The 56,308-nt window shown below is 63.3% G+C and carries 55 protein-coding genes and 2 riboswitches (2 of these 57 cut by a window edge); of the genes, 37 read left to right on the top strand and 18 right to left on the bottom strand.

Annotated elements, in window-relative coordinates:
- Nucleotides 1-1,220 carry the start of a LysM peptidoglycan-binding domain-containing protein gene (locus JM946_RS21675; protein ID WP_203169465.1) on the bottom strand. It extends 2,308 nt beyond the left edge of the window, so only the first 1,220 of its 3,528 coding nucleotides appear in the window; it begins with the start codon at nt 1,218-1,220; its stop codon lies beyond the left edge, outside the window.
- Between the two features lie 268 nt (nt 1,221-1,488).
- On the opposite strand from JM946_RS21675, the gene JM946_RS21670 reads away from it, so the two are divergent.
- Nucleotides 1,489-1,878, top strand: a complete 390-nt coding sequence (locus tag JM946_RS21670; RefSeq protein WP_203169859.1) for a VOC family protein — start codon at nt 1,489-1,491, stop codon at nt 1,876-1,878.
- Between the two features lie 6 nt (nt 1,879-1,884).
- Here the strand turns inward: JM946_RS21670 and JM946_RS21665 are convergent, their stop codons facing one another.
- Together JM946_RS21665 and JM946_RS21660 are read right to left on the bottom strand one after the other, a co-directional pair.
- The gene (locus JM946_RS21665) at nt 1,885-2,544 is read right to left on the bottom strand and encodes a tetratricopeptide repeat protein (RefSeq protein WP_203169464.1); all 660 of its coding nucleotides are present in this window, start codon (nt 2,542-2,544) and stop codon (nt 1,885-1,887) included.
- Nucleotides 2,545-2,554: 10 nt separating this feature from the next.
- Nucleotides 2,555-4,249, bottom strand: coding sequence for a hypothetical protein (locus tag JM946_RS21660; RefSeq protein ID WP_203169463.1), 1,695 nt, complete (start codon nt 4,247-4,249; stop codon nt 2,555-2,557).
- A 175-nt stretch (nt 4,250-4,424) separates the two neighbouring features.
- On the opposite strand from JM946_RS21660, the gene JM946_RS21655 reads away from it, so the two are divergent.
- Complete coding sequence (locus JM946_RS21655; protein ID WP_203169462.1) at nt 4,425-4,889, top strand: GFA family protein; 465 nt, start codon at nt 4,425-4,427, stop codon at nt 4,887-4,889.
- 6 nt (nt 4,890-4,895) lie between these two features.
- Here the strand turns inward: JM946_RS21655 and JM946_RS21650 are convergent, their stop codons facing one another.
- Nucleotides 4,896-5,501 carry a DUF2946 family protein gene (locus JM946_RS21650; protein ID WP_203169461.1) on the bottom strand — a complete coding sequence of 202 codons (606 nt, stop codon included), beginning with the start codon at nt 5,499-5,501 and terminating at the stop codon, nt 4,896-4,898.
- A gap of 318 nt (nt 5,502-5,819) precedes the next feature.
- On the opposite strand from JM946_RS21650, the gene JM946_RS21645 reads away from it, so the two are divergent.
- The 8 genes from JM946_RS21645 to JM946_RS21610 all read left to right on the top strand — a co-directional run bounded on the left by JM946_RS21645 (nt 5,820) and on the right by JM946_RS21610 (nt 14,838).
- On the top strand, nt 5,820-6,308 hold the full coding sequence (locus JM946_RS21645) for a hypothetical protein (protein ID WP_203169460.1): 489 nt from the start codon (nt 5,820-5,822) through the stop codon (nt 6,306-6,308).
- 78 nt (nt 6,309-6,386) lie between these two features.
- Nucleotides 6,387-7,661 (top strand): Hsp70 family protein, encoded by a 1,275-nt coding sequence (locus JM946_RS21640; protein ID WP_203169459.1) that lies wholly within the window; start codon nt 6,387-6,389, stop codon nt 7,659-7,661.
- A gap of 141 nt (nt 7,662-7,802) precedes the next feature.
- Nucleotides 7,803-8,816, top strand: coding sequence for a DUF6454 family protein (locus tag JM946_RS21635; RefSeq protein ID WP_203169458.1), 1,014 nt, complete (start codon nt 7,803-7,805; stop codon nt 8,814-8,816).
- A 98-nt stretch (nt 8,817-8,914) separates the two neighbouring features.
- Nucleotides 8,915-9,706 (top strand): Cof-type HAD-IIB family hydrolase, encoded by a 792-nt coding sequence (locus JM946_RS21630; RefSeq protein ID WP_203169457.1) that lies wholly within the window; start codon nt 8,915-8,917, stop codon nt 9,704-9,706.
- A gap of 25 nt (nt 9,707-9,731) precedes the next feature.
- The gene (locus tag JM946_RS21625; RefSeq protein WP_203169456.1) at nt 9,732-11,423 is read left to right on the top strand and encodes a thiamine pyrophosphate-binding protein; all 1,692 of its coding nucleotides are present in this window, start codon (nt 9,732-9,734) and stop codon (nt 11,421-11,423) included.
- Entirely contained in the window at nt 11,420-12,001 is a 582-nt protein-coding gene (locus JM946_RS21620; protein ID WP_203169455.1) for an NnrU family protein, read from the top strand. Before JM946_RS21625 ends, JM946_RS21620 begins: the two co-directional genes overlap by 4 nt.
- A gap of 3 nt (nt 12,002-12,004) precedes the next feature.
- Entirely contained in the window at nt 12,005-12,772 is a 768-nt protein-coding gene (locus tag JM946_RS30620) for an alpha/beta hydrolase (protein ID WP_203169454.1), read from the top strand.
- A 230-nt stretch (nt 12,773-13,002) separates the two neighbouring features.
- On the top strand, nt 13,003-14,838 hold the full coding sequence (locus JM946_RS21610) for an ABC transporter ATP-binding protein (RefSeq protein ID WP_203169453.1): 1,836 nt from the start codon (nt 13,003-13,005) through the stop codon (nt 14,836-14,838).
- Nucleotides 14,839-14,866: 28 nt separating this feature from the next.
- On the opposite strand, the gene JM946_RS21605 is transcribed toward JM946_RS21610, so the two are convergent.
- Nucleotides 14,867-15,334 (bottom strand): DUF1203 domain-containing protein, encoded by a 468-nt coding sequence (locus JM946_RS21605; RefSeq protein ID WP_203169452.1) that lies wholly within the window; start codon nt 15,332-15,334, stop codon nt 14,867-14,869.
- A gap of 120 nt (nt 15,335-15,454) precedes the next feature.
- Here JM946_RS21605 and JM946_RS21600 point away from each other — a divergent pair, with 120 nt between their 5' ends.
- A complete protein-coding gene (locus JM946_RS21600; protein WP_203169451.1) occupies nt 15,455-16,408 on the top strand; it encodes an MBL fold metallo-hydrolase in 954 nt (317 codons plus the stop codon).
- A gap of 30 nt (nt 16,409-16,438) precedes the next feature.
- On the top strand, nt 16,439-17,299 hold the full coding sequence (locus tag JM946_RS21595) for a DMT family transporter (RefSeq protein WP_203169450.1): 861 nt from the start codon (nt 16,439-16,441) through the stop codon (nt 17,297-17,299).
- Nucleotides 17,300-17,324: 25 nt separating this feature from the next.
- On the opposite strand, the gene JM946_RS21590 is transcribed toward JM946_RS21595, so the two are convergent.
- On the bottom strand, nt 17,325-18,488 hold the full coding sequence (locus JM946_RS21590) for an MFS transporter (RefSeq protein ID WP_203169449.1): 1,164 nt from the start codon (nt 18,486-18,488) through the stop codon (nt 17,325-17,327).
- A 144-nt stretch (nt 18,489-18,632) separates the two neighbouring features.
- On the opposite strand from JM946_RS21590, the gene JM946_RS21585 reads away from it, so the two are divergent.
- Nucleotides 18,633-19,529, top strand: coding sequence for a LysR family transcriptional regulator (locus tag JM946_RS21585; protein WP_203169448.1), 897 nt, complete (start codon nt 18,633-18,635; stop codon nt 19,527-19,529).
- Nucleotides 19,530-19,624: 95 nt separating this feature from the next.
- A complete protein-coding gene (locus JM946_RS21580; RefSeq protein WP_269141082.1) occupies nt 19,625-21,007 on the top strand; it encodes a M20/M25/M40 family metallo-hydrolase in 1,383 nt (460 codons plus the stop codon).
- 78 nt (nt 21,008-21,085) lie between these two features.
- Here JM946_RS21580 and JM946_RS21575 read toward each other — a convergent pair whose 3' ends face one another.
- From JM946_RS21575 to JM946_RS21550, 6 genes are all read right to left on the bottom strand, one after another.
- Nucleotides 21,086-22,528: a DHA2 family efflux MFS transporter permease subunit gene (locus tag JM946_RS21575; RefSeq protein WP_203169446.1), complete on the bottom strand. Its 1,443-nt coding sequence runs from the start codon at nt 22,526-22,528 to the stop codon at nt 21,086-21,088.
- Between the two features lie 44 nt (nt 22,529-22,572).
- Complete coding sequence (locus tag JM946_RS21570) at nt 22,573-22,905, bottom strand: thioredoxin family protein (RefSeq protein ID WP_203169445.1); 333 nt, start codon at nt 22,903-22,905, stop codon at nt 22,573-22,575.
- Nucleotides 22,906-22,953: 48 nt separating this feature from the next.
- Nucleotides 22,954-23,430, bottom strand: a complete 477-nt coding sequence (gene gspG, locus JM946_RS21565; RefSeq protein ID WP_203169444.1) for a type II secretion system major pseudopilin GspG — start codon at nt 23,428-23,430, stop codon at nt 22,954-22,956.
- A 184-nt stretch (nt 23,431-23,614) separates the two neighbouring features.
- Nucleotides 23,615-24,463, bottom strand: a complete 849-nt coding sequence (locus JM946_RS21560) for a lipid-binding SYLF domain-containing protein (protein ID WP_203169443.1) — start codon at nt 24,461-24,463, stop codon at nt 23,615-23,617.
- Nucleotides 24,464-24,551: 88 nt separating this feature from the next.
- On the bottom strand, nt 24,552-27,320 hold the full coding sequence (locus tag JM946_RS21555; RefSeq protein ID WP_203169442.1) for a serine/threonine-protein kinase: 2,769 nt from the start codon (nt 27,318-27,320) through the stop codon (nt 24,552-24,554).
- The gene (locus JM946_RS21550) at nt 27,317-27,892 is read right to left on the bottom strand and encodes an ECF-type sigma factor (RefSeq protein ID WP_203169441.1); all 576 of its coding nucleotides are present in this window, start codon (nt 27,890-27,892) and stop codon (nt 27,317-27,319) included. The genes JM946_RS21555 and JM946_RS21550 overlap by 4 nt, the downstream gene beginning before the upstream one ends.
- Nucleotides 27,893-28,369: 477 nt before the next feature.
- On the opposite strand from JM946_RS21550, the gene JM946_RS21545 reads away from it, so the two are divergent.
- From JM946_RS21545 to JM946_RS21485, 13 genes are all read left to right on the top strand, one after another.
- Nucleotides 28,370-29,011 carry a hypothetical protein gene (locus JM946_RS21545; RefSeq protein ID WP_203169440.1) on the top strand — a complete coding sequence of 214 codons (642 nt, stop codon included), beginning with the start codon at nt 28,370-28,372 and terminating at the stop codon, nt 29,009-29,011.
- 53 nt (nt 29,012-29,064) lie between these two features.
- Entirely contained in the window at nt 29,065-29,286 is a 222-nt protein-coding gene (locus tag JM946_RS21540; protein WP_203169439.1) for a hypothetical protein, read from the top strand.
- A 245-nt stretch (nt 29,287-29,531) separates the two neighbouring features.
- Nucleotides 29,532-29,616: riboswitch (cyclic di-GMP riboswitch) on the top strand.
- A gap of 71 nt (nt 29,617-29,687) precedes the next feature.
- Nucleotides 29,688-30,233, top strand: coding sequence for a TlpA family protein disulfide reductase (locus JM946_RS21535; RefSeq protein WP_203169438.1), 546 nt, complete (start codon nt 29,688-29,690; stop codon nt 30,231-30,233).
- Nucleotides 30,234-30,340: 107 nt separating this feature from the next.
- Nucleotides 30,341-30,985 (top strand): AraC family transcriptional regulator, encoded by a 645-nt coding sequence (locus JM946_RS21530; RefSeq protein ID WP_203169437.1) that lies wholly within the window; start codon nt 30,341-30,343, stop codon nt 30,983-30,985.
- A 3-nt stretch (nt 30,986-30,988) separates the two neighbouring features.
- Nucleotides 30,989-32,920, top strand: a complete 1,932-nt coding sequence (locus JM946_RS21525) for a tetratricopeptide repeat protein (RefSeq protein ID WP_203169436.1) — start codon at nt 30,989-30,991, stop codon at nt 32,918-32,920.
- Complete coding sequence (locus JM946_RS21520) at nt 32,917-35,718, top strand: tetratricopeptide repeat protein (protein WP_203169435.1); 2,802 nt, start codon at nt 32,917-32,919, stop codon at nt 35,716-35,718. The genes JM946_RS21525 and JM946_RS21520 overlap by 4 nt, the downstream gene beginning before the upstream one ends.
- An 85-nt stretch (nt 35,719-35,803) precedes the next feature.
- Nucleotides 35,804-36,406, top strand: a complete 603-nt coding sequence (locus JM946_RS21515; RefSeq protein WP_203169434.1) for a tetratricopeptide repeat protein — start codon at nt 35,804-35,806, stop codon at nt 36,404-36,406.
- 4 nt (nt 36,407-36,410) lie between these two features.
- Nucleotides 36,411-36,899 carry a hypothetical protein gene (locus tag JM946_RS21510; RefSeq protein ID WP_203169433.1) on the top strand — a complete coding sequence of 163 codons (489 nt, stop codon included), beginning with the start codon at nt 36,411-36,413 and terminating at the stop codon, nt 36,897-36,899.
- 133 nt (nt 36,900-37,032) lie between these two features.
- Complete coding sequence (locus JM946_RS21505) at nt 37,033-37,740, top strand: MotA/TolQ/ExbB proton channel family protein (protein ID WP_203169432.1); 708 nt, start codon at nt 37,033-37,035, stop codon at nt 37,738-37,740.
- A 44-nt stretch (nt 37,741-37,784) separates the two neighbouring features.
- Nucleotides 37,785-38,300: an ExbD/TolR family protein gene (locus JM946_RS21500; protein ID WP_203169431.1), complete on the top strand. Its 516-nt coding sequence runs from the start codon at nt 37,785-37,787 to the stop codon at nt 38,298-38,300.
- 4 nt (nt 38,301-38,304) lie between these two features.
- Nucleotides 38,305-38,877 (top strand): ExbD/TolR family protein, encoded by a 573-nt coding sequence (locus JM946_RS21495; protein ID WP_203169430.1) that lies wholly within the window; start codon nt 38,305-38,307, stop codon nt 38,875-38,877.
- A 14-nt stretch (nt 38,878-38,891) separates the two neighbouring features.
- Entirely contained in the window at nt 38,892-39,815 is a 924-nt protein-coding gene (locus tag JM946_RS21490; protein ID WP_203169429.1) for an AgmX/PglI C-terminal domain-containing protein, read from the top strand.
- 32 nt (nt 39,816-39,847) lie between these two features.
- On the top strand, nt 39,848-40,162 hold the full coding sequence (locus JM946_RS21485) for a hypothetical protein (RefSeq protein WP_203169428.1): 315 nt from the start codon (nt 39,848-39,850) through the stop codon (nt 40,160-40,162).
- Here the strand turns inward: JM946_RS21485 and JM946_RS21480 are convergent.
- Nucleotides 40,134-40,646, bottom strand: coding sequence for a GNAT family N-acetyltransferase (locus JM946_RS21480; protein WP_203169427.1), 513 nt, complete (start codon nt 40,644-40,646; stop codon nt 40,134-40,136). The genes JM946_RS21485 and JM946_RS21480 overlap by 29 nt on opposite strands.
- Nucleotides 40,647-40,883: 237 nt before the next feature.
- Here JM946_RS21480 and JM946_RS21475 point away from each other — a divergent pair, with 237 nt between their 5' ends.
- Together JM946_RS21475 and JM946_RS21470 are read left to right on the top strand one after the other, a co-directional pair.
- On the top strand, nt 40,884-41,369 hold the full coding sequence (locus tag JM946_RS21475) for a ClpX C4-type zinc finger protein (RefSeq protein ID WP_203169426.1): 486 nt from the start codon (nt 40,884-40,886) through the stop codon (nt 41,367-41,369).
- A gap of 111 nt (nt 41,370-41,480) precedes the next feature.
- Entirely contained in the window at nt 41,481-41,810 is a 330-nt protein-coding gene (locus JM946_RS21470) for a hypothetical protein (protein WP_203169425.1), read from the top strand.
- On the opposite strand, the gene JM946_RS21465 is transcribed toward JM946_RS21470, so the two are convergent.
- Nucleotides 41,795-43,612 (bottom strand): monovalent cation:proton antiporter-2 (CPA2) family protein, encoded by a 1,818-nt coding sequence (locus tag JM946_RS21465; RefSeq protein WP_203169424.1) that lies wholly within the window; start codon nt 43,610-43,612, stop codon nt 41,795-41,797. The genes JM946_RS21470 and JM946_RS21465 overlap by 16 nt on opposite strands.
- Before the next feature lie 214 nt (nt 43,613-43,826).
- On the opposite strand from JM946_RS21465, the gene JM946_RS21460 reads away from it, so the two are divergent.
- Both JM946_RS21460 and JM946_RS21455 read left to right on the top strand, forming a co-directional pair.
- Nucleotides 43,827-44,399, top strand: a complete 573-nt coding sequence (locus tag JM946_RS21460) for a nitrogen regulation protein NR(II) (RefSeq protein ID WP_203169423.1) — start codon at nt 43,827-43,829, stop codon at nt 44,397-44,399.
- A gap of 92 nt (nt 44,400-44,491) precedes the next feature.
- Nucleotides 44,492-47,206: a phosphoenolpyruvate carboxylase gene (locus JM946_RS21455; RefSeq protein WP_203169422.1), complete on the top strand. Its 2,715-nt coding sequence runs from the start codon at nt 44,492-44,494 to the stop codon at nt 47,204-47,206.
- Nucleotides 47,207-47,247: 41 nt separating this feature from the next.
- On the opposite strand, the gene JM946_RS21450 is transcribed toward JM946_RS21455, so the two are convergent.
- On the bottom strand, nt 47,248-47,460 hold the full coding sequence (locus JM946_RS21450; RefSeq protein WP_203169421.1) for a hypothetical protein: 213 nt from the start codon (nt 47,458-47,460) through the stop codon (nt 47,248-47,250).
- Between the two features lie 44 nt (nt 47,461-47,504).
- Between JM946_RS21450 and JM946_RS21445 the strand changes: the two genes are divergently transcribed.
- On the top strand, nt 47,505-47,735 hold the full coding sequence (locus tag JM946_RS21445) for a hypothetical protein (protein ID WP_203169420.1): 231 nt from the start codon (nt 47,505-47,507) through the stop codon (nt 47,733-47,735).
- A gap of 106 nt (nt 47,736-47,841) precedes the next feature.
- Nucleotides 47,842-48,399 carry a MarR family winged helix-turn-helix transcriptional regulator gene (locus tag JM946_RS30615; RefSeq protein ID WP_203169419.1) on the top strand — a complete coding sequence of 186 codons (558 nt, stop codon included), beginning with the start codon at nt 47,842-47,844 and terminating at the stop codon, nt 48,397-48,399.
- An 82-nt stretch (nt 48,400-48,481) separates the two neighbouring features.
- Here JM946_RS30615 and JM946_RS21435 read toward each other — a convergent pair whose 3' ends face one another.
- The 3 genes from JM946_RS21435 to JM946_RS21425 all read right to left on the bottom strand — a co-directional run bounded on the left by JM946_RS21435 (nt 48,482) and on the right by JM946_RS21425 (nt 52,030).
- Nucleotides 48,482-49,375 carry a bifunctional 5,10-methylenetetrahydrofolate dehydrogenase/5,10-methenyltetrahydrofolate cyclohydrolase gene (locus JM946_RS21435; RefSeq protein ID WP_203169418.1) on the bottom strand — a complete coding sequence of 298 codons (894 nt, stop codon included), beginning with the start codon at nt 49,373-49,375 and terminating at the stop codon, nt 48,482-48,484.
- A 29-nt stretch (nt 49,376-49,404) separates the two neighbouring features.
- Entirely contained in the window at nt 49,405-50,937 is a 1,533-nt protein-coding gene (locus JM946_RS21430) for a malonate--CoA ligase (RefSeq protein ID WP_203169417.1), read from the bottom strand.
- 73 nt (nt 50,938-51,010) lie between these two features.
- Nucleotides 51,011-52,030 (bottom strand): diguanylate cyclase domain-containing protein, encoded by a 1,020-nt coding sequence (locus JM946_RS21425; RefSeq protein ID WP_322110968.1) that lies wholly within the window; start codon nt 52,028-52,030, stop codon nt 51,011-51,013.
- Between the two features lie 301 nt (nt 52,031-52,331).
- Between JM946_RS21425 and JM946_RS21420 the strand changes: the two genes are divergently transcribed.
- The 4 genes from JM946_RS21420 to purU form a co-directional block, all read left to right on the top strand.
- Nucleotides 52,332-53,246, top strand: a complete 915-nt coding sequence (locus tag JM946_RS21420; RefSeq protein WP_203169858.1) for a carbohydrate kinase family protein — start codon at nt 52,332-52,334, stop codon at nt 53,244-53,246.
- A 32-nt stretch (nt 53,247-53,278) separates the two neighbouring features.
- Nucleotides 53,279-54,466 carry a methionine adenosyltransferase gene (gene metK / locus JM946_RS21415; RefSeq protein ID WP_203169415.1) on the top strand — a complete coding sequence of 396 codons (1,188 nt, stop codon included), beginning with the start codon at nt 53,279-53,281 and terminating at the stop codon, nt 54,464-54,466.
- An 80-nt stretch (nt 54,467-54,546) separates the two neighbouring features.
- Nucleotides 54,547-54,639: riboswitch (S-adenosyl-L-homocysteine riboswitch) on the top strand.
- A gap of 14 nt (nt 54,640-54,653) precedes the next feature.
- A complete protein-coding gene (gene ahcY, locus JM946_RS21410; protein ID WP_203169414.1) occupies nt 54,654-56,072 on the top strand; it encodes an adenosylhomocysteinase in 1,419 nt (472 codons plus the stop codon).
- 207 nt (nt 56,073-56,279) lie between these two features.
- Nucleotides 56,280-56,308 carry the start of a formyltetrahydrofolate deformylase gene (purU, locus tag JM946_RS21405; protein WP_203169857.1) on the top strand. Its footprint extends 820 nt past the window's final position, so 29 of the gene's 849 nt are visible here — the first part of the coding sequence; the start codon lies at nt 56,280-56,282; its stop codon lies beyond the right edge, outside the window.

Below are 56,308 nucleotides of genomic sequence, written 5' to 3'. Positions count from 1 at the left end.
GCCGCGGCGTTGTAGCGCCGTACATAGATGTAGCTGTTGCCGGCATTGTTCTCGATCCAGGCGGCCATGGCGTTGCCATGCTCGTCCACTGAAATCTCGCCGCTTTCCCCGCCGGCGCCGGGATTGTTCAGCGCGAGCTCGCCGCTCCATTGGCCGCTGGCCGCGTCGAAGCGGCGCGTGAAGAAACCACTGCCGCGCCAGGCCAGGAAGCCGTTGCCGGCGGCGTCGAACTGCAGGCGGGGGTGACGATCGCCGCTGTCGTTCATCGCCATCACCGAGCCGAAGGCCTGGGTCGTCGAGTCCCAGCGACGCGAGTAAATGCGGCGAGCTCCGGATACAGGGTCGCGTTGACGCCAGGCCACGGTGACATTGCCGCTGCTGTCGATAGCGACCTTGGGTTGTTCGCCGGCTTCGCTGCTTTCTTCCACCAGCACCGGCGTCGTCCAGCTGCCACCGACCAGGCGCGACAGGTAGATGTTCAAGGCCGCGCCGTCGTTCTGGAGCCAGACCACCGCGCCGTGGCCGCCTTCGAGGGCGACGAAGGAGTTGTCTTCACCGTTGTTGACGGCGCCCGCGGCGGTCTCCAGCAACTCCGCATCGCTCCAGGTATTGGTGAGCGTGTTGAAGCGGCTGGCATACAACGATACAGCGGCGCCGTCGCTTTGCGTCCAGATGGCGAAGGCGTTGCCACTGTCACGATCGACCGCGACGCGCACCCGGTCTGCAAACTCGGCGCTGTCGTCCAGCAGGGCGGGTTCGCCCCACGTGCCGGAAGCACCGTCGTAACGGCGCGCGATCACGTCGCTGCCCTGGGCCCACACGGCGAAGCCGTTGCCGGCACGGTCGAACGCCACCTGCGGAGTGCGAGTCGCTTCATCGCTCGTCTCGAGCAACGCGGTCGGTTGCCAGCCGCCAGCGCCGAGCGCTGGTGCAATCAATTCGTAAACCGTGGTGCGCGTGGTGCTCAGCACGGCCGGGTTGGCGTTGGCAGTGGCCAGCTCGCCCACGAGGTTCGGCGCATCCGGCGGGACCGGCGTGTTGGGCGTGGGATTGTTGGTGCCCGGATTGTTCGGGAAGTTCGGGTTGGCGCCGCTCGGCGGGCCGGAGTTGCCGACTGGCAGCGGATTCTCGGTGACCGCCGGGCCCCCGCACGCACTCAGCAGCGCCAGCACTGAAAGGCTCAGTAATGAATGGGTGAAGTTGCCGATCTGCCGTGCCATGTTCAATCCTGTGGAGTGCTGTTATGAATTCCGACAGCAGTTGCTACGCATGTGTCCGATTCCTTTACACATCGCGAGCGTTTTTTTCGCTCTTCGCTTCTGCCGCTGCTCAATGAGCATCACGTCTGCGTGGATCCATCCGACCATACACATTCGTCGGTGAAAACAGACTGGCTTCACAAAGTCATCGATTGGGCTGTCAATGTTTCTGACACTGAAGGGCGAGTGACGGAAAACTTTCCAGTTTCCGATTAAAATGCCGTTCATGATGCGCATCGAACATCTCGCCCTCTGGACCGACAATCTGGACCGTGTCAGGAATTTTTACGTCACGTATTTCGACGCTGTGCCGGGCAGCGGCTATCGCAATCCGGCGAAGGGCTTCGAATCCGTGTTCCTCAGTTTCAGCGAAGGCGCGCGGCTCGAGTTCATGAAGACCAGCAAGCTCGAGCCGGTGGTGCTCGAGCCGGGCGCGCAGCGCATGGGGCTGACGCACTTCGCCCTGTCGGTGGGCTCCGAAGCGCGCGTCGATGAGCTCACTCAGCGGTTGAAGGACGATGGCTATCCGGTGCTGGATGGTCCGCGGCGCACCGGCGATGGTTACTACGAGAGTGTGGTGCTGGATCCCGATGGCAATCGCATCGAGATCACGGTCTGATCCGAATCACCAGCTGGACGATGGAACGTCGCCGCGCGTGATCTCGGAGCGACGCGCGACCCACTCGGCGAAATCGTTGGTCTCGGCTTCGCTGCGATGAGCTTCCACCCACGCGCGCATCGCTTGTAGCAACTTGGCCGCCTGGCCTTTGTTGAGCGCATACAACCGGAGATAGTTGAAGCGGGCTTCTTCGAGCCGCTTCATTCCGAGATAGGCCTGCCCTTGATACTCGATCGCATGCGGATAGTCGGGAAAGATCCGCAACGCTTGCTCATATGCGGCGAGCGCCTCGGCGTGATTCCCCAGCTTGCGATGGGCATAACCCAGATATGTGTACGCCTCGTGCATGGAGCCATCGAGACGAATGGCTTCCTGGAAATGCCCGAGCGATTCCTTGTAGAAGCCACGCGCGGCGCGCTGGGCTTCTTCTTTCTCGGCATCAGACGACGAAGCCTCGGCCAGCGCCTGCGAATGATCGGCGCGTTGAATGGCTGCGTAGCCCAGCGTGTAGGCATCGATGGCGCTTTGCTCGGAGAGCGGCGCCGGCAGAGCAGGACGCGGCTTCGCCGGACGATAAGCCCCGGGTCCATCGGCGTTGACCGGCGCTGCCGCGGTGGTGAGCCACAGCAGCGCCGCGAGTGGTGGGATGATTCTCAGGCCACTCATGATGGCAACGTTAGAAGCGTGACGCCGTCAAAGTCACGTCCGCATCGGCCCAGACCTGCTTGAAGTCGGCTTCGACCAGCTTGGCTTGCTCGAGCTTGTTCTGCGCCAGCAGCGCCTTGTTCAAGCCGAACAGCGCCCAGCCGTTCTTGGGATTGCGGCGCAGATCTTCCCAATAGACCGCTTCGGCTTCCGCAGGTCGACCTGCCTCCAGCAACACCGCGCCGAGCACATGGCGCACTGGCTGATGCCAATCGTCGGGCTCGGTGTAGACCAGGTTGTCGTGATAACGCACGGCGCGATCGAGATGCGCGATGGCTGTGTCGTAGTTGCCTTTCGCAGCGGCCAGTTCGCCACTGAGAACTTCCACCGCGACTCGCAACACCGAGTCCGCCAGGTTCAGCGACATCGACGACGGCGTTTCGATCAGCTTCGGATCCTGAGCGAGCTGGCGCACGGCCGCGATTTCCTTTTCCGCCGCCCCGAAATCTTTCTTCCGGATGAAGGCCATGCCGCGCGCGTAGTGACGAACACCGCGGGTGAACATCGTGTCCACGCGCGGCGCCGGCGCCGCCAGGATTTCGTCCCACTTGCCGAAGCGCACCAGTGCGTAGTCCGGCGTGAGCGTGAAGCTCTGCAGGATCGGCAACTCCTTAAGCGCGGCCGGCGGAATCGCCTGCGCGGTCTTGTAGGCCGCATCGATGGCGATCTTGCTCTGGCCCGCCATGCTGGCGGCGAACCACAGGAAGTGCACGTTGTGCGGGTAATAGCCGAGCGGATATAGACCCTGAGCGCGGCACTGAGTGATGTAGTCCTCGTCGGCCAGGATCGCCATCTGGTTGGCTTTCATGGCGTCGGCATAACGGCCCACGCGCTGGTAGATATGCCCCGGCATATGCACCAGGTGACCCGCCGCCGGCGCGAGCGGCAGTAGACGGTCAGCCGCGGCTTCGGCTTTCTCCGGCGTGTTGCTCGCCTCCCACAGATGGATCCAGTAATGCAGCGCGCCGGGGTGGTCCGGATTTTTCGCGAGCACGCCGTCGAGCGCTTTGATGATGTCGTGAGTTTGCTCATATGGACGACCGTCGCGCGTCCAGTAATTCCACGGGCGCAGGTCCATCACCGCCTCGGCGTACAAAGTCGCGGCGTCCTGATCGTCCGGATAGGTCTCGTGCAGGATGCGCATCGCGCCGGCATAGGCCTGATCGGAGGCGGCGCGATCTTCGGGCTTGCCCGTGAAGCGCAGCGCCAGCGCGTCGATGTAGTCGCGCTCACGTTGCGAGACTTTGTGCTTCAACGACTGCGCCTTGCGAATGTGGGCCAGCGCCTTGGGCTCTTCTTCTGGCGCCATCGGGGCATTGATGTTCGGGCCGAGCACCAGCGCCTGTCCCCAGTAGGCCATCGCGGCGTCGGGGTCGAGCCGCGCGGCTTCGGCGAAGGCGCGGCCGGCTTCGGCGTGATTGAAGCCGTAGGTGAGGTTCAGCCCTTGATTGATGAAGCGCTGCGCCTGCTCGGAGGAGGTCGTGACCTTGAAGGTGTGTTTCCCGACATTCTGCAATCGCGGCGCGATGGCGCCGGAGGGTGAGCGGGAGTCGAAGGTTTCGTGCTCCTGGTAGTGTTTGTGGACCGGCGTTTGAGCGTATGCGGCGGCGCTCGCCAGTGCGGTCGCGACTGACAGGGCCAGGGCCAGGTGGGTTCTCGAGCTCATAACAGTTCCCCAACGTTGTTTGCTTCAAGACCCGCAACAGTGCCGGTCCGTCGTGATTGGCGGGTGATACGCGGCGTGAAAATCCCGTGAATCCTCGCAATTCGAAGCTTGCCGCCTGCGATGCTTTTCTCGGTCGACTAGCTTACAGTGCGGCGACTCTGACGGATCTGCGAACATGAACGACTGGAAACTTCCCTGGGATGGCGCATGCCGCTGTGGACTAGTGCGCCTCCGAATCAGCGCGCCGCCGCTGCTGAGCATGGCGTGTCATTGCAAAGGCTGTCAGCGGATGAGCGCCAGCGCGTATTCGCTCAGCATTGCGATTCCTACGCCGGGTTTTGCCGTTACGCAAGGCGAGCCGGTCATCGGCGGACTGCACGGTCCGACGCGGCATTATTTCTGTGGGCACTGCAAGAGCTGGATGTTCACCCGTCCCGAAGGCATGGATCAGTTCGTCAATGTGCGGCCGACCATGCTGGAAGATGCATCGTGGGTGACGCCATTCATCGAAACATACACGCAGGCGCGACTGCCATTGGTCGCGACGGGCGCGAAGCATAGTTACGACGCTTTCCCGCCAGTCGAGGACTATGGGACGTTGATCGAGGAATACGCGAAGGTCGGCGCAAGACCGCGCTAGCCTCACCTAATCCATCGCACGCGTCGCGACCTTCTCGCCTTCGCGTGGTGTTGGTGTGCGTTCGTACCCCAGCATTGCGGGCGCGTCTGCGAAATCCAGCCGATGTAGCGGCAGCTGAGAGGCTCCGAGCGCGATCGTGATTTTGGTTGTCGTTCCCGACGGCAACTCCAACGCTGCAGCGAGTGCGTCGTCGTCGACCGGCTGACCGTCGATGCACATGCGATCCAGCACCCACGCAAGATCCGTCCCAGAGATCTCACCGGGGCCATGCTCGGTGACCAGCACGAGTGCGCCTTCCTCATCTAAATAAGCAGCGCGCGTCTGCTCGACCACCAGTGCGGTGTGAGTCATCAAGCGCTCGCCGTCGTCGGCGACCCTCAATATGTACGGCGTGGACTCCAATTGCATGTAGCCGCGCTGCGGCCCATTTTGAAAATACCAGCGGCCGTGCTGGTCCGCCGCGTAGTTGCGGTTGATGACTTCGATGATGCGCGGGTGACTGATGGTTTCGCCTTGCACGAGCCAGCGCCCGCGGCGGTCCAGCCCGAGCCAGCCGAACAGCGCCGGCACGTTGGGCCAACGTTTCAATGCATTCAAAACCCAGTCGTCCATCGCTTGCTTCCAACTGCAACGTCGCGCGTCGGCGCTGGTCAGTGTGCCGATCGAGGCCGGCGACCACAACTTGTCATGTTTACGCGTGTCCTTTTCTGGCGTGTGCCTGTCCGGATCTGGCGTTGACCCTTGGTCGCCGTCACGATGGAATGCCGCCCCGACAGGAACGAAGGCGACAACGGAATGAGCTCAGCCATCTCGCGGCGTACATTGCTACAAGCAACTGGCCTGCTCCCAATGGTTGCGTACGCCGCCAACGCCACACCAGAACGCAAGCTCTCCAGCAATCCGGCTCGACAACCCGAAGAGGTCGCAGGAATGACGTCCACCGCCCAGTCTTTGCCCAACGGCGCCAGCGACTTCGACTTTCTGCACGGCAGCTGGCGCGTGTCGCATCAGCGGCTCGCGCAACGCCTGAAGGGCAGCAACGATTGGGTTCGTTTCGGCGGCACCATGTCGGCCAAGCCCATTCTCGGCGGCTTGGGCAACTTCGATGAGAACGTGATCGAGCTGCCGCAGGGAACATACGAAGCGTGCACGGTGCGCATGTTCAATCCGACACAGGCGCGGTGGAGCATCTACTGGATCGATGCGCGCGATCCCAAGCTCGATCAGCCGGTGCACGGAGTATTCAGCAACGGTGTCGGCACGTTCTACGGCGAAGATGTGTTCGCGGGCCGGCCAATTCGCATTCGTTTCTTGTGGTCACACATTCAGGCGCGCAGCGCGCGCTGGGAGCAGGCGTTCTCCGCCGATGGCGGCGCGACTTGGGAACCGAACTGGATCATGGAATTTGCGCGCGTGTAGCACAGTGGCTTCGGGAGGTAGGCGGCCGCAAACCGCCGACCTGCTATAATGGGCGGCCCTTTACCCGGGCCACCTCCCATGCATCCCATTTCCATTGGTGTCGATTTCGGCACCAGCAATACCGTCATTGCCATGGTGGGCGCGGACGGCAGCTCCGCGGTCATGAAGGTCACATCGCGCCTCGGTGAGAACGCGGCGTTGCCGTCGATTCTTTGTTTCCGACCTGCCGAGCCGAATCCGCGCGAGCGACCGATCAGCAGCGCCGGTGCGGATGCCGTCGCCGACTACATTGCTCGCACTGGCCCGGCGCGGCTGGTGCAGTCGATGAAATCGTTCCTCGGCAGTCGCGCCTTTGTCGACACCAAGGTGTTCAACCATACCTACACGTTGGAGTCGCTGATCGGCACGTTGCTCCAACATCTTTACGACGCCACGGGCGCGCGTGAAGCGCTGCAGAATGCGCCCCTGGGCATCGGCAGGCCCATCGAGTTCGCGGGCGCTTCGCCCGACGACCAACTGGCGCAAACACGTTTGAAGGCCGCGTTTGCCGGCGCTGGCCGCGAAGCGGATCGCATCGGCCTCGAGCCGGAGGCCGCTGCGTACGCATTCGCGAGCAGAGCCGAAGGCCGGCATCTGGTGCTGGTCGCCGACCTGGGTGGCGGCACCAGCGACTTCTCCATCGTCGAAGTGGATGCCGACGGCGAGCAGCCCAAGCTCACGCCGCTTGCGCAGACCGGCATTGGCATCGCGGGAGATCGTTTCGATTATCAAATCGTTCATAACGCGGTGTGCCCGGCGTTGGGCATGGGCTCGCAGTTCCAGCCGGAGTCCAAGCGCTTGCCCATTCCGTTGTGGATTTACGCCAACTTCTCCAGCTGGCACCAGCTGTCGATGATGAACAACCGGCAGACGTTGCGACACATCACCGAGATCCTGCGGACCGCGGTGGATCAGCAGGCGTTCGAGGGGCTGGTGCATGTGATTCGCAATGAAGAAGGCTTCACGTTGTTTCAAGCCGTGTCGCGAGTGAAACAAACGTTGACGGCGCAGGCGTCGGCGCAACTCAGCTTCAAGGCGGGCCCAGTCGAAATCGATCGGACCGTGACGCGCGCCGATTTCGAAACGTGGATCGCGGACGATCTGTCGCGCATCGAAGCCGTGGCCGACGAGGCGGTGCGCACCGCTGGCGTCAAACCTGCCGATCTCACGCGAGTGTTCATGACTGGCGGCACGGCGCTCGTGCCGGCAGTGCGCCAGCTGTTTGCTCGCAAATTCGGCGCGGACAAGCTGGTCGGCGGCGATGAGTTTTCTTCGGTCGCGCAGGGATTGGCGCTGATGGGCGTGCCTCGGTGAAGTCAATCTGGGTGAAAGATTCTCCATCAAGGCGATCTTCAGCCGCCTGAAGCAATATCCGGCTTCGTGCAGGACGCAAGAAAACGGTAAAACTGCCTCTGTATAAACGAGCCTCCTGGTGTTGCGTGGGAAGGAGGCGCTGTGAAAGTTGTTCCGATCGTTGCGCTCGGTCTGGTGCTGAGCGGTTACATCACCACGGCCGTGGCCGGAAATTCCGAGCACGAGCGTGGCTGGTCCAAGGGGCGCGACAACAAGACCACCGCGCTGTTCCGGGTCATGGGCAAGAACACGATCTGGACGCCGGTGCAGTCGGTGACCATGAATTTCCAGACCTTCCACACCCAGGGCTTGGTCAAGATCGGCGATACGTTCTTCGTTTCGGCGGTCGAAGTCATCGAGAGCACGGTGCGCAATGGCGCCGCGACCGACTCGCTGTATGACTTCACGATCGATCGCTCGACGGGCGCCGGCCGTGGCTGGCTGTTCAAGTTCGACGCGCAGGGCCAGCTGCTGGGCAAAGTCGAGCTCACCGATGGCAGCAAATACCATCCTGGCGGCATCGACTTCGACGGCAAGTCGCTGTGGGTGCCGGTGGCGGAGTATCGGCCCAACAGCAGCAGCAATGTTTATCGCGTCGATCCCAAGACCTTGCGCGCCGAGCTGGTGTTTACCGAGGACGATCACATCGGCGGCATCGTCCACAACGTGCATGACAATACGCTGCGCGGCGTGAGCTGGGGTTCGCGGCGCTTATACACTTGGGAGCTGTCCCGGCGCGGGCGCGAGAGCAAGGTTCGTTCATCGGATTGGGTTCCCAATCCGCAGTTCTATATCGACTATCAGGATTGTCATTACCAGGGCGTGGAATACATGTTGTGTGGCGGCGTCGCGAGTTACTCCAGCCCGCGTGGCAACGTCGCTTTCGGCGGCCTCGATCTGGTCGACCTGCGCCGTAATCGACTGGAGCATCAGGTGCCGGTGAATCTGTTCATCGACGAAGGTGGGGGCGCCACCGGCACGCTGTCGCTGACACACAATGCGTTCTGGCTGGAGCCGTCGAAGGACGGTTCGATGCGCGGCTACTTCATGGCCGAAGGCGACAACCAGGCCGAGTTGCTGATCTACGACGCGACGCCCTGGATCAATCGGGACTGATACACCGAGGTGAGCTAAATCTGACGAAGGTTGTCGCCCGAGAGTCGGCGGGTCACGCTAGTATGGCGTGACCCGCCCTGGCATTTGGAACGAGACCGTTGATTGCGTTGATTGGCATCGATGTCGATGGAACGTTGGTAGGCCACTCCGGTGAAGTGCCGGACATCGTGTGGAAAACCGCCGAGCAAGCGCGTGCCGCGGGCATCCATCTGGCATTGTGTTCAGGGCGGCCCGCGTTCGGTGTCGCTGCGGAATATGCGCGTCGGCTGGACGACGATGGTTGGCACATCTTTCAAAACGGCGCGAGCATCGTGAACCTTGCGACGCGCGAGTCGCGTTCCACTCCGCTGCCCGAAGGTTGTGTGCGTGGCTTGATCAGCCAGGCCCGCGAAACCGAGCAGGTGCTGGAGCTGTACGGCGACGATGATTACGCCGTCGAAAGCGAAGCGCCTTGGGCGAGTCAGCACGCCGATTTGCTGGGCTTGCCGTTCAAGCCGCGGCCTTTTGAAACATTGTTGCCGCCGCTGGTGCGTGGACAGTGGTTGCTTTCGCCCGAAGATGCCGAGCGCATCGAAGCGCCGCCCGATCTGGAGATGGCGCAGTCCACCTCACCGCTCATGCCCAACGTCCGTTTCGTCGGTTTGACGCGCAAGGGTGTCAGCAAGGGCAGTGCGATGCGTGAGATCGCTGCGGCATACCGCATCGATATGCGAGACGTCATGTACATCGGCGACTCGGGCAACGATATCTCCGCGCTGCGCGTCGTCGGGCATCCCATCGCCATGGGTAACGCCGATCCGGAGGTGATCCAAGCCGCCGGTCGCACCGTCGGGCATGTCGATGAGGCCGGGGTGGCGGAAGCTTTGAGGATTGCGCTCGCAAGCAGGTAAAAGTCAGGCGCGCTAAAATGGCGCCATGAAACCGAGCCCGACTCCCGCCGCTCGCACCGGCGGACAACTCATCGTCGACCAGTTGCTCACGCACGGCGCCGAGCTTGCTTTTTGCGTTCCCGGTGAAAGTTACCTGCCGGTGCTGGACGCATTGTATGCAGTCCGCGATCGGATCCGCCTGATCACCTGCCGTCATGAGAATGGCGCAGCTAACATGGCCGAGGCGTACGGCAAGCTCACCGGCAAGCCCGGCATCTGCCTGGTGACGCGCGGGCCAGGCGCGACCAACGCGTCGATCGGAGTGCATACAGCGTTCCAGGATTCCACGCCGATGATCCTGCTGATCGGACAGGTCGGCACCGATTTCATGGAGCGGGAGGCGTTTCAAGAGATCGATTACCGCCGCATGTTCGGCCCCATGTCGAAGTGGGTGGCGCAGATCGATCGCACCGATCGCATTCCCGAATTCATCGCGCGTGCCTATCAAGTCGCGACCAGTGGGCGCATGGGGCCGGTGGTGCTCGCGCTGCCCGAGGATGTGCTGTCCGGCACCGCCCAGGTTGCCGACGCTCGACCGTGGCAACGAGTCGAGTCCGCGCCTTCACCAGAAGCGATCGCCAGGCTCTCGCAAATGCTGGGCGAAGCGCAGCGACCTTTTCTGTTGGCTGGCGGCAGCGGCTGGAATGAAGCAGCGTGTGCTCAACTGCAACGCTTCGCGGAGACGCAGCAGATTCCGGTGGGATGTGAGTTTCGCTCGCAGGATCTGTTCGACAACGCGCATCCCAACTATGCGGGCGACGTGGGCATCGGCATCAATCCCAAGCTCGCCGAGCGCATCAAGGCGTCGGATTTGCTGATCGTACTTGGCGCGCGGCTTGGTGAGATCACGACCAGTGGCTACGGTTTGATCGCCGGTCCCGTGCCGGCGCAGCGCCTGGTGCATATCTATCCCGAGGCTGAAGAGCTCGGGCGGTTTTATCACGCCGATCTCATGATCAACGCGACCATGCCGGCAATGTCGAGCGCGCTCGCTGTTCTGCCCAAGCTGACTCGCGTCGACGTGCAAACGCAGGCCTCGGCCGCGAACCAGGACTATCGAGCCTGGCAGGAACGCAAACAGATTCCAGGCAAGGTGCAGATGTGGGATGTCATCCAGCATCTGGATCGCGTGCTGCCGCCGGATGTGATCGTCACCAACGGCGCGGGCAACTACACGACCTGGGCGCATCGCTTCCATCGCTATCGCGGCTTTCGAACGCAGCTTGCGCCTACCTCGGGAGCGATGGGGTATGGCGTGCCGGCGGGTATCGCGGCCAAGGCGTTGTATCCCGATCGCACCGTCATCTCGTTGGCGGGCGACGGTTGTTTCCTGATGACGGGCCAGGAACTGGCCACCGCCGTGCAGTACCAGCTGAACGTCATCATCATCGTGGTCAACAACAACATGTACGGCACCATCCGCATGCATCAGGAGCGTGAATATCCGGCGCGCGTGCATGGCACCTCGCTGGTCAATCCCGATTTCGCTGCGTACGCAACCGCGTTCGGTGCGCATGGCGAGCTGGTGGAGACGACCGAGCAGTTTGCGCCGGCGCTCGACAGGGCGCTGGCTGCTGGCAAGCCCGCCTTGATTGAGATCCGCATCGATCCCGAAGCCATCACGCCGAATGCAACCTTGCAGTCAATTCGTGAGGCGGCTCGGCAGGGGGCGCGATGATCTATCTCGTTCTGGGATTGGTGCTCTTCCTGGGCGTGCACTCGGTCGAGATCTTCTCGCCAGGTTTCCGGAGCCGCGCCGTCGAGAAGATGGGCGAGGGCGCGTACAAGGGCATCTACACCTTATTGTCCATCGTTGGATTCATATTGCTCGTGTGGGGCTATGGTGTTGCACGCCAGGATCCCATCCTGGTGTATGCGCCGCCGGTGTGGACGCGACATCTCGCGGCGCTGTTACTGCTGCCGGTGTTTCCGCTGCTGTTCGCGGCCTACTTGCCCGGGCGCATCAAGGCGGCCGTGAAGCATCCGATGCTCGCGGCGGTCAAGCTGTGGGCCTTCGCGCATTTGCTGGCGAACGGCATGCTCGCGGACTTGCTGCTCTTCGGCGGCTTTCTCATCTGGGCCGTGGCCGATCTGATCTCCGTGAAGCGTCGTCCGGTGGTCCGGCCCGTCCCGGGTCCGCCGCCCATGAGATACAACGATCTCATCGCCGTCGTCGGCGGCCTGGCCGTGTATGTGATTTTCGTGCTCTGGCTGCACGTGCGTCTGATTGGAGTGGCGCCGATCCCGCCGATGTAAGTCGTGAAACCCGTGCTCGACTGGGTGATCTTCGCAGTCGTCGTGTACGTCGGCCTGTGCGCGGCTTTGTTCTTTTTTCAGCGCTCGTTACTGTACTACCCGCAGCCGAGATTGCCGGGCGAAACATCGCAGACACTGGCCCTGTCGGTGGAAGGCGCCGAGCTGGTGGTGAGCGTTCGTCCGCACGACGGGCTGAAGGCGATCGTCTACTTCGGCGGCAATGGCGAAGACGTTACGCACAACATGCCGTCGTTCTCCGCTGCGTTTCCCGATCACGCGCTTTTCCTGATGAACTACCGGGGTTACGGCGGCAGCTCGGGCAGCCCCAGCGAGCTGGTTCTGCATCAGGACGCGCTGGCGTTGTTCGACTACGTCCACGCAAGGCATGCCGATGTCACGGTGATGGGGCGCAGCCTGGGGTCGGGGGTTGCGATTCGCCTGGCCAGTCAGCGTCCCGCATCGCGGCTGGTGCTGATTACTCCGTATTCGAGCATTGCGGACCTGGGGGCGCGGCAGTTTCCGATGTTTCCAGTGAAGTGGCTGCTGCAGGATCGCTATGAGTCCTGGCGGTATGCGCCACTCATCACGGTGCCTAGCACGCTGGTCGTGGCGGAGCATGATGAGATCATTCCTCGCGCGAGCAGTGAGGATTTGTATGGTCGGTTTCAGCCGGGCGTCGCGAGCCTGCAGTTGATACCGGGCGTCGGGCACAACGATCTCGCGACCAGTCCGCTGTACTTGCAATCGTTGCAAAACGCGCTGAAACGCTGAGCTGGGCTTGCCCGGAACGGGCAACAATGATTCAATGCTCGTCCCGTCATTGACCTGGCTATAAGAGGAGGGCGCCGATGAATCCATCCAGCAAGCACCTCCCGACCATGCGTACCCGGTAGCTCCGGAGCTCGGTCAGCCCGTCCCGCGGCCCCAACTTGAAGTTGGCCCGCCGCATCCTCAGGTCAGTCGTTTTCTCAAGGACAGCGCGGCAACGCGCTCGCTCAAACATGGTCAAATCTCGCGCCCAGGGCTCGCAAGTCCTGCGTAATGTGCTGTTTTTCACGTTCCGGCACTGGGCTGCCCACAAGGGCCTGGCGATCGGCGTGGCCGTCGCGATGATGCTGGCGACGCTGACGGAAGTCATCGTTCCGGTGTATGCCGGCCGCCTGGTCGATGCGCTCGCGCAGGGGCGGGACGCGGTCGATGTCGCGATCCATTCTTTTCTGGCGATGGTGCTGCTCGGCCTGGCAATGGTGGTGCTGCGCCATCTCGCCTGGTGGGGCGTCGTGCCATTCACCCTGAGCATCATGCGCAAAGTGGCGCAAGGTGCGTTTCATCGCGTGCAGCGTTTCTCGACCGACTGGCACAACAACAGTTTTGCCGGTTCCACCGTGCGCAAGATCACTCGCGGCATGTGGGCATTGGACATGATCAACGACGTGCTGTTGCTCGCGTTGCTGCCTTCGGTGGTGGTGCTGGTGGGAACGGTGCTGCTGCTCGGGCAGCGGTGGCCGGTCATGGGCCTGGTGATGGCGCTCGGCTCGATCGCGTACGTTGCAATGACGGTCTTGCTGGCAACGCGCATCATTGCGCCAGCTTCTCGTTTGTCCAACGCTCAGGATACGCGTGTGGGCGGCGTGCTCGCGGACGCGCTCGGCGCGAACGCGGTCGTGAAATCATTCGGTGCAGAGGCGCGTGAGGACGCGCGGCTGGGGCGCGTCGTGAACAAATGGTCACGACGCACCGAGCGCACCTGGATGTTTCATACCTACAGCGGCACTGGACAGCTGGCATTGCTCTGGCTGGTTCGGTCGGCGGTGACGGGAACGGCACTCTGGCTGTGGTGGCAGGGACGTGCGACGCCCGGTGAGATCACGTATGTGCTCACGACTTACTTCGTCGTGCACGGCTATCTGCGTGACATCGGTCAGCACGTGCACCACCTGCAGCGCTCGGTGAACGACATGGAAGAGATGGTTCAGCTGCACTCCGAACCTCTGGGTGTGGCGGACTCGCCGGGCGCGCGGCCTTTGCGCATCGAGGCCGGCGAGGTGCGTTTCGATCACGTGACGTTCTGTTACGCCGGTCAGCACACGCCGCTGTATCGCGACTTGAATGTTCGTATCGCGCCGGGCGAGCGCATCGGTCTGGTTGGCCATTCGGGCTCGGGTAAAACCACCTTCGTGAAGCTGATCCAACGGCTGTACGACGTGACCGAAGGCCGCATCCTGATCGACGGGCAGGATGTCGCGCACGCCACGCAGGAGTCGTTGCGTTCGCAGATCGCGATCGTGCAGCAGGAGCCCATTCTGTTTCATCGCAGCCTGGCCGAGAACATTTCATATGCGCGGCCGGATGCGACGCTGGCGGAAATAGAGCGGGCGGCCCGGTTGGCGAATGCTCACGATTTCATCGTGCGATTGCCGCGTGGTTACCAGACGCTGGTCGGTGAGCGCGGCGTGAAGCTGTCCGGTGGCGAACGTCAGCGTGTGGCGTTGGCGCGAGCGTTTCTGGCGGATGCGCCCATTCTGATTCTGGATGAGGCCACTTCCAGCCTCGACTCCGAATCCGAAGCGCTGATCCAGGAAGCGATGGATCGCCTGATGTCCAGCCGCACGTCCATCGTCATCGCCCATCGTCTGTCGACGGTGCGCGCGATGGATCGCATCCTCGTGTTCGACCGCGGTCGCATCGTGGAGGAGGGCAGCCACGAAATGCTGCTGCGTCGCTCGCATGGCCAGTACCGGCGTTTGTTCGAACGCCAGTCCGGCGGCATCGTCGGCGCCCCCTCGACTCGCGACCGCTTCCCTCACGACCTGGCCGCAGGCGGCGAGGCGGGTTGATCCCGCCTCGTCACCCTTTGCTGCGAAGTTATGCCCGGTCTACCCGAGCGGCGTAGCAGCCGGGTTTGGCATTGTGGATGTGTAGATAAGTTACGTCGGGGGCGGCCAAGAGTTGCCCGATGACGTGTTCGAGGGCGGTGCCTGGAGCCACTTCAGCGGCTTTCATCATGCCGCTGTCGTCGAAAGCGCGAATGGACAACAGTCGAGAGCGAAGTTGTTCGGGCACCTGGTCGAGGTCGAGTCGCGCTTCGACGGCGGCTTCGCGCACGTAGATGGCGTGGCGTGAGCGATAGGGCGAGGCGACGGCGAGGTGCTCGTAATTGAGCAGGATGAGCCGCTCGCCGATCTCGGCGTCTTGCAGACTGATCCGGCAGGGAAAGCCGGGGCGTCGATCGGCGATCACTCTGAGGGCGTCGTGACGCGCCAACTCGTGATCGGACATTGCGAACAGCGGTGCGAAAGGGCTCAGGGGAAGACCGGAGATCTGGAAGTGCATGACGGATTACCTGGTCGGCGAGTGACACGAGCTTGCCGCCGTACTCGACGCCGCACACTCCGAAACTTGTCGCAGTATCATTCCGCGTCGGTACGATCCGTTCCGAAGCCAGGAGGGGCCATGGCGAGTTGGCACATCGGACGAGCGATGCTGGGGAGCGTGGCGCTGCTGTTCACGTTGAATGTGGCGGCCAGCGAAGTTGGCGATCTCGGCCAGCTCCGAAACAAAGTCTGGATCCACGGCTCGGAAGATTGCGATACCAATCGGGATCCGCCGCTGGAGGTGTACCGTTTCGAGGCCGACACCTACATATTGAGACAGAACAAGTGCCTCAACTTCGAAGCGCCGTTCATGTATGTGCTGTTCGGCCAGCACACCGCGTTCATTCAGGACACTGGCGCCACTGAGGACGCCGCCCAGTTCCCGGTGTATGAAACGATTCGCAAGCTCATCCAGCAGCGCGGCAATCCGCAGCTCAAACTGTTGGTCACCCATTCGCACAGCCACGGCGATCACACCGCCGGCGATGCGCAATTCCGCGGCAAGCCGGGTGTGACCCTGGTCGAGCCCACCAACGAAGCAGTACGAAACTTCTTCGGCTTCACCGCTTGGCCCCGAGGCGCGGCCACCATCGATCTGGGCGGGCGCGTGCTCACCGTTCTGCCCGCACCAGGGCATCAGGCCGAGAGTCTGGTGGTGTTCGATTCACGCACCGGTTGGCTGCTGACCGGCGACAGCGTGTATCCAGGCCGCTTGTACGTGTGGGACTGGCCGGCCTACAAAGCCACCGTGCGGCGTATGGTCGAGTTCACGCGGACCAATCCGGTCACGGCCGTCATGGGGACTCACATCGAGTTGTCACGCACCGGCGAGCAATTCCCCGTGGGCGCCTCCTTTCAGCCCAATGAAGCCAGCCTGGTGCTCTCGCCTGAAGATCTGGCGCAACTGGACCGGCTGCTACAAAAAGCCGGCGACGATCCGAGGGAAATCGCCACCAACAGCTTCGTCGTGAGCCCCGTCGGCATCATCCAACGCGCGATCAGCGCCATCATCAAGGCGCTGTCACCCGACTGAGCGGGCTCCCGATGTTAGAATCGCGCCCTCATGCATCCGCTCGCGATCGCTGCCGTCCTGCTGGCGGCACTCACTCACGCCACCTGGAACCTGGCCGCCAAGCGAGCCGCGGGCTCGCGTCATTTCGTGTGGCTGTACTCGCTCGGCTCGGTCGTTTTGTATGCGCCAGCGGTAATTTGGGTGCTGATCTCCGAACGCCCGCAGTTGGAAACGGCGCATTGGGTGGCGTTGCTCATGACCGGCGTCCTGCACATGGGCTATTCGCTCACGTTGCAGGCGGGCTATCGCGTTTCGGATCTGTCGTTGGTGTACCCATTGGCGCGCGGCACGGGCCCACTGCTGTCGTTTTTTGCCGCAACCTTTCTATTGAACGAGCCGGCCAGCGCGCTCTCCGTGCTCGGCGTGCTGTTGATCGTCGGCGGCATCCTCATGGTGTCGGGGCTGACCAGTGAGCCGCACAAAGCGCCGCGCGCCGGCATCGCGCTGGGCATCCTCACTGGCTTTTTCATTGCCGGCTACACCATCAACGATGGCTGGGCGGTGAAGACGCTGATGCTCTCGCCGTTTCTGGTCGACTTCACCGGCAACTTGCTGCGACTCGGCGTGCTCGCGCCCATGGCGCTCCGGGATCGCGTCAACTTGATCGCCGAGGCCAACAAGTATCGCTCACCGATTTTGATCGTCGCGGTGCTTGGACCACTCGGCTACATCCTCGTGTTGTACGCGATGAAACATGCACCGATCGGCCACGTCGCGCCCATGCGTGAGCTGGCCACATTGATCGGCACGTACTTCGGCGCACGGCTGCTCAGGGAACAAGTGACGCCGGTGCGTCTGACCGGCGCCGTGCTCATCGTCAGTGGCGTGGTGACGTTAGCGGCGACCGGATAGTCGCCGCTTTGGACCAGAGCGCCGGTCAGCAAGCGGGCACCGGCTCTCGTGAACTCCTGAGGCCCTTCAGCGCGAGTGCTGCGGCAATCAGCGGCAGCAGCGCGGCTGCCCACGGCAGCGCATTCAAGCCGGGTCCATGATCGATCACCGTGCCGCCAAGCCACGCGCCGAGCGCGTTGCCGAGGTTGAAAGCCCCGATATTGAAGCTCGACGCCAGGCTTTGCCCCGCGCCACTGGATCTCTCGAGCACCCACATCTGCAGCGGCGGGACCGTAGCAAACGAAGCAACGCCGAGCAGGGCGATGAAGATCACCATGGCCACTGGGTGGTGGACTGCGAACGTCATCAGCCCGAGCACCGCTGCGAGCGCCAGTAGCGAGCCGATCAGCGTCGCCTCGAGATGACGATCCGCCAGCTTGCCGCCGACGATGTTCCCGACGACCAGGCCACCGCCGAATACAAACAACACCAATGACACCGCCCGTTCGCTGAAGTGTGTCAGCTGAGTCAGCAGAGGAGCGATATACGTGAACACGACGAACATGCCGCCGAACCCAAATACCGTCGTCAGCAGCGCGAGCGCCACGGGCCCACGGGCGAGCGCGCGAACATCGCGACGCCAGTCGCCTTCCTCAACCTTGCCTGCATCGCGAGGCACGAGTAGAGCGATCACGGCCAGAGCAAAAACGCCGATGCCCACCACCGCCCAAAACGTAGCGCGCCAGCCCGCTATCTGGCCCAACCAGGTGCCGAACGGCACTCCGAGCACGGTCGCGATGGTCAAACCGGTGAACATGATGGCGATGGCTGACGCTCGCTGTTGAGGCGCGACCAGTTGGGTTGCGACCACCGAACCGACGCCGAAGAATGTCCCGTGCGCGAATGCGGTCAGCACGCGTGCTGCCAGCAATCCGAAGTAGCTCGGCGCAAGCGCGCACGCGAGATTGCCCAAAGTAAAGATCGCCATCAGCGCAAGCAGCGTGGCCTTGCGCGGCCAGCGCGCTGTGACCACCGTCATCACCGGAGCGCCCGCCATGACGCCCAGCGCGTAGCCGGAGATCAACATGCCGGCGGCGGAGATCGAAACATTCAAGTCGCCGCTGACTTCCAGCAGCAATCCCATGATCACAAATTCGGTGACGCCGATTCCAAAGGCGCCGACCGCAAGCGCATACAAAGCCAGGGGCATGAGAGGTCTCGGGAAGTTGCGGGACGGCAATGATGCGGGCGCTCTGGATTGCTGATAAGAATGTCCTTGCACACGACCGTCGTGCATTCAATGAACGAATCCCGCTCGCACGATTGCGTGTCGAGCTGTTCTGAGCAGGATCCCATGGACAATAGAACCGGCGAAATCGAAGCCTTTTTACGCACCGTGGAGGGTGGCAGCTTCGCCGCCGCGGCGAAGACTCTGCGGCAAACACCTTCCGCCGTGAGTCGCAGCGTGGCGAGGCTCGAAGCTCGTCTCGGCGTGCGGCTGCTGACGCGTACTACTCGGTCGCTCTCGGTCACCCCGGAGGGCGACCGGTTCCGCGCGCAGGCTCAGAAGCTGCTGCTGGATCTGGATGAGCTGGAGCGTTCGTTCGCCGCCGACAAGAGCGAGCCGCGCGGCCGCCTGCGGGTGAGTGCGTCAACGCCTTTCGGCATTCATCAGCTGTTGCCGGCGCTACCGGAGTTCTTGCAGCGATATCCGAAGATCACGGTGGATCTGTCGCTCAGCGACGCTCTGGTGGATCTGGTGGGCGAGCGCACCGATGTGGCCATTCGACATGGCCCACTGCGCGACTCGTCGCTTCGTGCCCGGAAGCTCGGTAGTAGTCGCTGGATCGTGGCCGCCGCGCCCGATTATCTGCAACGTCACGGCACGCCGCAGACGCCCGCTGATCTCGAGCAGCACAACTGCTTGAACTTCAACTACCGCCGCTCGGTGGAAGGTTGGACTTTCCTTGCCGGCGCTCGGAGCAGGCAATATCACGTGGCCGGCAATTTCATGGGCAACTCCGGCGAGGCGCTACGACTCATGTGCCTCGGCGGCGCGGGTATCGCGCGCCTGGGGGATTTTTTGATCGGTGCTGACGTGCGCGCCGGCCGGCTCGTGCCGCTGTTACAGAACTACCTCAAGGCCGATAGCGAAGATGTCCATGCTCTCTACATTGGCCACGCTCGCCTGGCGGCGCGCGTGCGTGTGTTCATGGATTTCCTGGTCGAGCGGGTGTCGCTGCCGGATTGAACCCACCCGTGCCACAATCCCCGCTTGCCATGGCCATGGCGCTTCCCGCGAGGTTCGAAGTGAAGTCCCGTTTGCAACTCAAACATTATGTCTCGATGCTGATTGGCTGCGCGGCTGCGACCTTTGCCGCGGGCGCAATGGCGGCCAGGGCGCCGGCAGTGGATCAGGCGCTGCACGACCAGGCGCTGGAGATTCTGCAGAAGTCCATCGCTTTCAAAACCGTGGACGGCGCCGGCCAGGTGCCTGCCTATGCCGAATACCTCAAGAGCGTGCTGGTCGACGCAGGCTTCGCCGCCGCCGACATCACGATCGAACCCGTTGCCAACACCGCGACATTGGTCGCTCGTTATCGGGGCACGGACAGCAAGAAAAAGCCGCTGCTGGTGATCGGTCACATGGACGTGGTGGAAGCCAGGCGCGAGGACTGGGAGCGCGATCCGTTCACGCCGGTGATCGAGAACGGCTATGTGTTCGGTCGCGGCTCGGTGGATAACAAGTTCGACATCTCCATGGTCACCGCCACGCTGGCCAAGCTGAAGCGCCAGGGTTGGAAGCCCAAGCGCGACGTGATCCTCGCGCTGTCGGGCGACGAGGAAACCGCAATGGTCAGCACTCAGAAGCTGGCCGCTCAGTTCAAGCATGCCGAGCTGGTGTTGAATGGCGATGCGGGCGGCGGCTTGTTGTCTGAAGAAGGCGAGCCCGTGGTGTACGGCCTGCAGGCCGGCGAGAAGTCCTATGCCGACTACAAGCTGACGGTCACCAATCCGGGCGGCCACTCCAGCCGGCCGACCAAACCCAACGCCATCAATCAGCTGGCGCGCGCGCTCGATCGCATCGCCGAGTATGAGTTTCCAGTCATGCGCAACGAGCTGACCATGGCGTACTTCAAGCAGAGCCTGCCGAAGCTGTCCGGTCCGATCGCCGAGGCCATCAAGGCGTACCTGGCCGATCCGCAAGATGCGCAGGCCATCGCCACTCTGTCCGCCGATCCCAACTACGTCGGTCAGCTGCGCACCACTTGCGTGGCTACGCAGATCGAAGGTGGTCACGCGCCGAATGCTTTGCCGCAGAAGGCGGTCGCGAACATCAACTGCCGTATCTTCCCGGGCGTCTCGGTCGAAGAAGTTCAGAAGACGCTCACCGACATCGCGGCGGATCCGGACATCGCCATCACGCTGCCGGGGTCGGGTTCGGTCGTGAGCGATGCATCGCCGTTGCGGAAGGACGTGATGAACGCGGTCACCAAGGCCGTGCACGCGCGCTTCCCTGGATTGTCCATCGTGCCGTCGATGTCCGCGGGTGCGACCGACAGCATGCACTTCCGTGCTTTGGGTGTGCCGAGCTATGGCGTCTCGGGTCTGTTCATGAAGGACTCCGACGAATTCGCGCATGGCTTGAACGAGCGCGTGCCAGTGTCGGCCATCGACGGTGCGCTCGCGCATTGGGACAGCCTGCTCAAGACCCTGGCTCGTCAATAAACATGGATCGTCGATAGACACGGCTCGTCGCTAAACACGGCGCGTCAGTAAACAAGCGCGCGAGCCGCTTTCGGAAGATCAATTCGATGCTGGCTCGCGCGTGCCGACCGGCGCCGCGGATTTATCGATCAGCGCGTGACCGTCGGTCGGCTTCAGCGCCCAGAAACTGAGCGACGACACGATGGTCGCCGCTCCCAATGTGAGCAACGCGGCGTGCAAGGCTTGGATGACCGCGACCTGATCCGTCTGCGGCAGACCGCCGAGATACCAGCCCGCCAGCAGCGAGCCGCAAGCGAGCCCGAAACTCATCGACAGCTGCTGCATGGAGCTGGCGATGGTGTTGGCCATGCTGGAACTGCGATCGTCGATGTCGGCGAAAGCCAGCGAGTTCATGCTGGAGAACTGGATCGAATTGGCCGAGCCCACCAAAAAGGCCAGCGCGACGATGACGGCGATCGGCGTGCTCCGATCCACCAGCGCGAACAACCCGATGACCACTCCCATGAACACCGTGTTTACGGTGAGCATGCGTCGATAACCGAAGCGCCGCAGCAGGTGAGGCGCCAGCGCCTTGACCACCATCGCCGCGACTGCCGAAGGCGCCATGAGCAGCCCCGACTGCCACGCAGGGAAGCCCAAGCCCAGCTGATAGAACAGGGGTAGCAGAAAGGGCAGGCCGCCGATGCCGAGTCGTGTCAAGAGACCGCCGCCCACTGAAACTCGGAACGTACGCACTTTGAACAGCCGCAGATTCAGCAGCGGCGCGGCGCTCCGATTCGCATGCCAGGCATACGCGCCCAGCAGCGCAAACGAAAGTAACAACAGCAGCGTGCTGGCCGCCGCATCGAGACGATGCTCACCGAACACTTCGAGCAACCACGACAGCAACGCTGCGCCCGAGCAGAACAAGATCAGTCCTGTGACATCCAGCGGCCGCGGCGCGTCGCTGCGATAGTCCGGCATGTGATGTCGAATCATCCAGAGCGCCGCGATCCCGACCGGCACGTTAACGAAAAAGATCTCGCGCCATGACCACCAGTGCACGATCAAGCCGCCGACCGTGGGGCCGAGCAGAGGACCGATCAGCGCAGGAATGATCACGAAGTTCATTTTGTCGAGCAGCTGCGAACGAGGAAACGTTCGCACGATGGCGAGCCGGCCGACGGGCGTCATCATCGCCGCGCCCAACCCCTGCAGGATGCGTGCAACCACCAGCATCGGCGCATTCAACGCCAGGCCACACATGATGGAGGCCACAGTGAAGATTGCGACGGCCGCCGTGAACACCTTGCGCGTGCCGAAGCGATCGGCGAGCCAGCCGCTCACGGGAATGCCGATGGCAAGCGCCAGGATGTAACTGGTGACGATGGCTTTGAGACTGAGCGGCGTGACACCGAGACTGCGCGCCATGGTCGGCACGGCAGTGTTCACGATGGTCGAATCGAGCTGTTCCATGAACAGCACCAGGCCGACCAGCCAGGGCAGGTAACGTTGCACGCCAGGCGAGGACGCGGTGGTCACGTGCTCACCCAGGCAAGGCCTTCAATGCGCGGCGCCTGTGGAGTTCACGGCAGATCGAGCTGGCGGGCGGCGTCGGTGACGGCTTCGGCCGAGTCGGGCCGAACCACGCGTGCGCGCTCCGCGCCGTCTTTGATGAAGATCACCGTCGGCCACAACTTCACTTTGAAGGAGCGCCCGAGCGGACGTCCGGGACCGTCTTCGACTTTGAAGTGACGCAGCTCGGGATGGGTGACGCGAAACTCTTGCAACGCCTGCGCGATGTGCGGCTCGGCTGCGTTACAAAAGCCGCACCAGTTGGTGCCGAACTGCAGGACGGTCACGCCGGAGAAGGCGTCGACTTCGGCGCGCGCCGGCGCTTGCTCGGTATAGGCGCTCATACGCGAGCATTCTAGAGCGCCCGCCTCGCCGCTGTCAGTCGGCGTTTGTTACTGCTTGTCCTGCACCCAGTTGCCGATGTCCGCATCCAGGCCTTCGCCGCCTTCCTGGTTGTCGGCGCCGTAGGTGAACAGATCGAACTCCTTGCCGTGCGTGCCCGGGTAGACGTAGCGATAGTCGTTGCCCCAGGGATCCTTGCGCGCGGTCGGATCGAGGTAACCGCCCGGCTTCCAGTTGCGCACGCTCGAATCGTTCGGCTTCTCGTACAAGGCCTTGATGCCCTGCTCGGTGGTCGGATAACGGAAGTTGTCCATGCGGTACAGATTCAGCGCGGTCTCGATGGTGCGGATGTCGCTGGCCACTTTGGTGAGCTGCGCATCGTCGATCCGGCGCATGACGTTGGGCGCGACGATCGCGGCCAGAATGCCCAGGATCACCACCACGACCATGATCTCGATGAGCGTGAAGCCGCGCGCCACATGGCGCCTGCGAATGCTCGTGTGACGCGAAAAATGAGTCGATTTCATTGCAATCTCGTTGCGCTGTAAGAATGCCAACTGCCTTGTCGGGTCGCGCGGGATCATATCTGGATGCCCCCACTTCGCAAACTGTGCACGACCGGGGGGCGGTGGGACCGCCGCGCTTCAGGCGGATTAGATGCGCCCACTCGCCGCGAGTTCGGAACGCCCGCGGCGCGGATTGCCTGAACCGCTATTGCGGCGGTTCCTGACCCGGGTTGGGATCTTCCATCGGGTAGGTCTGTACGCCGCTGCTGGCGGGAGCGGAACTGCTGGCCGTCGAGCTCGGCGCGGCCGGCTGCCCGGCCGGCTGGGCTGGCGGTGCGCTGCTGGGAGCCGGTGCGCCACCGGTGGCCGACTGCTGAACCGCCGCGATGAACTGATCCGCTGGGGACGGCGCCGCCGGCGCGTCGGAGCGAATGATCTCGCTGGCGAGAATGCCGGGCCGCTTATAGAAGGCTTCGTTCGAGTTGCTGTCGATAGTGATAGCCGAACCATCCAGCGCCACGCCCGCGAACAGGCCGCTGGCGCGCGAATACGAATACACCTGCGCCGTCAAACCGATGTCGGTGGCCGCCGAGCTCTGTCGCCCGATCGGACCTGCCGCCACCGACGCGTCGGCGCCCAGCGTCACTTTGCCGCCGACGATGCCTTCGATGCTTTGCTTCGAGGTGAACACCAGCACCACGTCGGCCGATTGCACGCCCACCTGAAAGCCGAAGCTGCCGCCGGTCAGGTTGATGAAAATCGGATTGCTCCACTGGCCCGTGTCCTTGCGCACCACCAGCACGCCTTTACCGCGGCGACCGCCGATGCCGAGGCCCACCTTGATGACGCTGGGAATCACCGCGACCGCGTAAGCCCGTTCCAGCAACCAGGTAGGAATATTCTGCTCGGGCATCCGCATCAGCTCGCTCAGCACCTGGGTCGAGGTGAGCAGGCGCGCATCCTGGCGCTCGCCTGCCATGGCGCTGGCGCCCATGGCGCAGGAAAGCACAAACACCGCGAACCAGGGCGCGAACTGTCGAAATCGTGTGAGCATCGTTGCCGTCACTCCTACAAGTGAGTCCTAGCAGTCAGACTGTAACAGAAGGAGAACGTTCAGGCCGAGGCCGGGTTGCCTCGTGCGTTCAATTGGCCCGGGAAGAAGACTTGCTGGGCGAGGTGCCGCTGGTGGCCAGCATCAGTTCCTTGAGTTTTTCGCGTTGTCCGTTGGCGATGTAGAACTGTTCGACGCGCTGGCGCGCCTTGATGCGTGTTTCGCGATCGGCGCTGTCGTCCGCCGCGAGCTCGCTATATGAGCGCGTGAGGTAAGCCTCCGCCTCGCGCATGCGACCTTGCTTGAACAGAACTTCGCCGAGTGCGCTGGCGGAACGTGCCGATCGCCACGCCGGCGCATCGGTGCGCTTCCATCGATTCATGGCCGCCGTCAACATCGCTTCGGCGTCGTTCAGTCGGCTGGTCTCGAGCAGCACTTCGCCGAGCATATGTTCGGCGGAGCATACATATTGGTGATCGGCCGGACGAGTCTTTTCCAGCGTGGCGAGCGAGTGCCGCAGCTCTCGTTCCGCTTCAGTGTATTTGCCACGCTTCATCAGCGCCGAGGCGTACGCGGTCCGGAAATAAGGTGTGTACCCGTGCTCGGCGCCCAGCGCATTCACCATCGCATCGAGCGCGTCAGCCGCGAACTGCTCGGCCTCCGCCATCTGGCCCTGCGCGGCGCGAATATGGCGAAGGGAGTCGAGTACCTCGGCGACCTGCCGACTGTTCTCGCCGAACAGGATCTTCTGGTTTTCCAGCGACACTTCGAACAATTCGCTGGCTTCGTCGTAGCGACCTTGCATCAGCAGCGCTTCGCCGAGGCGTGTTTCTGCGAGCACGCGGTCCGGATGCAAACGCGGGGTGGCGACACGAAAGATATCGACAGCCTGCCGCGTCACGCGCTCCACGGACGGCGTATCGTCCATCCACATGAAGACCTGTGACAGCTCCAACAACACCACCGCCACTTCGTGATCGTGCGGGCCGCGCACCTGGCGATTGAGCGCCAGGCTCTGTTCGAAGGAACGACGCGCGCCGAGCACGTTGCCGCTCTGGAACTCGACGCGGCCGCGATTCATCAGCAGCGTGGCGTAGATCGGCGTTTTCTGTTCGCCGAGCCGCTCGCATAGAAGCATGGCTTCGCGCAGCACTTTATCGGAGCCGGGAAAATCGCCCAGCGTGCGCAACGTGACAGCGAGCTCCGACATGTCCTCGGCCGCGGCCAGTCCGCCGCCGTCGGGCATCTGTCGTCGCAAGTGCACGGCGTCTTCGAGATAACTCAGCGAGCGCTCCGGGTCGCCGCTGCGACGAAATGCGCGACCGATTGAAGCCAGCAGTCGCGCACGCACTTCGGGATTCATGCCGCGGTCGGCGCGCACGGTGCGGCCCGACTTCTCAAGCACCTCGCGCGCGCTGATTTCCCGGCCTTGCGCGTTGTACGGCTCGGCGGCGGAGAACACGTTCAGCATGAACTCCGAAACCGCCTGCGCCGATTTGCTTTCGTTCGCCGCTTTGTCGCGCTCGGCGGCGATGCGCTGGTTCTGGATCGACATCGCGACCGCGAACGCCACGATCATCAACATCAGGAACACGCCGGTCGAAACGCCGAGCGCGTGCCGGCGCACGAAACGTTGCGAGTAATAGATCCAGTTGCCCTGGCGGGCGAGCACCGGCTCGCGCGACAGGAAGCGCCGCACGTCGGCCGCGAGCTGTTCGACCGAGCCGTAACGATGCTGCGGCTCCTTGCGCAACGCTCGCATGACGATGGCGTCGATGTCGCCGAGCAAACGTTTGTGCAAGCGATCCGGCTGCAGATTGCGGGCGAGCGCGATCGCGCCGATGGTCGATTCGCCTTCGGGCTGTTCGGACTCGATGGCCTTGCGGACCGAGGTGCTGGGTCGCTGCGGATCGCTGATGCAGATGGATCGTTCCAGCTCGAGCTGGCTGGCCGAGGACGGCACGGTGTACGGGCGCAGGCCGGTGAGCAATTCATATAACACCACGCCTAGCGCATACACGTCGCTGGCGGTGGTGACCTGCCGACCCAGGATCTGTTCCGGGCTCGCGTACTCGGGCGTGAGCAATCGGTCGTTCATGCGCGTCAGCGCCAGCATGGCGGCGGCGTCGCCGGTATCGAGCAGCTTGGCGATGCCGAAATCCAGCAGTTTTGGCGAGCCTTCGGCCGTGACCAGGATGTTGGCGGGCTTCAGGTCACGATGCACTACCAGGTTCTGGTGGGCGTACTGAACCGCGTTGCAGATTTCCAGGAACAGATTCAGCCGTTCGGTGAGACCCAGCTGTTGCCGGTCGCAATAGCGATCCACCGGTTCGCCATGGACATATTCCATGATAAGGAACGGGTGGCCTTCGGTGGTCTCGCCCGCGTCCAGCAGGCGGGCGATGTTGGCGTGATTCAGGCTCGCGAGAATCTGGCGCTCGGCGCGAAAGCGCATGCCGAGGTCGCCGTGCATGGGTGCGCTATCGACGATCTTGACCGCGACCTGCGCGGAATATTGACGATCGGCGCGCTCGCCCAGATACACCGTGCCGGTGCCGCCATGGCCGAGAATCGAAACCAGTTTGTAATTGCCGACCACGCGGCCGATCAGCGCTTTGCGGCGATCGCGGGTGGTGGCGTCGATGGCGGCGCCGAGTGCGTGGGTCAGCGGGCCGGTGGACTGGCCGGTGTCACAAGCCAGCAGCTCGAGCAGTTCGTCGCGCAGATCTTTGTCGGCGCCGGTCTCGGCAGTAATGAAAGCTTCGCGCTCGTTTTCGGGCAGCTCGACCGCGCGGGAAAACAAGTCCTGCAGACGTTCCCAACGCTCGTCGGCGATCTTCCCTGGCTGCCGCTCGGTCATGACGCTTCGGGTTCGCGATTCCGTTGCGGTCGGATCTGACGCAGGATCCAGGCCTTGGCCAGCCGGATCTCGCGATCGACGGTGGCTTCGGACACCTTCAAGGTCTCCGACAGCTCCTGGTAGGTGAGCCCGCCGAAATAATGCAGCTCGACCATCTCGGCCAGCCGCGGATTGTTGCCCGACAGGCGCTGCAAGGCCTCGTCGATCTCCAGCACGTCGATGTCGCCCGCGGTGGCGGGGCCGAGATCGAGCACATCGAAATCTTCGAGCGAGCCGGTGGTGGTGCCGCCGCGCTTCTCGCGAAAGCGCGTCTTGGCGTGGTCCACCAGGATGCGACGCATCTGGCGCGCGGCCACGGCGAAGAAATGAGCGCGGTCCTGCCACGACACATTCATCTCGACGAGCTTGACGAATGCTTCGTGGACGACGGCGGTGGCCTGCAAGGTGTGGCCCGGCCGCTCGCGTTTCATATAGCGGCGGGCGCGGTTACGCAGCTCCTCGTATATGAGCGGCGTCAGTCGTTCCAGGGCGCGAGTGTCCCCTGACTGCCACGCAGACAACAGCCTTGTCACTGCCTGCCGGTCGGGCGGTGGAATGGCCGCTGCGATTGTGTTGCTCAGTTGCGGGTCTCCGATTCGGGGCCTGGTGAAATTCTCTGATTCGCCGGTCGGTCGCGCCTGGAGCCGATGCGACATGTCCGGCAAAGGCGTGGCCTTCGAACCCGGACTAGTTTACCGGCCCAAGTGCGACAGTTTCCCATCTGCTCGCCTGGCTCCACCGAGAGCTGCCCGCCAAAACCGCCCTACGCCAGTCCCTGAATCCGGGGCCGTCCCTGAATCCGGCCCAACCGCTTGATTTCGGGCGCCTCCCGAAGCCACCAGTGAGCGATGCACTGATTGTTCCTTTTTTCTTGCAGTTGTCCAGTGGGCGCTGTGACGGGAATCACATTGGGACGTCGCTTAAGTCAGTGATCGAACCAATGCCGGTTCGAACTTTTAGCACTTTTTCCGGGAGGGTTTCTGGTCATGCGTAACGTATTTGCGATTTCGATGGCGGTGGCGTCTGTTTTGTTTGCTGCGTCTCAGACCGGCGCGACCGGCGCGCAGCTGGCCGACGGCGAGTCGGGCACCAAGCGCCCGCTGCTGGCTGATGGCGAATCGGGCACGAAACGCCCGCTGTTTGTCCTGGCGGACGGCGAGTCCGGCACCAAACGCCCGCTGCTGGCGCTGGCCGATGGTGAATCGGGCACCAAGGGCCCGCTGTTTGTGCTGACCGACGGTGAGTCGGGCACCAAGCGCCCGCTGCTCGCGCTGGCCGATGGTGAATCGGGCACCAAGCGCCCGCTGCTCGCGTTGGCTGATGGTGAATCGGGCACCAAGCGCCCGCTGCTCGCGCTGGCCGATGGTGAATCGGGCACCAAGCGCCCGCTGTTTGTGCTGACCGATGGCGAATCGGGCACCAAGCGCCCGCTGCTCGCGTTGGCCGATGGTGAATCCGGCACCAAGCGTCCGCTGCTGGCGCTGACCGATGGTGAGTCGGGCACCAAGCGCCCGCTGCTGACGCTGGCCGATGGTGAATCGGGCACCAAGCGTCCGCTGCTCGCGTTGGCCGATGGTGAGTCGGGCACCAAGCGTCCGCTGCTCGCGTTGGCCGATGGTGAATCGGGCACCAAGCGTCCGCTGCTCGTCTGAATCCGACATCGCCAATATTTCTGAACCATTACCGATTTCGCGAGAGAGACATCATGAAAAAGCACATGGCCCTTGGCGCTGCAATGTTGACCCTTGGCACTGCCGCGGCCGCCGGTTCGTTCTTGTATGGCCAGCCTGCGGTCGAGCAGACAATGCAGATCGCACTGCCTGCGGACCACGAGACGCTGTCGCAGGAGGCCACGCCCGACATGATCGCGATGTGGAAGGCGACGGCGGCGTCGACCGAGTACGTCGCTCACAAGGCGCCGATCTGACATAGGCTCGAACAGCGAGGCGGCCGGAACCCTCCCTCCGGCCGCCTCCATACCTGTCGGTCGTCTCCGTACGGATACAAGCGGCGGAGGAGGTTGTCGTCGCCGACCGACAGACCGTCGAAGTGTGCGGTCAATCACAGGCCGATGGCGCTTTTGCGCCGCTGACATCACACTTCGTTCGTTGACATATTTGCGCTGCGTATAGCACCCTAGCTGGCGTTGTCAGAGGCGCTGGCGTGGCCGGACCTCAACAAAGGCAAACTCACCGAAAGGTGGGGACGCAAAGCCACCGGTCTAAGGGAATTTTCCTAGGACAGCGGGGTTGCCAGCGCCGGCCTCCCGCCATTTCAGCGGAGGCGCCGAACGGGCTGCCACCGCGCGTCCGGCGACGAACAAGTTTGATGTCACCATTCTCACAACCCTGGTTGACGCTTCCGGCGCCCGCGCGCCTGCCTCGCTTCGTCTTGCTGGCGTGGCTGCTGTTCGCGCCCGCACTGTGCGTGCCTGCCGGTGCGCTGGTGGGCCAGCCTGCGCCCGATTTCGCGTTGCGCTCCTGGGAAGGCGGCAACGTGCGCCTGTCCGAGCACTCCGGCGAAGTGGTGCTGATCAATTTCTGGGCAACCTGGTGCGGTCCCTGCCGCCAGGAAATGCCGCTGCTCGATGAGATCTACAGCAAGTACCGCCGCGCCGGACTGGTGCTGTTCAGCGTCAATATCGACGAACCAAACAATCTCGATGCGGCGCGCGAAATGGCCACCACCTTGCGCGTCAGCTATCCGGTGCTGTTCGATGCGCGCAAAGATGTGAGCCGCGCCTATCAGGCGAGCACCATGCCGCTGACGGTGCTGATCGATCGCGAAGGTGTGGTGCGCTACGTATCCGAGGGCTACAAGCTCGGCTATGAAACGCGCTATACAGAAAAGCTGCGTGAGTTGCTGAACGAATAAGCGCTGTCGAACCAGTTGCAACGGATCCGCATCGCCACGCACATCGAACTCGTATCGAAGTCGCCAACGAACTTTCGAGCCCCACGGAAGAATTCCCGGACACATCCATGCTGCGCCAGAGCCTGTTCAAGAAGATCGCCACGTTGCTGCCCCTGCTCACGCTGCTCGCGGCCGGGCAGGTGGGCTCCCAGCAAATGGACGGCCAGAATGTGGACAGCCAGAGCGCGCAACCGATCAGCGCTGCTGGCGCAACCACCGCACCGATGCTCGACACCAGCGCGCCGCCGGCAACTGGCGGCGACAGTTTCAAGAGCCTCGACGAAGAAGTGCAGTCGCTGAAAAAGGAAGTGCTCGACCTGAACCGCGAGCTGTTCGTGCTGGAAGAGGAGCTGCTGTTCCCAGCCAACACGCAGGTGGCGGTGTTCGTGTCGATGGACGTGGGCGAGTTCTTCGCGCTGGATTCGGTGACCTTGAAGCTGGATAACAAGGAAGTCGCCAACTATCTGTACACCGAGCGCGAGGCGCAGGCGCTGCTCAAGGGCGGCGTGCATCGCGTGTTCATCGGCAATCTCAAAGCGGGCGAGCATGAACTGATCGCGCTGTTCACCGGCCAGGGCCCGAACGCGCGCGACTATCGGCGCGGCGCGACCGTCAAGCTGCAAAAGGGCGTCGGCGCCAAATACGTCGAGCTGAAGATCAGCGATCGCGCGGTCAAGGCGCAGCCCGAGTTCATCGTCAAGGAATGGGAATAACCCGTGCCGGGCCGATGTAACAAACTGCTGGTCGCGGTGCTGCTGGCGCTAGGAGCGACTGGGGCGAGCGCCAGAGAGAACACGCCTTCCGAGCCGCGGCCGCTGGTCGGCACGCCGCAAGTGGTGCGCGACCTGCATTGGGGCGACGTGCTGTTCTATTTCTACCAGGACGACTACCTGCAGGCGTTGACGCGCCTGGGCGCCGCGCAGGATTTCGATCGCGTGTCCCATCACGGCGTCGAGGCCGAGCTGCTCAAGGGCGGTTTGTATCTTTCCCTGGGCCAGCACGAGGAAGCCGGCCGCATCTTCAAGGCGTTGTTGAACGACAACGTGCCGCTTGATGTGCGCAATCGCGCCTGGTTCTATCTGGCCAAGGTCTGGTATCAGCGCAACTATCTGCAGGACGCCGCCACGGCTCTGAGCTCGATTCGCGGCGCGTTGCCCGGCGATCTGGAGCCCGAGCGCCATCTGCTCGAAGCCCAGGTGCTGATGTATCTGAGTCGCTATGACGAAGCGATTCGCGCGTTGGAGCGTTGGCAGCCGGTGGGCAACCGCGGCGACGTGTGGTCGTCGTATGCACGTTTCAACATCGGCGTGGCGCTGGTGCGCCAGGAGCGCGTCGAGGAAGCGGCCGAGCTGTTGAACGAAGTCGGGCAGATCGCCGCGCCGACCGAAGAGCTGGCGGCGCTGCGCGACAAGGCCAATCTCGCGCTCGGCTTCGCCTGGCTCAACGCCAATCGTCCCGAGGACGCGAAAAAAGTGCTGCAGCGGGTGCGCCTGGAAGGTCCGCAATCGAACAAGGCGCTGCTCGCGGTGGGCTGGGCGGATTCCGCCGAAAAACGTTACACCAAAGCGCTGGCGCCGTGGCTGGAGCTGCGCGATCGCGACATCCTCGATGCAGCCGTGCAGGAGTCGTATCTGGCGATTCCCTATGCCTACGCGCAACTCGCGGCCAACGGTCAGGCCGCCGAGCAATATGTGAGCGCGGTGGAAGCGTTCGCGGCCGAGGCCGATCGCATCGATCAGTCCATCCGGGCGATCCGCGACGGCAAGCTGCTCGACGCCATCATGGACAACGACGATGCCGACCAGGTGGGCTGGTACTGGCAGCTGCAGAACCTGCCGGATGCGCCCGAGACTCGTTATCTGTATCACCTGTTGGCCACCCACGAGTTCCAGGAAGGCCTGAAGAACTATCGCGACCTGCGACTCATGCAACGCAATCTCGCCACTTGGGCGTTGAGCGTGCAGGCGTTCGAAGACATGGTCGATACGCGCCGGCAAGCGTACGAGCAGCGCGTGCCCGGCTTGCAGAAGACGCTCGACACCGTCGATCTCGATCGTCTGGAAGCGCACAAGAACGAATTGGAGCTGCGACTGGACGCCGCCGAGCGCGACAAGGACGCGCTCGCGCTGGCGACCTCACGCGAGCAGGAACAGTGGGCCAAGGTGCAGCAGATCGAAGCCATGCTGGCCAGTCGCGATCAGAACGATCCGATGGTGCAGGAGATGCGCGACAAGGCGCGCCTGCTCCGTGGTCGTTTGATGTGGGATTTCAACGCCAGCTACAAGGCGCGGTTGTGGCGCGCTCGCAAGGAGTTGCGGGAATTGGATGTTGCTTATAAAGAAGCGCGCCGCCGCTCGGTCCTGGTGGACCGCGCTCGCGGAGATTACCCGGCGCGCACCGAAGAGTTCGCTCGTCGCGTGGCCACGCTGCCACCGCGCATCGATGGTCTGACCGCGCGTCTCGAAGCGACCGCGCAGGCGCAGAACCGCTATCTGGCTGCAGTCGCCATCAAGGAATTGGAAGCTCAGAAGCAGCGCCTCGCGTCGTATTCGTTGCAGGCGCGCTTCGCGCTCGCCTCGATCTATGACAAGGCGGCGACCAGCGATGTCAGGAGTCAGAGCAGCGGTGACAAGGGAGGCGCGCAATGACTCGTGGCGCTTCGCAGTTGCGCATGCTGATCGCGCTCACGTTGTCGAGCGCCATCGCCGTGCCCGCGTTCTCGGCCGAGCCGCGCACCATTCGTGACCTCGACAGAAAGGAAGTCAAGGTCAAGCCCGATCCGCCGAGCGACGTGAAAGCGCAGCAGGCCATCGAGCAGTACCGCCGCTTCCTCGAAATGGAATCGCAGAACGAGCGCTTGAAGGCCGAGGCCATGCGCCGCTTGGGCGATTTGCAGGTCGAAGTCGACGAGGGCGAGCGAGCCGATGAGAACGCCTTTGGCGGTCTGGGCGTGGACGAAGCCGTGCAGCTGTATGAAGGCCTGCTCAAGGGCTATCCGAATTACGAGCGCAACGACAACGTCATGTATCAGCTGGCGCGCGCCTATGGCGCGAAGTCGCAGCCCGAAAAGGCGCTGGCCGTGCTCGATCAGCTGGTGACCACGTATCCACGCAGCGAGTGGTTCATCGAATCTCAATTCCGGCGCGGTGAGATCCTGTTCAGCATGGGTCGCTATCGCGACGCCGAGAATGCGTACATAGCGGTGACCACGCCCGGCGCGGACACCGGCTTCTTCGAACAGGGCTTGTACAAGCTCGGCTGGTCGCTGTTCAAACAGTCGCGCGGCGACGAAAGCGTCTCGGCCTTCCTGCGCATGCTCGATCGCGTGCTGGTGCAGGACGGTCGTGTGCGAGAGCGCGACTCATTGAGCCGGCCGGAGCGCGAGCTGACCGACGACGCGTTGCGCGCCATCGCCATCACATATTCCGATCTCGACGGGCCCGAATCGCTCGACGCCGCGCTGGCTGAGCGGGGCGATCCTCCGTATGCGCATCAGTTGTATGAAGCGCTCGGCAATCTTTATATCGAAAAGGAACGTTATCAGGACGCGGCGCTGGCGTACGAGGCCTTCGCCAAGCGTCGCCCCGACGATCGCTTCGCACCGTCTCTGCAAGTGCGCACCATCGAGGCGTATGCGAAGGGCGGCTTTGCCTCGCTGGTGATCGAAGGCAAGCAGGCCTTCGTCGAGCGCTATGCGTTCGGCTCGGCGTTCTGGCGCGAGCGCAGCGTGTCCGATGCTCCCGAAGTGGCCGCGCAGCTCAAGTCCAATCAGAAGGATCTGGCCGAATATTTCTATGCACTGGCGCAGAAGGACAAGAAGCCCGAGAACTATGCCGCTGCCGCGCGCTGGTATCGCGCCATGCTCGATTCCTTCCCGCAGGACGCCGAGGTCGCCAGCACCCGCTTCACTTTGGGTGAAGTGTTGTTCGAATCCGGGCGCTTCGCCGAAGCGGCGCGCGAGTACGAGACGACCGCCTACGATTATCCGCCGCACGCCAAGTCGGCCGCGGCCGGCTATGCGGCGCTGGTGGCGTATCAGAAGCATGAGCCTTCGCTGCAGGGCGAGTCCAAAGCGCTGTGGCATCGGCAGGGCATCGAAAGCGCGCTGATGTTCGCCACCAGCTTCCCCGAACATCCCGAGTCGGCGCGCGTGCAGACCAAGGCCGACGAAGATCTGTTCGCGCTGAACGATTTCGATCGCGTGATCGAAGTGTCGACCTTGATCCTGGAACGCACTCCGCCGGTGGATCGCAAATTCCAGCGCACGGCGACCACGTTGTTGGCGCACTCGTTGTTCGATCGCGGCCGGTTCGCGGAGGCCGAGTCGGCGTACGTGCGAGTGCAGGGCTTCCTGCCGGCCAACGATCCCGATCGGGCCGGTATCGAAGAGCGCATCGCGGCTTCGATTTACAAGCAAGCCGAAGCCAAGCGCACGGCGGGCGATGCGACTGGCGCGGTAGACGATTTCCTGCGCGTCGCGGCGTTGGCGCCCAACTCCAAGGCGCGCTCCAACGCCGAGTACGACGCGGCCAGTATCCTGTTGCAAAACAAACAATGGGATCGCGCGGCGCAGGTGCTCGAAGCGTTCCGCAAAACGTATCCGAATCACGAGCTGGTTCCGGATGCGACCCGCTCGCTGGCCGTCGCTTATCTCGAGCTCGGTCGCGGTACGCAAGCGGCCGCGGAGTTGGAGCGAGTGGCCGCACGCGCCGAAGAGTCGGTCGAAGTGCGGCGTGCCGCTCTGTGGCAGGCGGCGGAGTTGTATGAAAACTCTGCATCGCCGACCAACGCGGGTCGTTTGTATGCCAGCTACGTGAAGCAGTTTCCGTCGCCGCTCGATCCGGCGATGGATGCGCGCCAGAAGCTGGCCGACATGGCCAAGGCGCAGAACGATCTGAAGACCCGCTCGCAGTGGCTGGACGAGATCATCCGCGCCGATAAATCGGCCGGCGCCGCGCGCACCGATCGCAGCAAATATCTGGCGGCGAAGGCGACCATCGAAACGGCGGACCAGCCGGCAGCCATCTTCCAGGCAGTCAAGCTGACCGCGCCGCTCAACAAGTCGCTCAAGCTCAAGCGCAACGCGATGGAAAAAACCCTCGCCATCTACGGGCAGGCGCTCGACTACGGCGTGGCGGAAGTGACCACGCAGGCGACCTTCGGCATGGCCGAGTTGTATCGGCAGCTGGGTGCGGATCTGATGGCCTCCGAGCGGCCCAAGGAGCTCGATGCCGACGCCCGCGAACAATACGACGTGCTGCTGGAAGAGCAGGCGTTCCCGTTCGAGGAAAAGGCCATCGAATTGCACGAGACCAACGCCCAGCGCACCGGCGACGGCGTGTACGACCAGTGGGTCCAGCGCAGCTTCGATGTGCTGGCCAAGCTGGTGCCGGCGCGTTACGCCAGGACCGAGATCAGTGAAGATTATGTGTCGACGTTGCCTTAATCACGGCGGGCCGGGCGGGCATTCGAGTTATCGCGCGCTGCTGCTCGGTGCGCTGCTCGGAGTTTTGCTCTCGGGCTGCGGAGTTATGCCGACAGAGTCGGATGCGGGCCGCGAGCGCGAGCAGGCCGCTGTCGCAGCGGAGCCGGTGCTGCCGCCCGAAGCAGTGCAACAGTTCGATCGCGCGGTGGCGGCGATGACCGCCGGCGATCTGGCGCAGGCCGAGCAGAGCTTTCGCGCGCTCGCGACTTCGTATCCAACTTATTCCGGACCGTGGTTGAACCTTGGCATCCTGCACGCCAAAGCCGGCAAACTCGACGAGGCGGACAAGGCGTTGCGCGAGGCCGTGGCCCGCAACGGCAACAACGCGGCGGCCTACAACCAGCTGGGCATCGTGTATCGCAAGCTGGGGCGCTTCAAGGAAGCGGACGAAGCCTATACGCGCGCGCTGCAGATCGATCCGAACTATGCGCTGGCCCATCTGAATCTCGGCGTGCTGTGCGATTTGTATTTGCAAGAGCCGCAGCGCGCGCTGGAAGCCTATGAACGTTACCTGTCGCTCGCCAATGAGCCGGATGCAAAGGTCAGCGGCTGGGTGAGCGAGTTGAGGAAACGGATTGGCGCCGAGCCGCGAAGTGCACAAGCCGGTGACGTGGGCAACGACGTCGCCAACGACCAGATTGCCGAATGAGCTCATGAGCATGCGCCGCACTCTGCCTTGGTTGATGTTGTGCCTGGTTCTGGCCAACGCCGCGCGCGCGGCGGAGCAGTCGGGAACACTGTCCGAAGAAGCGACCGCCGCCGGTCCCGCCGTCAACACCAGCGCGAGCGACGGCACTCCTGCGCAGGCGCCAGCTTCGCCCGCGAACGAACCGCAGCCGGCGGCCTCCTCGCAACGCGCGGGTGGTCCGCAAGCTGTCGTGCGTAACGATCGTTTGGATCTGGACACCACCGTGGTCACCGGCAACCGCGAACTGCCCAAGGTGATGTACATCGTCCCCTGGAAGAAATCCGATCTCGGCGAACTGCCCGCGCAACCTTTCAACACGCTGCTCGACGAAGCGTTGAGTCCGGTGGATCGTGACGTTTTTCGTCGTGAAGTGACCTACTACGGCGTCATCAGCTCCGATGGCGGGGGCGGCGCAGACGCGCCTCCCGCGCCAGCTGAGCGCAGTGAGAAGTAAGTCGCAGCACGCGTATTTATGTAAGGCGATAAAGCCAGCCTTACACGGCATTCAGCTCATCGCTCGTCGCCACCGGCGCGGGCGCGATTGTCTGGTTTTGTTTTTGCTTACCGCACCGCATAGGAGTTAGACGATGGAACTGGTTCACTTCATGGTGAATTTCTTCCGCGAGGGAGGATTCTTCCTGTATCCGCTGGCCGCGATCTGGGTGGTCGGCGTCGCCATCACCATCGAACGCACCATCTATCTCACCAACGAGACCACGCAGAACCGTCGCATCTGGTCGCAGGTGGTGCCGCTGATCAACAGCGGCAACTTCAAGCAGGTGATGGCCATCACCTCCAAGTCCAAGTCGTCGATCGCGACCGTGCTCAATTACGGCATCGCTCGTCTCGCCAGCGCCCGGCGGCGCGACGACGTCGAGAAGGCCATGGACGAGAGCCTGCTCGAAATCATTCCGCGCACCGAAAAGCGCACCCACTATCTTTCGGCGCTGGCCAACATCGGCATGCTCACCGGTCTGCTCGGCACCGTCATCGGCCTGATCGCGGCGTTCGCCTCGATCGCGCAGGCCAATCCGGCCGAGAAGGCCAGCCTGCTGGCCGCCAGCATCTCGGTGGCCATGAACAACACCGCCTCGGGTCTGTTCGTCGCCATCACGCTGCTGTTGGCGCACATGTTCCTGGAAGCCAAGACCACCAAGATGATCGACAGCCTGGAAATCGCCTCGGTCAAGTTCATGAACTCGGTGGTCGAGCGCCGTCAGGACGTGGAAGGCGGCAGCGACGATCTGGCCGCGGCGTCGCACGCGCGCGGCCGCGCCGCCCACGGGATGGCGTAAGCGTCACGCTGGTGCGCCACACAGCGGTCATAAAGGGATAGACGATGGCTCAGTCCAAGGCACAGCGGCGGATGATGCGCAATCATGCGCGCTACCGCGGCCGCCACGAGATCAATGTGGTGCCGATGATCGACATGATGATCATCCTGGTGTTCTTCCTGATCTTCACCGCGGTGTTCACCAAGACCAATATTCTGGAGCTCAACCTGCCGGGCGCCGACAGTGCGGTGCCGGACCTGCCCGAGGGGTTGAACCTGGAAGTGATCATTCGCAAGGACAAGATCGAAGTCGCCGACCGCGGCACCGGTCTGCTCAGGACCGTGCCCTCGGCCGGCGGCGGCTACGACCTGGCCGGCTTGCAGGACTACCTGAAGCTGGTGAAGACCAAGTATCCCGACAAGACCGACGCGACCATCCTGCTGGAGCAGGAGATTGCCTATGACACGCTGGTGCAGGTGATGGACACGGTGCGTGTCTTCAGCGTGGGCGAAAACAGCTGGACCTTCGGCGAGTTGTTCCCGGATGTGTCCGTGGGAGACGCGCCCCAGGTCGAGGGTTGAAACAGTGATTTCCCGAATCAAACGTCATCGTAAGCGCCAGCATGGCGGCGCCGAAGCGGCCGGCCACATGACGCTGGTGCCGTTCATCGACATGTTGATGATCCTCACCGTGTTCCTGCTGGTGCACAACTCCGATACGGACATCCTGCCGAACACCAAGTCCATCGACATTCCGCTGTCGATCGCGGACAAGAAGCCGCGGCCGAGCGTGGTCGTGATGATCACCAAGGAAGATCTGCTGGTCGATGGCCGGGCCATTGCCAAGCTGGTGGACGTGGTCAATGCCAAGGAGGCGGTGATCCAGCCGCTGAAGCAGGCGTTGCAGAGCCAGGCCGACACCGTGCTGGTGGACGCCGCCCAGCAGGACATCAAGGATCGCGAAGTCACCATCATGGGCGACAAGGACACACCCTACAGCGTGCTGCGCAAGATCATGGCGACCTGCACCGATGCCGACTACGGCAAGGTCTCGCTGGCCGTGGTGGAGCGCGAAGGCGGTGCTCCGGGGGTGTCGCCGAGCGCGAGCGGCAGGACCGCGGCGTTCAATGGATCGTCGCACGACGTCGTGGGTAGCTGAAGGAGCCGCCACTCATGACCACACTCGCCCCTTACTATCGTCTTTACGACTTGCCTTGGTCGCCGACCGAGGAGGTCGAGGCCCGTTTCCGGCGCGTGGTGCGCAATGCGTTCATCGCGTTCGCCATTTTCGCCATTCTGATTCCTTTGATCCCGGTGCCGGAGAAGACCCGCGTCAAGGCGCCGGACATTCCCGATCGCATCGTCAAGCTGGTGATCGAGCAGAAGGCGCCGCCGCCTCCGCCGCCCCCGCCACCGAAGGTGGAGGACAAGAAGCCCGAGCCGATCAAGCCGGTCGAGCAGCCCAAGCCTCAGCCGCAACCGCAGCCGAGCGCTCGCGAGCGCGCGCAGAAGCAGATGACCGTCGTGATGGATCAGCTCGCCGATCTGCGCGACCTGTCGGTGGTCGATAAGGCGGCGCAGACCAAGAACCTCACTGGCAAGGTGGGTGAGGCGACGCGTTCGGAGCGTTCGCTGCTGACTTCGAAGGTCGGCGGCAGCAGCGGCGGCATCAATACCGCTGCGCTGAGCCGTGGCTACGGTGGCGGTCAAGGCGCACTCGAAGGCCATACCACGACACAGGTGACCTCGGCCGTGCTCACTCAGCAGGCCCAGAACAACGTGCAGCGTGGCGCCGGCAGTCGCAAGGCTTCGCGCAGCGAAGAAGAGATCGCGCTGGTGTTCGATCGCAACCAGGGCGCGATCAATTCGATCTATCAGCGCGCGCTGCGTGACACGCCGAACCTGCAAGGCAAGGTGGTGTTCGAGCTCACCATCGCCGCCGACGGCTCGATCCAGCGCTGCGAGATCATCTCCAGCGATCTGAACAATCCCGAGCTGGAGCGCAAGCTGGTGGCGCGCATCAAGCTGTTCCGCTTCGAAGCCAAGGATGTGGGCACCATCACGGTGACCAAGCCCATGGATTTCTTCCCGGCGTAACCACGCGGGCTCATCGGCCAAACAGCGCCGATATGCGCATCGTATACCTGGCCAAGATGCGACCACTGTTCGTGGTCGCCCAGGTCCTGTGTTGGAACGCGGTCGGGCTGTCATTGAGCGATCGCGTCCTGGTCAACACCTGTTCCCTCGCTTTGCTCGCAAGCGCCGCGCTGGCGCTCGCCATGCTGGTTGCCGGGGTCAAGTATTCAGTCTGGGTGCGGGAACTGGTGCTGCGGCCCGGGGCTGACTATCAGTATGTGAGCGGGGCGCTGTTCCTGTGCGGCACCGTGAGTTTCGTGCTGGCCGCCTCGGCCTTCATCAAGGCGTCGCAGCTGGCGCAACTCTAGCCGGAACGGCCATTTGCAGGTCTAGCGAGTAGAAGCGGGTGCCGGGCAGATAATTGTCGTGGTACGGCCCGATCTCGACGAAGCCGAGCTTCCGATACAACGCCTGCGCCGAAGTCATGCTCGGTAACGTATCCAGGCGCAGTTCACGATGGCCTGCCTGTCGCGCGTGCAGGATCACCGCTTCTACCATGTGCTTTCCCAACGCTACGCCACGAAAGGCCGGGCGAACGTACAAACGTTTCATTTCTCCAGCGCCGTCACCGAGCGGACGCAGTCCGACGCAGCCGGCGATGTTCCCATCGACGCGTGCGATCAACAGTGTTCCGGTGGGTGGCGCATAGGGTTGGGGTAGTGCCGCCAGTTCGGCACTGAAGCCCTGATACTCGAGACTGGTGCCGATGGCCTCGGCATATTCTTGAAACAAGGCACGGGCTGTCGCGAGCGACGCGGCATCGTCCGCCTGGCGCAAATAAATCGTGGGCATGCCGCAACTTAGGTGCTCAGCGCGCACCAGGAAAGGTACAGCCCGCGCGCTCCACCACCAGAACAGTGGTACCCGAACATTCGTGCGAAATAACTCAACGCAGCTTCGGCGCCGTCTGTTCCCCGCGGGCGGCGAGTCGTTTGTCGCACGTCGGGAACGGCTCCGCCGCCGATTGCGTTGTGATTACAGCCACTGGAAGTTTGTATTTGTCGGCTTGCGATCCAGCTAACCTAGAGCATGAAACGCAGTCCACCCCCTCCGGTCATCGATGCGGCCCGCGTGGTCGCCTATGCTTTCGTCGACGATATTCCCTATCTGCCCGCCGGCGCTCGAATTCTGGCGAGCGAGGGCCTGGATCAGGCGCCGCGGCTGGCGATCGCGGTGCGTCTGAGCGAGCCGTCCGGCCCGGTGATCTTTCATTGCGACGAGGAATGGATCTCCAGGGGCGCCTCGACCGCAGAGTCCATCGAGCGCGCCAAGCAGGATGCGGAATGTAACTACCCCGGCGTCGGCAATCGGTGGATCGACACCAATGTCACGGTCGAGGAGGCGCTGGCGTTCTACGACTCGGAGACCGCCGGCCTGAGATGTTCGTTCTGCGGGCGCCGCCCCTTCGAAGTCGAGGGCCTGATCGAAGGTCCCCAGGCCACCATCTGCCGCGGCTGTGTCGAAGAGTTCTTTTGCGACTTTCAGCTCGACACCAGCGAGATGGTCGGCAATTAGCCAAGTGTGACCTACGCACGCCGCGGCGACCGCCTGTCCGGGCCGGCGGGCCGTTCAACGCCTGGCCTTGCCTCCCGCCGGGCAGGCCGCGATCATGTTCAGGGAACCTCTATGAACATCGAATCGGAGATTCGCAACTTCTCGGAGCTGTCGTCGCTGGAGCAGGCGCGCTTCATGGCGCACTTCATGTACGAGCTCACGCTCGAGGCCCGCAATTTCTATGCACCGGGCGGACAGCAGAACATCGACGCCGTCAAGCTGCGGTTCATCAACGAAATCCAGCATCGCGTCACCCGCTTCATCGAACAGATCCTGATCGACGATCCTTCCCGGCCTTCCAACGATGTCACATTGCGGCTGCTGCTCGCGCCACGCGCCGAAAAGGCGATCGAAGCGCTGATGCAAGCCGCCTATTCGCGCACCGTTCAAGCCGTTGCCTGATTCTTTCCCTCGGCGGCGCCCACCGGCTCCGCGCCTCGCACGTCCTCTTCAAACAGACCTTCCAGCTCGCGTGCCGCCTGCTGCGCGGACTGAATGAGTTTCTGCTCGTCGTCACCCGCCAGCAACTGCTGCGCCAGCAGTTTGCGATCGTGAATGTCGAAACGACGGATGCTTTCTTCGGCGTCCGCGCGCGACAGCCCGAGCGCCTCCAATGTGTTCCGGGCCAGTTCGAGGCTCGAGAAATAGGTCTCGCGCACGAAATAACGAACCCCCAGGTCCATGAGCTTGAGGGCGTGCTGACGATTCCGCGCTCGCGCCAGCACCTTCAGATGCGGGAAATGTTTCTTGATGAGCTCGGCGGTGCGCACCGACGCATCGATGTCGTCCATGGCCAGCACGAAGATCTCGGCTCGCGACGCGCCGGCGGCCTGTAACAATTCCAGACGCGACGGATCGCCGTAGTACACCTTGATGCCGAACCGGCGCACGAAGTCCACTTGCGCGACGCTCGACTCCAGCGCGGTGAACGAGATGCGCCGCATGCGCAATACGCGACCGATGATCTGACCGACGCGACCGAAGCCCGCAATCAGCACGCGGCTGTTCTGATCGTCGATGAAGTCGAAATCGCGAGCCGCTTCGTCCTTGTTCAAGCGCGGCTCGATGAATGCGCCGTGCAGCTTGATGAGCAACGGCGTACTCGCCATGGAAATGGTCACGACGATTACCAGCAGTTGCGCCAGGCTTTGTTCCATGACGCCGGCACCGACGGCGAGCGAGAACAGCACGAAGCCGAATTCGCCGCCCTGGGCGAGCGATACCGCAAGTGGCGAGGCATGGCGCGCCGGCAACCTGGCCACACGCGCGATGCCCCACAACAGGCCGGCCTTGATCAGGTGCAGGCCAAGCACCAGGGCGGCGATCAACAGCGGATGTTCGCGCAACAGGCTGAGGTTGGTCGTCATGCCCACCGAGATGAAAAACAACCCGAGCAGCAGACCTTTGAACGGCTCGATGTCGGCTTCCAGCTGGTGACGATATTCGCTCTCGGCGAGCAGCAGGCCGGCGACGAACGCGCCGAGCGCCATGGACATGCCGACCCCGTTCATCAGCAGCGCGGTGCCGATTACCACCAGCAGCGCGGCGGCGGTGAACGCCTCGGGCGCTTTCGTTTCGGCGACAAAACGCAACACCGGGCGCAGCACATAGCGGCCGCCGAATACCAGCAGCGCCAGCACGCCCAGCCCTTTGATCGCATGAAGCACCGTCACGCCCAGCGACTGAGTGGCGGCGGTCGTGCCGAGCAAAGGCAGGATGGCCAGTGCCGGCATCACCGCGATGTCTTGAAACAACAGAATCGCGAACGCCGAACGGCCGTGCTTGGTGTTCAGCTCGCGACGTTCGGCGAGCATTTGCAGGACCAGCGGTGTGGATGAGAGCGACAGCGCGAAGCCGGTGACCAACGCGGCATTCATCGACAGTCCGAACAGATGCGCGATGCTCGTGAACACCAGCGTGCTGACAGCAACTTGCGCCAGGCCCAAGCCGAAAATAGAACGTCGCAACGCGCGCAGTCGCGAGGGCTGCAATTCCAGGCCGATGACGAACAGCAGCAGCACCACGCCGAATTCGGCGATGTGCATCACGCCTTCGGCGTCGTCGATCACCGCCAGGCCGAACGGACCGATGGCCACGCCGGCCGCCAGATACCCCAGGATGGAGCTCAGCCGCAAACGTCGGAACAACGGCACCGCCAGCACCGTGGCGCTCAGAAACACCGCAATCTGTCCTGTCAGGGTCATAATCGATCTCGTCGGGAGCGTGGCCGGCAGCACGGGCGTTAGCTGCGTCACACACGCAATGTGAGGTGGAGATCGTATCAGCCGGATAGCGCGCTCGGGCTAGGGCGCCATTCAGGGCCAGCCTCATGGGCCGGCTCTGACTGCCCGCCGATGATGGAACGGTCACGGCGGCGGTCCATCCATCGTCGAAGTCTCCCGCGGCCGTGATCGCTTTATGGTCAACGATTCCAACGATGTCCGCCCCGTGTACATCATCGATGCGCTGGACCGCATCGTGTTCGTCAATGCTGCCTGGTGCCGCTTCGTCGCGCCCGTGCGTGGCGGAGCGCCCGACCTGCCGAACGTCATCGGCCGGCCGATCTGGGATCGCATTCCAGACGGGGTGGTGCGGCAGCTGTGGGAATTGCTCTACAGCCGCGTGCGCGGCTCAGGCGGCAGCGTGTTCGTTCCCATGCGCGCCGATCGCGCCGATGAACGGCGCCTGATCGATATCGAAATGTCCCCGCTGAGCGACGGCTCGATCCGTCACGTCTGCGAGCCGGTGTGGAGCGAGACTCGCGCGGCCGTGGCGTTGCTGGATCCGTCGTATCCGCGCGATCGACGCAGTCTGCGCAGCTGCATGTGGTGTCGTCGCATCCAGGTTCGTCTGGGAGCGTGGGAGGAAATCGAGGACGCTCAGCGATTGCTGGCGATCACGGCCGACAGCAGCTTGCCGCGTCTCGAGCCTGGCGCGTGTTCGAGCTGCAAGCAGTCGCTGCTCAAGACCTTCCCCGCCCGGGTTGCCTGACGCTGCCGTATCGACGAGCCGCCATTGGCTGGCTCGCACTCGGCTCGTGGCAGGATGCCCGATCCCGAGTTTCGTAATAGACTTCGCGGCCCATGCCTCGCTCCGACATCAGCTTTCCGCAAAAAGACGCCGAGCTACGGGAAGACGTGCACATGCTCGGCGCGCTGGTCGGCGAAGTCATTCGCGAGCAGGGCGGCGATGCCCTGTTCGAGGCCGTGGAAAGCGACCGGCAGAACGCCATTGCGCGTCGTGAAGGCGACAAGGAATGCGCCCGCGAGCTGGCCGAGCAGACCCGCAACGTGCCGCCGGAGCTGGCCCGCGATCTGGTGCGCGCGTTCTCGACCTGGTTCGAGATGGTCAACATGGCGGAGAAGGTGCACCGCATCCGCCGTCGTCGCCAATATTTCAACGAAGGCAAGACCCAGCCGAGCGGCGTCATAGAGGCCGTCAATAAGCTCAAGGAGCACGGCCTGTCGCTGGAAGACGTGCGTCGCCTGCTGCTGCAGATGTGGATCGAGCCGGTGTTCACCGCGCATCCCACCGAATCCACCCGTCGCACCATCCTGCGCAAACAGCAGAAGATTGCGCAGCTGTTGTTGAAACGGATCGGGCTGCCGGGCACGGCCAACGAAACACGCGTGCTCTGGGATCGCATTCGCAACGAGATCACCTCGGGCTGGCAGACTGCGGAGAACTCGCGCGAGCGGCTCACGGTCGCCGACGAGCGCGAGCACGTGCTGTTCTTCATCGCCGAAGTGCTCTACAAGATCGTGCCGAGCTTCTACGAAGAAATCGAAGCGGCGCTCGAACAGGCTTACGGGCCGGAGGCGCGGGAGCGTGAAGTGCCGGAGATCCTCCGCTTCGGCTCCTGGGTCGGCGGCGACATGGACGGCAATCCGGACGTGCACGCCAAGACCTTGCGCGAGACCATCGCGCGTCACCAGCAGATCATCGTCAACAACTATTTCCTGGAATGCAGATCGCTGGCGGAGTCGCTGTCGCAAAGCGCCTCGCGCGTCGGCGTGAGCCCGGAGCTGTCGGCGCGCATCGAGCAATATTCGATGCTGTTGCATTCAGGCGGCAGCCTGACACCCGCGCGCCACGACCGCATGCCGTATCGAGTGTTTCTGGCACAGGTGCAGGAGCGCTTGCGCGCCACCTATGAAGGCCGGGCCAATCATTACGAGAGCGCCAACGAATTCCTCGGCGACATCAATCTGATCGCCGACAGCCTGCGTGCCAACAAGGGCGAACACGCCGGTCTGTTCCAGGTGCGTCGTCTGATCCGGCGCATACGCACCTTCGGTTTTCACCTGGCGACCTTGGATATCCGTCAGAACGCGGCCGCGCATCGCGCCGTTATCGCACAGGGGTTCAACGATCCCGACTGGCCGAAGCGCGACAGCGCTGAGCGCGCGGCCCGGCTGCGAGCCGCGCTCGAGCGCGACGAAGGGCCCACCAACGTGCTGGACGCCGCTGGCAAACGCAGCCTCTGGGTGCTCGAGGCCCTGGCGCACAACCGGCACCGCTATGGTGACGACGCAATCGGCGCTTATGTGGTGAGCCAGACCCAGGGCATCGACGACGTGCTGTCGGTGCTGCTGCTGGCTCGCTGGGCCGATACCGCCGACCGGCGCACTGGCGATGTGCCCACCGACGTGGCGCCGATGTTCGAATCCGCCGAGTCTCTGCAACGCTGTGGCGCCGTGATGCGGCAGCTGTTCGACGAGCCGGTCTATCGACGTCACTTGCAAGGGCGCGCCAATCACCAGTACGTGATGATCGGCTACTCCGCCAGCAACAAGGAAAGCGGCATCGTGCGTTCGCGCTGGCTGATCCGGCAGGCGCAGGAATCGTTGTTTGCCGCCGCCGACGCGGCCGGCATCGACTTGACACTGTTTCACGGACAGGCCGAGGGCATCGATCGGGGCGGCGGTCGCACCGAAGTGCTGGTCAGGAGCGGCCCGGACGGCGCACGTCGCGGCCGTCTGCGCATCACCGAGCAGGGCGAGCTGATCAATGAAAAATACGGCCTGCGTCCGATAGCGCTGCGAGTGTTCGAGCAGGCATTCAACGCATTGTCGTTGTCACGCGCTGGAGTCATGCCGCCGGAGCGCGCCGAGCCGGCATGGCGGGAGGCGATGGAACTGCTGGCCAAGGAAAGCTCGCGCGTGTATCGCGGCCTGGTGTTCGACGATGCTGAATTTCACGAGTTTTTCTGCCAGCTCACGCCCATCGACGTGGTCGAACGCATGCAGATCGGCTCGAGGCCGGTATCGCGACTGGAGCGCGTCGGGATCGCGGCATTACGCTCCATTCCCTGGTGGCATGCCTGGTCGCAGTGTCGTTACATGATGCCGGGCTGGTTCGGCGCCGGCTCGGCGCTGGCGCTGGCGGAGCGCACGCTGGGCGCAGCGGCGTTGCGCGACATGTACGAAAACTGGTTCTTCTTCACCAATCTGGTCGACGACGTCGAGCTGTCGCTGGCGCGCGCCGATCTGGAGATTGCGCGCGCTTACGAACAGCTGGTGGAGGAAAGATATCGGCGCTTCATACCGGCGCTGCGCGCCGAGTACGAGCTCACCAAGCAGCAGATCCTGCAGATTCGCCGTTGCGCTCAGCTGCTGGACGGCGCCTCGACCGTGCAACGTTCGATTCTGCTGCGTAACCCGTACATCGATCCGATGCACCTGGTGCAAGTGGATCTGTTACGGCGCTGGCGCGCCGGCAAACGGGAAGATCGGCAGTTGCAGGCGGCGCTGCTGGCCACCGTGAGCGGCATCAGCCAGGCCCTGCAGGGCGCCTGAGGGCGCGGGCCCTGCGGCCCGTTGGCCTGCTGCTTCGCCTGCTAACTGGCCTGTCTGTTCAGATACGGCAACAACCAATCGACGATCAGCTCGTGATCGACCTGCGCGCGCCCGCGATGGCGCGCGAACATGTCCGGTCGGTCCTGGAGCAGCCTGAACGCGAACGCCACTGCGTCGGTGGCGTGCAAGCGACGCGATTCCGGCAACCGGAACCACTCTTCGAGAACGCGGGCTTGGGCTTCTAATTGTGGCATCGGAGCGCTCCACGGAGCGCGGCGGAACATAGCAGTCCGTTCATATGGCCGCACCAGTTTTTTTCGCGCAAGCGCGCGTTGCTCGCGTGGTCGATAAACGTCACTTGCGTCGCCAGGCGTATAAACAGGCGGATGCGCGTGTGGCATGTAACGAATGGACAAAATTTGTCACGCGAGTCAGCCATGTTCGAGCAATCGATGAACCCAGAAAACACGGCAAATTCTCGCGCAGAAACATTACCGCCGCGTTCAGCGTTGCAATTTTGTTTTCATAACGCGCAAACGCGCAGGATCCGACGCAATGTTCTATTCAAGCGCGATTGCTTACGGCAGAATCCGCGTCCACCTAATTTCCTCGGCAACGACCGAATCGGCACGTAAGTGAAAGCTCCGCAGAAGAAGCCGCGTCAGCGGTCAACCAAAACATCCTCTCCCTGGACCGCGGTGTCGAGCAGCGGCTCGCATTTGAACGTGGAAGACTTCCTCACGTTCCGATTGACGCGCCTGTCGAACGCCCTGCGCACCAATCTCACCAAGCCGTATCTGGAGGCCTTCGAACTGAGCCTGCCGGAATGGCGGCTGCTGGCGCTGGTGGCGCGCTTCGCGCCGATGCGCTTCTCCGAAGTCACCGCCCGCAGCGGCATGGACAAGGGGCAGGTGAGTCGCACGCTGCGCGTGATGGCCAATCGCGGGCTCACCAAGACCAAGACGATCAAGGATCGCAGCTCGCGCTCCACCGAAGCGCTGGCCGCGCCGGTGATGGTGTCGATCACGCCCAAAGGCGCTGCGTTGTACAAGGCGGTGCTACCGGTGGCGCGTAAGCGCCAGGCAGACATGCTGCTGTCGTTGAGTCAGTCGGAGCGCGTCTCGCTGTATTCCATCATCGACAAGCTGTCGGCCACCATCGGCAACGTCGAAGAAGAAGCCGACGCTGAGTAAATATTTCTTACCGGCCGTGTGGCCGGTGAGATGGCGTTCAGTAAATGCGCAGCCTTGGGCTGCGCATTTTGTTAGCGCCTGATTAAGACACGCTGATCAACGCACCGGCCGCCCCGGCGCGCGAGCGGATCGCCGCGTTGACCGTGTTCATCAGCAGGCAGGCAATGGTCATCGGGCCGACGCCGCCCGGCACCGGCGTGATCGCGCCCGCATGCGCCAGCGCGCCTTCGAAGTCCACATCGCCCACGAGTTTGCTCTTGCCGTCCGCGCCGGCGATGCGATTGATGCCGACGTCGATCACGATGGCTCCCGGGCGGATCCAGTCGCCGGCGATGGCCTTGGGCCGGCCGATGGCGGCCACCAGAATCTCGGCTTCCCGACACAGCTGCGGCAGGTCGCGCGTCCGTGAATGCGCAATGGTCACCGTGCAATCGTTTTGTAGTAGCAGCTGAGCCATCGGCTTGCCGACGATGTTCGAGCGACCCACGATCAGTGCGCGCTTGCCGGCCAGCTCCCGCGTGACTTCACGAATCAGAATCAGGCAGCCCAGCGGAGTGCAGGGAACGGTAGCGTCCTGACCGAGTGCGAGCCTTCCGGCGTTCACCGCGTGAAAGCCATCGACATCTTTGGCCGGATCGATGGCCGCCAGTACCGCTGCGCTGTCCACGCCGGCAGGCAGAGGCAGTTGCACGAGAATGCCATGCACGTCGGGCTGCGCATTCAATTTCTCGACCAGCGCGATCAGTTCGGCAGTGCCCGTGGTGGCCGGCAAGCGATGATCCAGATGTCTCAGGCCGGCTGCGGCCGCCTGTTTGGTCTTGCTGCCGACGTACACGTGGCTTGCCGGGTCGTCACCGACCAGCACCACCGCCAGGCCGGGCACCAGGCCTGCAGCGGCCAGCTCGGCGGTGCGAGCAGCGACCCGCTCGCGCAGTCGTTCGGCGACGGCGCGGCCGTCGATCATGGTGGCGGTCATAGAGGCACTCCGAAATGAATCAACAAGACTTATCGATATAGATCGCGGAAACGTTCGCGCAGCGCGCTCTTCTGCACCTTGCCCATGGTGTTACGAGGCAGCTCGTCCACCACCACGATGCGCTTGGGGACTTTGAATTTGGCAAGGCGCTGCTCGAGCGCCCCGCGCACCGCTGCTTCCTCGAACGCGGCGCCTTGCTTGGCCACCACGACAGCAGTGACGGCCTCGCCGAAGTCCGCGTGCGGAACTCCGATCACGGCGCTTTCGATCACGGCAGGCAGCGCGTCGATCTCCAGCTCCACCTCGACGGGATAAACGTTGTAGCCGCCGGTGATGATGAGATCCTTGCCGCGCCCGACGATATAGACATACCCGCGAGCATCGCGCTTGCCGAGATCGCCGGTGATGAAAAAGCCGTCCGGTCGAAATTCGGCCGCGGTTTTTTCCGGCATGCGCCAGTAGCCGGAGAAGACATTCGGGCCGCGAACTTCGATCATGCCGATGGCGTCGGGCGCGGTGAGCACCGCGCCTGTTTCGGGATCGGCGATGCGCACTTCCACGCCGGGCAGCGCCGGTCCGACGGAGCCCGGGATGCGCTCGCCCTGGTAGGGGTTGGAGGTGTTCATGAGCGTCTCGCTCATGCCGTACCGTTCCAGGATGGCATGCCCGGTGCGCGACTGAAATTCGCGATGTGTCTCCGCCAGCAGCGGCGCCGACCCGGAAACAAACAAGCGCATGTTGGCCACCAGCTCCCGGCTCAGCGCCGGATGTTGTAATAGCCGCGTATAGAAGGTGGGCACGCCCATCATCACGCTGGCGCGTGGGAGCAGTCGAACCACCTGTTCGGCGTCGAACTTCGGCAGGAACAGCATGGAGCTGCCCGACGCGAGCACGGTGTTGATGGCGACGAACAGACCGTGCACGTGGAAGATCGGCAGTGCATGTAGCAAAACGTCCTGGCGTGTGAACTGCCAGGCCTGTGCCAGTGTCAGTGCGTTGGAAGCCAGATTGGCCCGGGTCAGCATCGCGCCCTTGGAGCGGCCGGTGGTGCCCGATGTATAGAGCAAAGCCGCGAGCGCTGACGGGGCGTGATACTGCGCGCTCGGCGCTGGAGTCGATGTCTCGATCTGCAGCAGCGAGCCACCACCGTGCTCGTCCAATGTTTCCACGTGTTTCACGCCGCAACGGCCGGCGAATTGCTGGATCCGCTCTCGATCGGCGGGGCGGACCACCGCGAGCGTGGGTGCGGCGTCACCTAGAAAGTACTCGAGCTCGGCGAAGGTATAAGCGGTGTTGAGGGGCACGAACACCGCGCCGAGTTGCAGACAGGCCAGATACAACGCAACCGCTTCGGGCGATTTCTCGACCTGCGCCACGACCCGATCGCCGGGCGCCACCTGCAGCGAGGCGAGGCAGGAGGCAAGCCGGCGGGTGAGCGCCGCCATCTGACCATAGCTGAGCACCCCGCCCGCCGCGGTTTCCAGCAGCGGACGCCCCGGCTCGTCAGCGGCAACGGACTCCAGCCACCGTGCTGGATCGTCGGCGGCAGCGGCATTCGACATCGGCGGATCTCATGAGGCGCGAATTGGGGCGCTCATGATAGCTCGTGCGAGCGGCGCGACGCGCCGCCTGGCATCAGCGGCGGCCGGAAATGGCGCGCTTTTCTTCGTACATGGCGGCATCGGCGCGCGCCAGCAGCGATTCGAGATTTTCTTCGGTGGGGATGTCGACCAGCGTCTTGCCGACGCTGATGTTCAAGAGATAGGGCCGCCGTCGAGCCTGGTTGAACAGCGTCAGGTGCTCACGCAACCGCCCGCTCAAGGCGTGCAGATCCTGAGTCGAGTGCACGTGGGCCATGGCGACGAATTCATCACCGCCGATCCGCGCCAGGATGTCGGAGCTGCGGAACGTATCGCGCAGGACGTCGGCAGTGTCACGCAGCGCCTGGTCGCCGGCCTGATGGCCGAGCGTGTCGTTGATGCGCTTCAGGCCGTTCAAATCCATGAAGAACACGCCCATGGCGTAGTGCTCGCGCTGCGCGACCTTCAGCGCTTGCTGGGCCAGATCGAAAAAGCCGCGACGGTTGCGCAGCTGGGTGAGCTCGTCGATCAGCGACAGATTCTGTAACAACTCGGCGTTCCGGCGCAGCGCTTCTTCGCGCTCGCGCACGGCGAGCTCCGCCCGATGTTTGTGGATGGCGACCTCGATCGCACAGCGCAGTTCGTCTTCCTGGAACGGCTTGATCAGATAGCCCAGCGGTCCGGTCAGCACCGCGCGCTGCAGAGTTTCGCTGTCGCGATGACCGGTGAGAAAAATGATCGGCACCTGCGACTGCTCTTGCATCATGCGCGCCGCCTGGATGCCGTCGATGTCGCCACGCAGGCTCACGTCCATGACCACCAGCTCGGGCCGCAGTTGAGTGGCCATGGCCACCGCCTGAGTGCCTTCGCTGGCCACGCCACTGATGCGATAGCCGAGGCGGGTCAGCGCTTCCATCAGGTCCTGCGCCACGATGCCCTCGTCCTCGACGATGAGAATGGAGGCCTGCTGGGCTTCGGTGCGCGTCAAATTGTTGGCCAACAGCTCGGCGGAGGCGTCGTCGTCCTGCGACGCCTCGGCGGAACCCGAGCGATGGAAGCGGTTGCGAGGCTCCACGTTGATCAATCCGTCACTCCCCTGGGCGGGACCCCGCCTTGGTAGCTGCGTTAACGCTTGAACCGTCCTACAGGTTCATCCCGATGGCCCGGCCGAGGCAAAAAGACTCACAGGCCCGGTGGATTTCGCCGCGTGGCGCGCCCCTTGGTTTACAATTGCTCGCTCGCCAGGGGGTTCCGTCGCCAGCCGCCCCGTGCGGCCGTTCGTGATGCTCGGCACCCCCGGTTGACGGCGATCTCAGGAGAAACGACGTTTGACGCAGCACGCCTTGATCTGTGGCTCGGTGGCCTTCGACACCATCATGGTGTTCGAGGACCGGTTCCGGAATCACATCCTGCCGGACAAGATCCACATGCTGAACGTGTCGTTCCTGGTGCCTCAGATGCGCCGCGAGTTCGGCGGCTGCGGCGGCAACATCGCCTATAACCTCAAATTGCTGGGCGATACTGGATACCTCATGGCCACGGTCGGCCGCGATGCCGGCTTGTACCTGCAGTGGATGAGCGACAACGGCATCCCCACCGATTACGTACGGGTCATCGAGTCCGAGCACACCGCGCAGGGGTTTGTGACCACGGATCTGGACGACAATCAGATCTGGGCGTTCCATCCCGGCGCCATGCAACAGTCGCATGTCAACGACGTGGCGGAGGCGCACGGCGCGGAACGTCGCATCAAGGTCGGCATCGTCGCGCCGGACGGCCGCGAAGGCATGATCCGCCACGCCGCGCAGTTCGCCGCCGCTGGCATTCCTTTTATTTTCGACCTCGGTCAGGCCATGCCCCTGTTCGACGGCGAACACTTGAAGACCTTTATCACGCAGGCCACTTACCTCGCGTTGAACGATTACGAATGGCAGGTGGTGCAGCAGCGCACCGGCTGGAATGAAGCCCAAATCCTCGAGCACGTGCAGGCGCTGATCGTGACTCGCGGCGCCGAAGGCTCGGTGATCCACACGCGCGAGCGGGAGATCGCCATTCCGCCCGCCCGAGCCAAGGTGGTGGATCCGACCGGCTGTGGCGACGCCTATCGGGCCGGCCTGTTACATGGCCTGCTACATGGCCGGGACTGGGAAACCACGGGCCGGATCGCCTCGCTGCTGGGGGCCATCAAAATCGAATCTCGCGGGACGCAGAACCATCGGTTCACCAGCGACGAATTCGCCAGTCGCTATCGGGAAAACTTCGGCACGCCATTGGCGCCGCCCGCGGGTTAGCATTCAGTTTCGCCGCCTATAGGACCTTCTTGATGAGCAGCAACAGCTTTTTGTTTACTTCCGAATCGGTCTCCGAAGGCCATCCGGACAAAGTGGCCGACCAGATTTCGGACGCCGTGCTCGACGCCATCCTGGCGCAGGACAAATATTCCCGCGTAGCCGCCGAGACCCTGTGCACCACCGGCCTGGTCGTGCTCGCAGGCGAGATCACCACCGGCGCCGTGGTCGATTTCCAGGCCGTGGCCCGCGACACCATCCAGCGCATCGGCTACGACAACACCGACTACGGCATCGACTACAAGGGCTGCTCGGTGCTGGTCGCATATGGCAAGCAGTCGCAGGACATCGCGCAGGGCGTGGATGAAGGCCGCGGCATCGATCTGGACCAGGGCGCCGGCGATCAGGGCCTGATGTTCGGTTTCGCCTGCGACGAAACCCCCGAGCTGATGCCGCTGCCGATCTATCTGTCGCATCGTCTGGTCGAGCGTCAGGCGCAGCTGCGCAAGAACGGCAAGCTGCCCTGGCTGCGCCCGGACGCCAAGTCGCAGGTCACGATTCGTTATGTCGAGGGCAAGCCGAAGGAAATCGACACCGTGGTGCTGTCCACCCAGCATCACCCGGACATCGAGCACAAGCAGCTGTCCGAGGCGGTGATCGAAGAGATCGTGAAGCCGGTGCTGCCGAAGGAAATGATCGGCAAGAAGGTGAACTATCTGATCAATCCCACCGGCCGCTTCGTGGTCGGCGGTCCGCAGGGCGACGCCGGCCTGACTGGCCGCAAGATCATCGTCGACACCTACGGCGGCGCGGCTCCGCACGGCGGCGGCGCGTTCTCCGGCAAGGATCCTTCGAAGGTCGATCGCTCGGCGGCTTACGCCGCGCGTTACGTGGCCAAGAACATCGTCGCCTCGGGCCTGGCCACCAAGGCGCAGGTGCAGGTGTCTTACGCCATCGGCGTGGCACGGCCCACCAGCATCATGGTGACCACGTTCGGCACCGGCAAAGTGTCCGACGAGCGGCTGGAGGAGCTGGTGGCTCAGCACTTCGATCTGCGGCCCAAAGGCATCATCCAGATGCTCGACCTGCTGCGGCCGATCTATCAAAAGACCGCCGCCTACGGCCACTTCGGCCGCCGGGAGCCGGAATTCACCTGGGAAAAGACCGACAAGGCCGAGCTGCTGGCGTCCGAAGCGGGCGGCAAGCGCGCTGCCAACGGTTGAACGAATAGACTGTATTCGTCTCGAATGCGGGGCTGGGCGGATCCGTCCAGCCCCGCGCTTCTGTTAGAATCCCTTTCCCGCGAATCGAGGGGCGCTGCAGCAGCTCAGGCGTTCTGCCTTCGACCTGCCAGGCTCGATTCGCACGGCCTTAAAGGCAACGGCGCCCTCCAACCTGACGGAGAAATGTATGAGCGCAGTCGCCAAGTCTGCATCCAATGGTGATTTTCACGTTGCCGATCTGAGCCTGGCCGATTGGGGCCGCAAGGAGATCCTGATCGCCGAGACCGAAATGCCCGGTCTGATGGCCATTCGCGAAGAGTTCGCCAAATCCCAGCCGCTGAAAGGAGCCCGCATCACCGGCTCCCTGCACATGACCATCCAGACCGCCGTGCTCATCGAGACGCTGCAAGCGCTCGGCGCGCAGGTGCGCTGGGCGTCGTGCAACGTGTTCTCGACGCAGGATCACGCCGCAGCCGCGATCGCGGCCAAGGGCACGCCGGTGTTCGCGTACAAGGGCGAGTCGCTGGATGAGTACTGGGATTACACCCACCGCATCTTCGATTGGCCGGACGGTGGCTATTCCAACATGATCCTCGACGACGGCGGCGACGCCACGTTGCTGCTGCATCTGGGCACGCGCGCGGAAAGCGATAGCAGCGTGTTGAACAATCCGGGCAGCGAAGAAGAGACCTGCCTGTTCAACGCCATCAAGGCCAAGCTCAAGGTCGATCCGAAGTGGTATTCGACCCGCCTGAAGCAGGTGAAGGGCGTGACCGAAGAGACCACCACCGGCGTCAAGCGTCTGTATCAGATGGCGAAGGAAGGCAAGCTCGCGTTCCCGGCCATCAACGTCAACGATTCGGTCACCAAGAGCAAGTTCGACAACCTCTATGGCTGCCGAGAATCGCTGGTGGACGGCATCAAGCGCGCCACCGACGTGATGATCGCCGGCAAGGTCGCGGTAGTGTGCGGCTACGGTGACGTGGGCAAGGGCTCGGCGCAGGCGCTGCGCGCGCTGTCGGCGACCGTCTGGATCACCGAGATCGACCCGATCTGCGCGCTGCAGGCGGCGATGGAAGGTTATCGCGTCGTGACCATGGAAGACGCCGCCGCGCTCGGCGACATCTTCGTGACAACCACCGGCAACTTCCATGTGATCACCCACGAGCACATGAAGCAGATGAAGAACAACGCCATCGTCTGCAACATCGGTCACTTCGACAACGAAATCGACGTGGCCGCGCTCAAGCAGTACCAGTGGGAAAACATCAAGCCGCAGGTCGATCACATCATCTTCCCGGACGGCAAGCGCATCATCCTGCTGGCCGAGGGTCGCCTGGTTAACCTGGGCTGCGCGACCGGTCATCCCTCGTACGTGATGAGCTCTTCCTTCGCCAACCAGACCCTGGCGCAGATCGAGCTGTTCACCAACACGGCGAAGTACCCCATCGGCGTCTATGTGCTGCCCAAGCACCTGGACGAGAAGGTGGCGCGTCTGCAGTTGGCCAAGCTGGGCGTGAAGCTCACGACCTTGACCGACGAGCAGGCCAAGTACATCGGCGTGGACAAGGCTGGACCGTACAAGCCCGACCATTACCGTTATTAAACAACGGGACAGGTCCCGCCGCCTGCGGCGGCGGGACCGCCGTATGTACTAAACGACGGCACGGTCCCGCCGCGGCAAGTGGCGGGATCGCCGCCCGCACAGGAGATGACCATGTCCGATGGCTCGAACCCCGCGAACGTCACTGCCCTGTCCCGCGCTGTAGCTCCGGGTACGGGCCGAGGTCCCGGGGTGGAGAAGCCGCCGAGCATGGTCCTGACCACGGCCTGTCCCGACAC

Source organism: Steroidobacter gossypii, from assembly GCF_016801985.1.
GTDB classification, from domain to species: Bacteria; Pseudomonadota; Gammaproteobacteria; order Steroidobacterales; family Steroidobacteraceae; genus Steroidobacter; species Steroidobacter gossypii.
Note: the sequence above shows the minus strand (reverse complement) of the source record. Positions and strands in the feature narration are given on the sequence as shown.

Bases quoted from the DNA above. Each gene is read 5' to 3' on its own strand.
- JM946_RS21420 (WP_203169858.1), top strand. From the start codon at position 52,332: ATGGTGTTCGAGGACCGGTTCCGGAATCACATCCTGCCGGACAAGATC.
- JM946_RS21545 (WP_203169440.1), top strand. From the start codon at position 28,370: ATGGCGGTGGCGTCTGTTTTGTTTGCTGCGTCTCAGACCGGCGCGACC.
- JM946_RS21480 (WP_203169427.1), bottom strand. From the start codon at position 40,646: ATGCCCACGATTTATTTGCGCCAGGCGGACGATGCCGCGTCGCTCGCG.
- JM946_RS21610 (WP_203169453.1), top strand. From the start codon at position 13,003: ATGGTCAAATCTCGCGCCCAGGGCTCGCAAGTCCTGCGTAATGTGCTG.
- JM946_RS21435 (WP_203169418.1), bottom strand. From the start codon at position 49,375: ATGACCGCCACCATGATCGACGGCCGCGCCGTCGCCGAACGACTGCGC.
- JM946_RS21515 (WP_203169434.1), top strand. From the start codon at position 35,804: ATGCCGACAGAGTCGGATGCGGGCCGCGAGCGCGAGCAGGCCGCTGTC.
- JM946_RS21625 (WP_203169456.1), top strand. From the start codon at position 9,732: ATGAAACCGAGCCCGACTCCCGCCGCTCGCACCGGCGGACAACTCATC.
- JM946_RS21530 (WP_203169437.1), top strand. From the start codon at position 30,341: ATGCTGCGCCAGAGCCTGTTCAAGAAGATCGCCACGTTGCTGCCCCTG.
- JM946_RS21595 (WP_203169450.1), top strand. From the start codon at position 16,439: ATGCATCCGCTCGCGATCGCTGCCGTCCTGCTGGCGGCACTCACTCAC.
- JM946_RS21535 (WP_203169438.1), top strand. From the start codon at position 29,688: ATGTCACCATTCTCACAACCCTGGTTGACGCTTCCGGCGCCCGCGCGC.
- JM946_RS21465 (WP_203169424.1), bottom strand. From the start codon at position 43,612: ATGACCCTGACAGGACAGATTGCGGTGTTTCTGAGCGCCACGGTGCTG.
- JM946_RS21660 (WP_203169463.1), bottom strand. From the start codon at position 4,249: ATGAGCTCGAGAACCCACCTGGCCCTGGCCCTGTCAGTCGCGACCGCA.
- JM946_RS21505 (WP_203169432.1), top strand. From the start codon at position 37,033: ATGGAACTGGTTCACTTCATGGTGAATTTCTTCCGCGAGGGAGGATTC.
- JM946_RS21485 (WP_203169428.1), top strand. From the start codon at position 39,848: ATGCGCATCGTATACCTGGCCAAGATGCGACCACTGTTCGTGGTCGCC.
- JM946_RS21470 (WP_203169425.1), top strand. From the start codon at position 41,481: ATGAACATCGAATCGGAGATTCGCAACTTCTCGGAGCTGTCGTCGCTG.
- JM946_RS21520 (WP_203169435.1), top strand. From the start codon at position 32,917: ATGACTCGTGGCGCTTCGCAGTTGCGCATGCTGATCGCGCTCACGTTG.
- JM946_RS21455 (WP_203169422.1), top strand. From the start codon at position 44,492: ATGCCTCGCTCCGACATCAGCTTTCCGCAAAAAGACGCCGAGCTACGG.
- JM946_RS21590 (WP_203169449.1), bottom strand. From the start codon at position 18,488: ATGCCCCTGGCTTTGTATGCGCTTGCGGTCGGCGCCTTTGGAATCGGC.
- JM946_RS21430 (WP_203169417.1), bottom strand. From the start codon at position 50,937: ATGTCGAATGCCGCTGCCGCCGACGATCCAGCACGGTGGCTGGAGTCC.
- JM946_RS21560 (WP_203169443.1), bottom strand. From the start codon at position 24,463: ATGCTCACACGATTTCGACAGTTCGCGCCCTGGTTCGCGGTGTTTGTG.
- JM946_RS21605 (WP_203169452.1), bottom strand. From the start codon at position 15,334: ATGCACTTCCAGATCTCCGGTCTTCCCCTGAGCCCTTTCGCACCGCTG.
- JM946_RS21570 (WP_203169445.1), bottom strand. From the start codon at position 22,905: ATGAGCGCCTATACCGAGCAAGCGCCGGCGCGCGCCGAAGTCGACGCC.
- JM946_RS21585 (WP_203169448.1), top strand. From the start codon at position 18,633: ATGGACAATAGAACCGGCGAAATCGAAGCCTTTTTACGCACCGTGGAG.
- JM946_RS21500 (WP_203169431.1), top strand. From the start codon at position 37,785: ATGGCTCAGTCCAAGGCACAGCGGCGGATGATGCGCAATCATGCGCGC.
- JM946_RS21645 (WP_203169460.1), top strand. From the start codon at position 5,820: ATGACGTCCACCGCCCAGTCTTTGCCCAACGGCGCCAGCGACTTCGAC.
- JM946_RS21655 (WP_203169462.1), top strand. From the start codon at position 4,425: ATGAACGACTGGAAACTTCCCTGGGATGGCGCATGCCGCTGTGGACTA.
- JM946_RS21475 (WP_203169426.1), top strand. From the start codon at position 40,884: ATGAAACGCAGTCCACCCCCTCCGGTCATCGATGCGGCCCGCGTGGTC.
- JM946_RS21490 (WP_203169429.1), top strand. From the start codon at position 38,892: ATGACCACACTCGCCCCTTACTATCGTCTTTACGACTTGCCTTGGTCG.
- JM946_RS21460 (WP_203169423.1), top strand. From the start codon at position 43,827: ATGGTCAACGATTCCAACGATGTCCGCCCCGTGTACATCATCGATGCG.
- JM946_RS21665 (WP_203169464.1), bottom strand. From the start codon at position 2,544: ATGAGTGGCCTGAGAATCATCCCACCACTCGCGGCGCTGCTGTGGCTC.
- JM946_RS21650 (WP_203169461.1), bottom strand. From the start codon at position 5,501: ATGGACGACTGGGTTTTGAATGCATTGAAACGTTGGCCCAACGTGCCG.
- JM946_RS21540 (WP_203169439.1), top strand. From the start codon at position 29,065: ATGAAAAAGCACATGGCCCTTGGCGCTGCAATGTTGACCCTTGGCACT.
- JM946_RS21555 (WP_203169442.1), bottom strand. From the start codon at position 27,320: ATGACCGAGCGGCAGCCAGGGAAGATCGCCGACGAGCGTTGGGAACGT.
- JM946_RS21510 (WP_203169433.1), top strand. From the start codon at position 36,411: ATGAGCATGCGCCGCACTCTGCCTTGGTTGATGTTGTGCCTGGTTCTG.
- JM946_RS21600 (WP_203169451.1), top strand. From the start codon at position 15,455: ATGGCGAGTTGGCACATCGGACGAGCGATGCTGGGGAGCGTGGCGCTG.
- JM946_RS21450 (WP_203169421.1), bottom strand. From the start codon at position 47,460: ATGCCACAATTAGAAGCCCAAGCCCGCGTTCTCGAAGAGTGGTTCCGG.
- ahcY (WP_203169414.1), top strand. From the start codon at position 54,654: ATGAGCGCAGTCGCCAAGTCTGCATCCAATGGTGATTTTCACGTTGCC.
- JM946_RS21445 (WP_203169420.1), top strand. From the start codon at position 47,505: ATGGCCGCACCAGTTTTTTTCGCGCAAGCGCGCGTTGCTCGCGTGGTC.
- gspG (WP_203169444.1), bottom strand. From the start codon at position 23,430: ATGAAATCGACTCATTTTTCGCGTCACACGAGCATTCGCAGGCGCCAT.
- JM946_RS21640 (WP_203169459.1), top strand. From the start codon at position 6,387: ATGCATCCCATTTCCATTGGTGTCGATTTCGGCACCAGCAATACCGTC.
- JM946_RS21670 (WP_203169859.1), top strand. From the start codon at position 1,489: ATGCGCATCGAACATCTCGCCCTCTGGACCGACAATCTGGACCGTGTC.
- JM946_RS21620 (WP_203169455.1), top strand. From the start codon at position 11,420: ATGATCTATCTCGTTCTGGGATTGGTGCTCTTCCTGGGCGTGCACTCG.
- JM946_RS21580 (WP_269141082.1), top strand. From the start codon at position 19,625: ATGCTGATTGGCTGCGCGGCTGCGACCTTTGCCGCGGGCGCAATGGCG.
- metK (WP_203169415.1), top strand. From the start codon at position 53,279: ATGAGCAGCAACAGCTTTTTGTTTACTTCCGAATCGGTCTCCGAAGGC.